This is a genomic window from Chloroflexota bacterium (assembly GCA_026706485.1).
In the GTDB taxonomy this organism is placed as follows: Bacteria; Chloroflexota; UBA11872; order UBA11872; family UBA11872; genus JAJECS01.
Genome location: JAPOYR010000011.1, coordinates 229,945 through 287,418 on the forward strand (window position 1 = coordinate 229,945; position 57,474 = coordinate 287,418).

Annotated in this window: 56 protein-coding genes (2 of these 56 cut by a window edge); 31 read left to right on the plus strand and 25 right to left on the minus strand. The window is 68.7% G+C overall.

Going from position 1 to position 57,474, the window contains the following annotated elements:
• Together OXG79_10530 and OXG79_10535 are read left to right on the plus strand one after the other, a co-directional pair.
• Window positions 1-195: the 3' end of an SDR family NAD(P)-dependent oxidoreductase gene (locus OXG79_10530; GenBank protein ID MCY3784210.1), read on the plus strand. 549 nt of this gene lie to the left of the window's left edge; 195 of the gene's 744 nt are visible here — the last part of the coding sequence; the start codon falls outside the window, past its left edge; it ends in the stop codon at window positions 193-195.
• Entirely contained in the window at window positions 192-1,139 is a 948-nt protein-coding gene (locus tag OXG79_10535) for a dihydrodipicolinate synthase family protein (protein MCY3784211.1), read from the plus strand. Before OXG79_10530 ends, OXG79_10535 begins: the two co-directional genes overlap by 4 nt.
• A 24-nt stretch (window positions 1,140-1,163) precedes the next feature.
• Here the strand turns inward: OXG79_10535 and OXG79_10540 are convergent, their stop codons facing one another.
• A complete protein-coding gene (locus tag OXG79_10540; protein MCY3784212.1) occupies window positions 1,164-2,102 on the minus strand; it encodes an IS110 family transposase in 939 nt (312 codons plus the stop codon).
• A gap of 432 nt (window positions 2,103-2,534) precedes the next feature.
• A complete protein-coding gene (locus OXG79_10545; GenBank protein MCY3784213.1) occupies window positions 2,535-3,860 on the minus strand; it encodes an aspartate aminotransferase family protein in 1,326 nt (441 codons plus the stop codon).
• Between the two features lie 132 nt (window positions 3,861-3,992).
• Between OXG79_10545 and OXG79_10550 the strand changes: the two genes are divergently transcribed.
• The 8 genes from OXG79_10550 to OXG79_10585 are packed head-to-tail and all read left to right on the plus strand — an operon-like array spanning window position 3,993 to window position 10,359.
• Entirely contained in the window at window positions 3,993-4,748 is a 756-nt protein-coding gene (locus tag OXG79_10550) for a YebC/PmpR family DNA-binding transcriptional regulator (protein ID MCY3784214.1), read from the plus strand.
• A 23-nt stretch (window positions 4,749-4,771) separates the two neighbouring features.
• Window positions 4,772-5,281, plus strand: a complete 510-nt coding sequence (gene ruvC, locus OXG79_10555) for a crossover junction endodeoxyribonuclease RuvC (protein MCY3784215.1) — start codon at window positions 4,772-4,774, stop codon at window positions 5,279-5,281.
• The gene (locus tag OXG79_10560; GenBank protein MCY3784216.1) at window positions 5,278-5,856 is read left to right on the plus strand and encodes a Holliday junction ATP-dependent DNA helicase RuvA; all 579 of its coding nucleotides are present in this window, start codon (window positions 5,278-5,280) and stop codon (window positions 5,854-5,856) included. Before ruvC ends, OXG79_10560 begins: the two co-directional genes overlap by 4 nt.
• Window positions 5,853-6,887, plus strand: coding sequence for a Holliday junction branch migration DNA helicase RuvB (gene ruvB, locus OXG79_10565; protein MCY3784217.1), 1,035 nt, complete (start codon window positions 5,853-5,855; stop codon window positions 6,885-6,887). The genes OXG79_10560 and ruvB overlap by 4 nt, the downstream gene beginning before the upstream one ends.
• A 7-nt stretch (window positions 6,888-6,894) precedes the next feature.
• Entirely contained in the window at window positions 6,895-7,170 is a 276-nt protein-coding gene (locus tag OXG79_10570) for an acylphosphatase (protein ID MCY3784218.1), read from the plus strand.
• Between the two features lie 9 nt (window positions 7,171-7,179).
• Window positions 7,180-8,412 (plus strand): FecR domain-containing protein, encoded by a 1,233-nt coding sequence (locus tag OXG79_10575; GenBank protein MCY3784219.1) that lies wholly within the window; start codon window positions 7,180-7,182, stop codon window positions 8,410-8,412.
• A gap of 7 nt (window positions 8,413-8,419) precedes the next feature.
• Entirely contained in the window at window positions 8,420-8,800 is a 381-nt protein-coding gene (locus OXG79_10580) for a holo-ACP synthase (protein MCY3784220.1), read from the plus strand.
• A 17-nt stretch (window positions 8,801-8,817) separates the two neighbouring features.
• Window positions 8,818-10,359, plus strand: coding sequence for an NAD(P)H-hydrate dehydratase (locus OXG79_10585; protein MCY3784221.1), 1,542 nt, complete (start codon window positions 8,818-8,820; stop codon window positions 10,357-10,359).
• Between the two features lie 159 nt (window positions 10,360-10,518).
• On the opposite strand, the gene plsY is transcribed toward OXG79_10585, so the two are convergent.
• The 4 genes from plsY to cmk form a co-directional block, all read right to left on the minus strand.
• Entirely contained in the window at window positions 10,519-11,193 is a 675-nt protein-coding gene (gene plsY / locus OXG79_10590) for a glycerol-3-phosphate 1-O-acyltransferase PlsY (protein ID MCY3784222.1), read from the minus strand.
• 89 nt (window positions 11,194-11,282) lie between these two features.
• Window positions 11,283-12,605 (minus strand): ribosome biogenesis GTPase Der, encoded by a 1,323-nt coding sequence (der, locus tag OXG79_10595; protein MCY3784223.1) that lies wholly within the window; start codon window positions 12,603-12,605, stop codon window positions 11,283-11,285.
• Entirely contained in the window at window positions 12,598-13,305 is a 708-nt protein-coding gene (locus OXG79_10600) for a lysophospholipid acyltransferase family protein (GenBank protein ID MCY3784224.1), read from the minus strand. Before OXG79_10600 ends, der begins: the two co-directional genes overlap by 8 nt.
• Window positions 13,295-14,002 (minus strand): (d)CMP kinase, encoded by a 708-nt coding sequence (gene cmk, locus OXG79_10605; GenBank protein ID MCY3784225.1) that lies wholly within the window; start codon window positions 14,000-14,002, stop codon window positions 13,295-13,297. The genes OXG79_10600 and cmk overlap by 11 nt, the downstream gene beginning before the upstream one ends.
• Before the next feature lie 145 nt (window positions 14,003-14,147).
• Here cmk and OXG79_10610 point away from each other — a divergent pair, with 145 nt between their 5' ends.
• From OXG79_10610 to OXG79_10625, 4 genes are read left to right on the plus strand one after another with little or no spacing between them, the layout of a single operon-like run.
• Window positions 14,148-16,064, plus strand: a complete 1,917-nt coding sequence (locus OXG79_10610) for a SpoIID/LytB domain-containing protein (protein MCY3784226.1) — start codon at window positions 14,148-14,150, stop codon at window positions 16,062-16,064.
• A 56-nt stretch (window positions 16,065-16,120) separates the two neighbouring features.
• A complete protein-coding gene (gene thyX / locus OXG79_10615) occupies window positions 16,121-17,053 on the plus strand; it encodes an FAD-dependent thymidylate synthase (GenBank protein ID MCY3784227.1) in 933 nt (310 codons plus the stop codon).
• A 53-nt stretch (window positions 17,054-17,106) separates the two neighbouring features.
• Window positions 17,107-17,409: a nucleotidyltransferase family protein gene (locus tag OXG79_10620; GenBank protein MCY3784228.1), complete on the plus strand. Its 303-nt coding sequence runs from the start codon at window positions 17,107-17,109 to the stop codon at window positions 17,407-17,409.
• Between the two features lie 19 nt (window positions 17,410-17,428).
• On the plus strand, window positions 17,429-17,740 hold the full coding sequence (locus OXG79_10625) for a DUF86 domain-containing protein (protein ID MCY3784229.1): 312 nt from the start codon (window positions 17,429-17,431) through the stop codon (window positions 17,738-17,740).
• 104 nt (window positions 17,741-17,844) lie between these two features.
• On the opposite strand, the gene OXG79_10630 is transcribed toward OXG79_10625, so the two are convergent.
• The 10 genes from OXG79_10630 to OXG79_10675 all read right to left on the minus strand — a co-directional run bounded on the left by OXG79_10630 (window position 17,845) and on the right by OXG79_10675 (window position 30,692).
• The gene (locus OXG79_10630; protein ID MCY3784230.1) at window positions 17,845-18,861 is read right to left on the minus strand and encodes a 2-hydroxyacid dehydrogenase; all 1,017 of its coding nucleotides are present in this window, start codon (window positions 18,859-18,861) and stop codon (window positions 17,845-17,847) included.
• Window positions 18,862-18,934: 73 nt separating this feature from the next.
• Window positions 18,935-20,461, minus strand: a complete 1,527-nt coding sequence (locus OXG79_10635; GenBank protein MCY3784231.1) for a UDP-N-acetylmuramoyl-L-alanyl-D-glutamate--2,6-diaminopimelate ligase — start codon at window positions 20,459-20,461, stop codon at window positions 18,935-18,937.
• A complete protein-coding gene (locus OXG79_10640) occupies window positions 20,458-21,507 on the minus strand; it encodes a peptidoglycan bridge formation glycyltransferase FemA/FemB family protein (GenBank protein ID MCY3784232.1) in 1,050 nt (349 codons plus the stop codon). Before OXG79_10640 ends, OXG79_10635 begins: the two co-directional genes overlap by 4 nt.
• Entirely contained in the window at window positions 21,504-22,199 is a 696-nt protein-coding gene (locus tag OXG79_10645; protein ID MCY3784233.1) for a ubiquinone/menaquinone biosynthesis methyltransferase, read from the minus strand. The genes OXG79_10640 and OXG79_10645 overlap by 4 nt, the downstream gene beginning before the upstream one ends.
• Window positions 22,200-22,224: 25 nt before the next feature.
• Entirely contained in the window at window positions 22,225-23,223 is a 999-nt protein-coding gene (locus tag OXG79_10650; GenBank protein ID MCY3784234.1) for a polyprenyl synthetase family protein, read from the minus strand.
• Entirely contained in the window at window positions 23,216-24,079 is an 864-nt protein-coding gene (locus OXG79_10655) for a TatD family hydrolase (protein ID MCY3784235.1), read from the minus strand. Before OXG79_10655 ends, OXG79_10650 begins: the two co-directional genes overlap by 8 nt.
• A complete protein-coding gene (gene metG / locus OXG79_10660; GenBank protein ID MCY3784236.1) occupies window positions 23,992-25,524 on the minus strand; it encodes a methionine--tRNA ligase in 1,533 nt (510 codons plus the stop codon). The genes OXG79_10655 and metG overlap by 88 nt, the downstream gene beginning before the upstream one ends.
• A 45-nt stretch (window positions 25,525-25,569) precedes the next feature.
• Window positions 25,570-26,418, minus strand: coding sequence for a 16S rRNA (cytidine(1402)-2'-O)-methyltransferase (gene rsmI, locus OXG79_10665; protein ID MCY3784237.1), 849 nt, complete (start codon window positions 26,416-26,418; stop codon window positions 25,570-25,572).
• Window positions 26,419-26,525: 107 nt separating this feature from the next.
• Window positions 26,526-28,496, minus strand: a complete 1,971-nt coding sequence (locus OXG79_10670; protein ID MCY3784238.1) for a hypothetical protein — start codon at window positions 28,494-28,496, stop codon at window positions 26,526-26,528.
• 294 nt (window positions 28,497-28,790) lie between these two features.
• Window positions 28,791-30,692: a hypothetical protein gene (locus OXG79_10675; GenBank protein ID MCY3784239.1), complete on the minus strand. Its 1,902-nt coding sequence runs from the start codon at window positions 30,690-30,692 to the stop codon at window positions 28,791-28,793.
• A gap of 229 nt (window positions 30,693-30,921) precedes the next feature.
• Here OXG79_10675 and OXG79_10680 point away from each other — a divergent pair, with 229 nt between their 5' ends.
• The 3 genes from OXG79_10680 (at window position 30,922) to argS (ending at window position 34,456) form a co-directional block, all read left to right on the plus strand.
• Window positions 30,922-31,791: a carbon-nitrogen hydrolase gene (locus OXG79_10680; GenBank protein ID MCY3784240.1), complete on the plus strand. Its 870-nt coding sequence runs from the start codon at window positions 30,922-30,924 to the stop codon at window positions 31,789-31,791.
• Entirely contained in the window at window positions 31,775-32,638 is an 864-nt protein-coding gene (locus OXG79_10685) for an NAD+ synthase (protein ID MCY3784241.1), read from the plus strand. Before OXG79_10680 ends, OXG79_10685 begins: the two co-directional genes overlap by 17 nt.
• 156 nt (window positions 32,639-32,794) lie before the next feature.
• A complete protein-coding gene (gene argS, locus OXG79_10690; GenBank protein ID MCY3784242.1) occupies window positions 32,795-34,456 on the plus strand; it encodes an arginine--tRNA ligase in 1,662 nt (553 codons plus the stop codon).
• Between the two features lie 65 nt (window positions 34,457-34,521).
• Here the strand turns inward: argS and OXG79_10695 are convergent, their stop codons facing one another.
• Together OXG79_10695 and OXG79_10700 are read right to left on the minus strand one after the other, a co-directional pair.
• Window positions 34,522-35,610, minus strand: coding sequence for a hypothetical protein (locus tag OXG79_10695; protein MCY3784243.1), 1,089 nt, complete (start codon window positions 35,608-35,610; stop codon window positions 34,522-34,524).
• Window positions 35,600-37,393 (minus strand): hypothetical protein, encoded by a 1,794-nt coding sequence (locus OXG79_10700; protein ID MCY3784244.1) that lies wholly within the window; start codon window positions 37,391-37,393, stop codon window positions 35,600-35,602. The genes OXG79_10695 and OXG79_10700 overlap by 11 nt, the downstream gene beginning before the upstream one ends.
• A 496-nt stretch (window positions 37,394-37,889) precedes the next feature.
• Here OXG79_10700 and OXG79_10705 point away from each other — a divergent pair, with 496 nt between their 5' ends.
• Window positions 37,890-38,609, plus strand: a complete 720-nt coding sequence (locus OXG79_10705; protein ID MCY3784245.1) for a hypothetical protein — start codon at window positions 37,890-37,892, stop codon at window positions 38,607-38,609.
• 79 nt (window positions 38,610-38,688) lie between these two features.
• Here the strand turns inward: OXG79_10705 and OXG79_10710 are convergent, their stop codons facing one another.
• Together OXG79_10710 and uvrB are read right to left on the minus strand one after the other, a co-directional pair.
• On the minus strand, window positions 38,689-39,621 hold the full coding sequence (locus OXG79_10710) for a DNA adenine methylase (GenBank protein ID MCY3784246.1): 933 nt from the start codon (window positions 39,619-39,621) through the stop codon (window positions 38,689-38,691).
• Window positions 39,622-39,829: 208 nt separating this feature from the next.
• Window positions 39,830-41,866, minus strand: coding sequence for an excinuclease ABC subunit UvrB (gene uvrB / locus OXG79_10715; protein ID MCY3784247.1), 2,037 nt, complete (start codon window positions 41,864-41,866; stop codon window positions 39,830-39,832).
• A gap of 62 nt (window positions 41,867-41,928) precedes the next feature.
• Between uvrB and OXG79_10720 the strand changes: the two genes are divergently transcribed.
• Window positions 41,929-42,786: a hypothetical protein gene (locus OXG79_10720; GenBank protein MCY3784248.1), complete on the plus strand. Its 858-nt coding sequence runs from the start codon at window positions 41,929-41,931 to the stop codon at window positions 42,784-42,786.
• A gap of 54 nt (window positions 42,787-42,840) precedes the next feature.
• Here the strand turns inward: OXG79_10720 and OXG79_10725 are convergent, their stop codons facing one another.
• Both OXG79_10725 and OXG79_10730 read right to left on the minus strand, forming a co-directional pair.
• Entirely contained in the window at window positions 42,841-43,155 is a 315-nt protein-coding gene (locus OXG79_10725) for a transcriptional regulator (protein MCY3784249.1), read from the minus strand.
• A complete protein-coding gene (locus OXG79_10730) occupies window positions 43,152-43,787 on the minus strand; it encodes a hypothetical protein (protein ID MCY3784250.1) in 636 nt (211 codons plus the stop codon). Before OXG79_10730 ends, OXG79_10725 begins: the two co-directional genes overlap by 4 nt.
• A gap of 185 nt (window positions 43,788-43,972) precedes the next feature.
• Between OXG79_10730 and OXG79_10735 the strand changes: the two genes are divergently transcribed.
• Entirely contained in the window at window positions 43,973-44,554 is a 582-nt protein-coding gene (locus tag OXG79_10735; GenBank protein MCY3784251.1) for an ATP-binding protein, read from the plus strand.
• 210 nt (window positions 44,555-44,764) lie between these two features.
• A complete protein-coding gene (locus OXG79_10740; protein ID MCY3784252.1) occupies window positions 44,765-45,307 on the plus strand; it encodes a 2'-5' RNA ligase family protein in 543 nt (180 codons plus the stop codon).
• A gap of 159 nt (window positions 45,308-45,466) precedes the next feature.
• Here the strand turns inward: OXG79_10740 and OXG79_10745 are convergent, their stop codons facing one another.
• Window positions 45,467-46,609 (minus strand): aminotransferase class V-fold PLP-dependent enzyme, encoded by a 1,143-nt coding sequence (locus OXG79_10745; protein MCY3784253.1) that lies wholly within the window; start codon window positions 46,607-46,609, stop codon window positions 45,467-45,469.
• A 180-nt stretch (window positions 46,610-46,789) separates the two neighbouring features.
• On the opposite strand from OXG79_10745, the gene OXG79_10750 reads away from it, so the two are divergent.
• From OXG79_10750 to OXG79_10795, 10 genes are all read left to right on the plus strand, one after another.
• Window positions 46,790-47,908, plus strand: a complete 1,119-nt coding sequence (locus tag OXG79_10750; protein ID MCY3784254.1) for an aminotransferase class V-fold PLP-dependent enzyme — start codon at window positions 46,790-46,792, stop codon at window positions 47,906-47,908.
• Between the two features lie 387 nt (window positions 47,909-48,295).
• Window positions 48,296-49,810, plus strand: a complete 1,515-nt coding sequence (trpE, locus tag OXG79_10755) for an anthranilate synthase component I (protein ID MCY3784255.1) — start codon at window positions 48,296-48,298, stop codon at window positions 49,808-49,810.
• The gene (locus tag OXG79_10760) at window positions 49,785-50,375 is read left to right on the plus strand and encodes an aminodeoxychorismate/anthranilate synthase component II (GenBank protein MCY3784256.1); all 591 of its coding nucleotides are present in this window, start codon (window positions 49,785-49,787) and stop codon (window positions 50,373-50,375) included. The genes trpE and OXG79_10760 overlap by 26 nt, the downstream gene beginning before the upstream one ends.
• Window positions 50,372-51,397 carry an anthranilate phosphoribosyltransferase gene (trpD, locus tag OXG79_10765; GenBank protein MCY3784257.1) on the plus strand — a complete coding sequence of 342 codons (1,026 nt, stop codon included), beginning with the start codon at window positions 50,372-50,374 and terminating at the stop codon, window positions 51,395-51,397. Before OXG79_10760 ends, trpD begins: the two co-directional genes overlap by 4 nt.
• On the plus strand, window positions 51,398-52,186 hold the full coding sequence (gene trpC, locus OXG79_10770; GenBank protein ID MCY3784258.1) for an indole-3-glycerol phosphate synthase TrpC: 789 nt from the start codon (window positions 51,398-51,400) through the stop codon (window positions 52,184-52,186).
• A gap of 3 nt (window positions 52,187-52,189) precedes the next feature.
• On the plus strand, window positions 52,190-52,810 hold the full coding sequence (locus OXG79_10775) for a phosphoribosylanthranilate isomerase (GenBank protein MCY3784259.1): 621 nt from the start codon (window positions 52,190-52,192) through the stop codon (window positions 52,808-52,810).
• 2 nt (window positions 52,811-52,812) lie between these two features.
• Complete coding sequence (locus OXG79_10780) at window positions 52,813-53,820, plus strand: hypothetical protein (protein MCY3784260.1); 1,008 nt, start codon at window positions 52,813-52,815, stop codon at window positions 53,818-53,820.
• Entirely contained in the window at window positions 53,817-55,016 is a 1,200-nt protein-coding gene (trpB, locus tag OXG79_10785) for a tryptophan synthase subunit beta (GenBank protein MCY3784261.1), read from the plus strand. Before OXG79_10780 ends, trpB begins: the two co-directional genes overlap by 4 nt.
• Complete coding sequence (gene trpA, locus OXG79_10790) at window positions 55,013-55,810, plus strand: tryptophan synthase subunit alpha (protein ID MCY3784262.1); 798 nt, start codon at window positions 55,013-55,015, stop codon at window positions 55,808-55,810. The genes trpB and trpA overlap by 4 nt, the downstream gene beginning before the upstream one ends.
• Complete coding sequence (locus OXG79_10795) at window positions 55,801-56,694, plus strand: alpha/beta fold hydrolase (protein MCY3784263.1); 894 nt, start codon at window positions 55,801-55,803, stop codon at window positions 56,692-56,694. Before trpA ends, OXG79_10795 begins: the two co-directional genes overlap by 10 nt.
• On the opposite strand, the gene OXG79_10800 is transcribed toward OXG79_10795, so the two are convergent.
• Window positions 56,654-57,364, minus strand: coding sequence for an MBL fold metallo-hydrolase (locus tag OXG79_10800; GenBank protein MCY3784264.1), 711 nt, complete (start codon window positions 57,362-57,364; stop codon window positions 56,654-56,656). The two genes, OXG79_10795 and OXG79_10800, sit on opposite strands and share 41 nt — an antisense overlap.
• Window positions 57,354-57,474 carry the end of a recombination mediator RecR gene (recR, locus tag OXG79_10805; protein ID MCY3784265.1) on the minus strand. The gene runs 506 nt beyond the window's last position, so the window shows 121 of its 627 coding nt (coding positions 507-627); the start codon falls outside the window, past its right edge; it ends in the stop codon at window positions 57,354-57,356. Before recR ends, OXG79_10800 begins: the two co-directional genes overlap by 11 nt.

Consider the following 57,474-nt stretch of genomic DNA (forward strand, 5'->3'; position numbering starts at 1 on the left):
GTGTGTCCGTCGATCGTTGACACGCCGCTCAAGCGGGCCAACGTCGAGGACGAGGGGCGGGCGCGCGGATGGTCGCGCGCCGACATTGAAGCCGCCCAGAGCAAACTCCGCGACCCGGAGGGCGTGGCCCGCGTGCTGGCGTTCCTCGCGTCCGACGAGGCCGACTTTGTGCGGGGAACCGTGTTCACGGCGTGAAAGAGCTCTATCCGCTCACGGGCGTCGTGCCGATCGTCAACACGCCCTTCACCGAGGACGACACGCTCGACGTCGCATCGCTCGAACGCCTGCTCGAGGAAGGCATCGCCGACGGCGTGAGCGGGTTCATCGTGCCGGCCGTGGCGAGCGAGGTCGCCAAGCTCACACCCGACGAGCGGCACGACTACGTGCGCGAGGTCCTGCGAATCGTGGCCGGGCGCGTCACCGTCGTGGCCGGCGCCAGCGATCCCGACATGCGGCGCTCCCGCGCCCTGGCCGAGGACGCCGTGGCGCTTGGCGTCGACGGCGTGCTGTGCGCGGTGCCCGTGCCGCTGATCGAGGACCACGACGGCGCCGTGGACTACTTCCGCGAGGTCGCCCGCGCCGGCATGCCCATGCTCATGATTCAAGACCTGCACTGGGGCGGCTACGGCATGGCCCGCTACACGCTCATGCAGCTATGGGACGAGCTGGAGTCCTTCCGCTGCCTCAAGCTGGAGACTGTGCCGTCGGGCGCCAAGACCAGCGAGCTGATCGACGCGACCGACGACCGGCTCACCATCGGTTGCGGCTGGTCCCTGCCACAATTCATCGAGGCCCTCGACCGCGGCACGCACTTCACGACCACCACCGCCATCAACCGGCCCTTCGTCCACGTCTTTCGGCTGCACCGGGCCGGTCGCCGCGACGAGGCGCGCGAGCTATTCCACCGCGTGGTGCCCTTCCTGGCCTTCGCGCACCAGTACATCGACATCTCGATCCACTTCTACAAGCGCTACTGCGTCCGCCGCGGCCTATTCGCGACCGCCCGCGTGCGCGAGCCGATCATGCCGTTCGACGCCCACCACGCGCGGGTCGCCGACGAGTTGATCGAGTTGATTTGCGAGATCGAGAACGAGCTGGGGCCGGCGGGCGGAGAGCCACCAGCAGATATGTATATGTAGCAACGGTGTTTGCCCGTCAAGGGATTAGCCCACGGTGGGGTCCCACCTGGCCTGCTGTTTGCAGAGGGAATTGCAGAGCACGAGGAGCTTGCGCATGCAAGCGGTGAGGGCCACGAGCTTGGGCTTGCCGGCCGCGACGAGGCGCTGATAGAAGGCGCGCAGGCTGGGATTGGCCCGACTGGCGGCGAGGGCGGCCATATAGAGCGTGGCGCGGACCGAGGCGCGCCCACCCCAGACCGAGCGGCGCCCGCGCCAGGCGCCGCTGTCGCGGTTGAAGGGCGCCACGCCGACGAGGGCGGCGATCTGGTGGCGGTTGAGGGTGCCCAGTTCGGGCAGCTCGGCGAGCAGGGTGTGGCAGGCGACGGGCCCGATGCCGGGGATGCTTTGCAGCCAGACCGCGCGGGCGCGCAGCCGCGGATCGGCCTGGATGGTGGCGGCGAGCTCCGCGTCGATGGCGGCCAGCTCGTCGGTCAGCCAGGCGAGGTGGGCGTCGAGGCGGGCGCGGAGAGCCGGCGGGGTTTGGGGCCGCCGCTGCCGCTCGGCGACGCGCATCCCCAGCAGTTGGCGCCGCCGGGTGATCAGGTCGTGCAGGTGTTGGGTGACCGCATCCGGGCGCGGGCGCACCAGCGGCTGGACCTCGGCGGCGAAGCGCGCCAGCCCCCAGGCATCGAGGCGATCGGTCTTGGCCAAGATGTTGCGGCTGCGGGCGAAGTCCCGCACCTGCCGCGGGTTGACCACCACCGCCGGCAGCCCGGCGGCCGTCAGGGCAGCATCCACGGCACGCTCGTAGCCGCCACTGGCTTCCAACACGATCCGCGTGGGCTGCAGCGCCTGCGCCCGACGTACCAGCGCGGCGTGCCCCGCGGGGGTGTTGGGGATCCGCCAGGCATCCTGCGTCGGGTGCACGGCGACATCCAGATGGTCGCGGGCGACGTCCAGACCGAGATACGGGGCTTGGGCCATTCCGGTACCCTCCGGTGCGGCGCCGGCCTCCCGCCCAACCTTGCAAGATGCGGGCTCGCCTTAGCGGCCCTGGCAACGGTGCGGGCTCTGGACCAGCGCCAAGGGCCGGGACGACCACGCTACGCAACGGTCTCATGGGACCCAGGGGCGGACGGTCTGTCCCGGCCCGGTGCTTTCCTTCGGACGATCCGAAGGTCTCGCAACATACAAGGGGCGACGCATGCGTCGCCGCTCCGCATGCGCAAACAGGCCGAGCGGCCGCTAGATTCCCGCCTCCGCGGGAATGACGGAGGGGCGGCAGCGTCACCCCGGCGAAAAGCCTGCCCCGTACTCGATACGGGGCCGGGGTCCAGGGTCGTTGCCCCGAAGTGAGACTTGACCGGACTGGATTCCGGCCTTCGCCGGAATAACGGAGGAGCTTCGCAGGGTCCGCTAGCGCGTGACGGGACGGCCCTGCGCCAGCGCCGTCAAGACGTCGTCGGCGGCCTCCAGCGTGCGGTCGATGTCGCTCTCCGTGTGCGCCGCCGAGATGTGATTGCGCTTGAGGGCCATCGGCAGCATGTAGAAGCCGCGCTCCAGCATGCCGCGGTGGAAGTCGATGTACATCTCGTCGTCGTTGCGCAGCAGATCGCGGTAGGAGGTCGCCGGCGGGGACATGAAGTAGGTCACGAACACCGAGCCGAACTGGCTGGCGAACGCCTCCAGGCCCAGCCGTTGAATGATGTCGTCGAGCCCCCGCCGCATGCGCTCGCCCAGGTCGAACAGGCGCTCATAGAGCCCCGGCTGCTCGAGCGCCTCGATCGTGGACAGGCAAGCCGCCATCGCCAGCGGGTGCCCGTTGAACGTGCCCGAGAAGAACACGTCGCCGTCGGACGTGTTGAAGTGCTGCATCAGGTCGCGCCGGCCGCAGATCGCCGCGCAGGGGTAGCCGTTGGCCATGGCCTTGCCCAGCGTGGTCAGGTCCGGGGTGATGCCGGTGATGGCCTGAAAGCCGCCCAGCGCGTGCCGAAAGCCCGTGACCACCTCGTCGAACACCAGCACGACCCCATGCTCACGGGTCAGCGCTCGGAGCTGTGTGAGGAACTCCTGCTCGGGCATGACCACGCCGATCGCGTGGGGAATGGGTTCCAGGATCACAGCCGCGATCTCCTGGCCGCGCTCGGCCATGAGTTGCTCCAACCCCTCCAGGTCGTTCCACTCCAGCACGATCAGCTCGGCGTGAACGTCCGGCAGGATGCCGGACGACAGCGGGTCCAGCCGGCCCACGCGGTCCGCGGGCGAGATCACGTTCGCGAGCAGGTGGTCGTGCCAGCCGTGAAAGTGCCCCTGGAACTTCACGATCGCGCGGCGGCCGGTGGCCCCGCGCGCCACTCGCACCGCGTGGTAGGTGGCCTCGGAGCCCGAGGTGCAAAACAGCACCTGCTCGGCCGAGGGCACGTGCTCCACGACCTTCTCGGCCGCCTGGATCTCCAGCTCGCTGGTCCCAATTCCCGTGAGGTCCAGCGTGCGCTGTTGCTCGGCCACCCCGGCGGCCACGCCTGGATGCGCGTGCCCCAGGATGATCGGGCCGAACGCGGCGTTGTAGTCGAGGTAGCTGTTGCCGTCCACGTCGTGGAGGTAGGCGCCCTCCGCGCGGGACCAGACAATCTGCGGCTCGACCTTCCGCAGCGAGGTGTTGACCCCGCCCGGGATCACCTGTCGCGCGCGATCGAACAGGGCCGCGGATGCGGCGCGAGGCAATGTTGATTCCTGCGTCATTGGCTGGGGCTCCGGTGACTCCGCGTCAGCATAGCCCGCGCCCGCCTGCGGTGACGGAAGGCACGCACAAACAGCGAACAACGCTATCCTATACTTCGAGAAATCCCGCGCGGCTCCATGGGGGTGCAGGCAATGTCCGGCCATTCCAAGTGGTCGCAGATCAAGCGCCAGAAAGCCGCGAACGACGCGAAGCGCGGGCAGCTGTACACCAAGATCGGGCGCGAGATCACGGTGGCCGTGCAAGACGGCGGCGCCGATCCCACCGGGAACTTCCGGCTCGAGCAGGCGCTCGCCAAGGCCCGCGCCGCGAACATGCCGAAGGACACGATCGAGCGCTCCATACAGCGGGGTGCCGGCGGCGGCCCGGGTGACGGCGCCTCGCTCATCGAGCTCACCTACGAGGCCTACGGTCCCGCGGGCGTCGGGCTGCTGATTGAAGTGGTCACCGACAACCGCAATCGCGCCGTCGCGGAGGTTCGCAACGCCGTGGGAAGTCTCGGGGGCAGGTTTGCCGATTCCGGCTCGGTCGCCTGGCAGTTCGAGGCGCGCGGCAGTCTGGCGGTTGCGGTCGGTGACGCGGATCCGGAGGAGATCGAGTTGACGGCCATCGACGCCGGCGCCCTGGACGTCGAGGCGGCCAACGGCACCGTGCACGTGTCCACGCCCGCTGCGGACCTGGCGCGCATGCGCCGCGAGCTCAGCGACGCCGGATACCGGATCACCTCCGCCGATCTCGTCCATGAGCCCACGACCCCCATGCCGCTGGATGCCGGGCAGGCGGCGCGGGCCATGCGCATGGCGGAAGCGCTGGAGGAGCTCGACGACGTGCAGCGCGTCTACACCACGTTGGAGATCAGCGACGAGCTGCTCGCGCAGCTGGCCTCCTAGCATCCCCACACGATTCGGCTTGCATGCCTGATCTGGTGACGCTGGGAATCGATCCCGGGACGGCGCGCTGCGGCTTCGGCATCGTCGCGGGGCCGCACAGTGCAAGGGCCTTGGACTCGGGCTGTATCACCACGCGGGCCAAAGACCCGCTAGGGACTCGCCTAGCAACCATCCGCGAAGCGCTCGCGGAGCTCATCGAGCGATTTCCCGTCACCGACATTGCGCTCGAGCGCTTGGGATATGCCCGCCGCCTGACAACCGCCGCCCAGGTCGCCTATGCCACGGGCGTAGTGCACCTGGTGGCGGCCGACCGTGGGCTGCCGGTGGAAGAGTACGCGCCGAAGGAAATCAAGCTGGCCGTGGCCGGCTATGGCGCCGCCGAGAAGGATGCCGTGCAGGCCATGGTGGTTCGGCTGCTGCGCATGGCCGCGCCGCCGACCTCCGACCACGCCGCCGACGCGCTGGCGACGGCCATCTGCCACCAGCACTCGATTCGCGCGCGCACGCTCGAGCGCACCCTGGGCGTCCGATGATCGGGTACCTGGAGGGTCTGGTCATCCGCACCGGCGACGATTCGCTGGTGGTCAAGGTCCACGGCACCGGACTCGGGTTGGAAGTCGTGGTTCCGGCGCGAGCGCGACGGTCGCCCGGACAGCCGGTGGAACTCCACACGCACACCCACATCGCGTCGGACGGGGCAATCCTCGCCGGCTTCGGGTCCGCGCAGGAGTTGGAGACGTATCGCCACCTGCTCGACGTGACCGGCGTGGGGCCGCGCATGGCCGTGCGGGTGCTTTCCAGCCATCCGGTCGACCGCATCGTGCAGGCGCTCGACGACGAAGACCCACGGCCGTTTCAGGCGGTCTCGGGCATCGGGCGCAAGCTGGCCAACCGCATCATTCTCGAGCTGCGGGGCAAGCTGGTGCCCGAGCCGGGGATTCGACTGGGACTGACGGGAGCCGATGAGGCGCTCGACGCGCTGGTCGGGCTCGGCTACACGCGCGTCGAGGCGCAGCTCGCGCTCGAGCAGATTGCCGGAGAAGACCTCGACGTGGCGGACCGCATCGCCGCGGCGTTGCGCATCCTCGGCATGCGAGTCACACCGTGACCGAACGCATCGTCGCCGCCGACGCCGGCGGTGAGGATCGCAGTCTCGAAACCACGCTCCGCCCCGCCAGCCTGGCGGACGACGAGTTCATCGGGCAGCCGCGCGTCAAACGCGGTCTGCGCTTGATGATCGCGGCGGCGCGGCAACGCGGCGAGCCCATCGACCACATCCTGCTCGCCGGACCTCCCGGTCTGGGCAAGACCACCCTGGCCAACATCATCGCCACCGAGATGGAAGGCCGGCTCCACGTCACGTCGGGTCCGGCTCTCGAACGTCCTGGCGATCTCGCCGCCACCCTGAGCAGCATGGAACCCGGCGAGGTCTTGTTTATCGATGAGATACACCGGCTTGGAAAGACGGTTGAGGAAATCCTGTATCCCGCCATGGAGGACTTCGCGCTGGACATCGTGGTCGGCGCGGGCAAGCCGCATGCGCGCACGTATCGGCTCGACCTGCCGCGATTCACCGTCGTTGGCGCCACGACGCGGCACGGCCAGCTCACGCCGGCGCTGAGCGATCGTTTCGGCGAGTCCTATCGCCTCGACTTCTATTCGCCCGACGAGTGCGCCCAGATCGTTTCGCGCTCGGCACGCATTCTTGGCGTCGAGGTCGTGCCGGCCGGGGCCGCCGCCATTGCGCAACGGGCGCGCGGCACGGCGCGCGTCTGCAACCGGCTGCTGCGCCGCGTACGCGACTTTGCTGAGGTCGAGGCGGACGGCGTGGTGACAAAGGCCGTGGCCAACCAGGCGCTCGAGGACATGGGTGTCGACCCGGAAGGCCTCGACAGCATGGATCGGCGAATCCTGACCACCATCATCGAGTCTTACGTCGGCGGGCCGGTGGGGCTGCAATCCCTGGCCGCCACCGTGGCCGAGGAAGTCACCACGCTGGAGTCCCACTACGAGCCGTACCTGTTGCAAGCCGGCTTCCTCGCGCGGACGTCCCGTGGTCGCGTCGCCACGCCAAAGGCGTACGAGCACCTGGGTTTCACCCGGGGTGACTCCGGGACGCAGCAGGGCTCGTTGCTCTGACGCCGCCGTGCCCCGCCTTGTCGCGACGGTGTATGGCCGGGTGCAAGGCGTCGCATTTAGATTCTTCGTCCAAACGCACGGTCGGCGTCTCGGCCTGGGCGGATACGTCCGCAATCGAGCCGACGGCTACTCGGTCGAAGTCTGCGCCGAGGGCCGTCGGGAAGACCTCGAATCCCTGCTCGGACAGTTGCGCGTCGGCCCGCCCGGTGCCCGCGTGGTGCAGGTGGACGTCGCTTGGCCGTCGGGAACCGGTGAATTCACGGGCTTTACGATTCGAACCTAAAATGCGCGAATGCGCACGGAGACGGAAATAGCATCAAGCCCGGCAGTCCGCGAGACTGAGGCCTACCGCGGCATGCAGCGGCTCGCGTGGGTCGCGCTCGTCGTGTCACTCGTGGTCTTCGTTGCGCTGGCGGTCTTCGTGCCGCGTGGGATTGGCGCGGCGCTTGGCCTGGTGCAAGAAGCGCGGGGCAGCCAAGCCGTGGTCCTTGAGGGAACCGTGCTCTTCCAGCCGCCGGCAGCCGCCACGTGGCGTCAGCTCGCGCCGACGGCCGACTTGCCCGAGGGAACGCGGCTTAGAACCGATGACCGGTCCCGCGTGCTCGTGAGCCTCCCGGATGGCAGCACCCTGCTGCTCTTCAACGAGACCGAGCTGGCCCTCCAGCGCATGCAATTCGGACGGTTCAACGAGCGCTCGCAAGACTCGGTCGTGCGCCTGTTCACCGGGCAGGTGCGCATCGGCGTGAGCCGGCACCCGCATATTCCCGACCGCGCGATCACCGTGCTCGTCGACGACGGTCGACTGGATCTCAAGGAGGGGAGCTACCTCGTCGAGCGCCCAGGTGAAGGGCCAAACCGCGTGGCGGTTCGCGTTGGCGAGGCCAGCGTGATCCTTGGCAGCCGCTCGCTTCGCCTGACCAGTCAATCGCGGGCGGAATTCAGCATGACCTCCGGCCTCGTTGGGCCGCTCCCGATCGAGCGAGACCTGATCCAAGACTCGCTGTTCGCCACCGACATCGGCAACGGGCCGTGGTGGAGTTTCTTCGACACCGAGGCCGGGCCGGCGGGCCGAGTTGAAGCTCTCGATGGCACGCTGCGCTTCGTGCGCTCCAGCGAGGGCGCTCCGATTGATCGGCACGGCGAGGGTGGCGTCATGCAGCTGCTCGACATCGATACGCGTGATCTCATGACCCTGCGGTTGCGCCTGGAAGCGCGCACGGACGCGCAGAGCTTGTCCGGCGGCGGCACGGCGGGCACCGAGTATCCGCTGATGGTTCGCCTGATCTACGTCGACGATCAGGGCGGCGAGCAGATTTGGGGCGCCGGGTTCTACCACCAGAACGATGAAGGTCTCAGCGTGAAGCTGGGCCAGCAGGTACCCCGGGGCCAATGGACCACGCTCGAGGTGGACAATCTGCTCGGAGCCCTGCAACCGCCGCCTGTGAAGCTGCGCCGAATCGAGTTGCTCGGCAGCGGCTGGGAGTACGACTCCTCGATTCGCCGCGTTGAAATAACCGGGCACTGAGACGACCGTGAGCGGCCATCGCGTCCGCACCGGCGTCGACCTGATCGAGATCGAGCGCATCCGCCAAGCGCACCGCCGCTACGGCCAGCGGTTTCTCGACCGCATCTATACCGCCGCCGAGCAAGCGAGATGCCGTGGGCGCGCGGATGAGTTGGCCGCGCGCTTTGCGGCCAAGGAGGCCGTGTCCAAGGCGCTGGGCACGGGCATGCGCGGCGTGCTGTGGAAGGAGATCGAGGTCGTGAACGATCCGCGCGGCAAGCCACTCGTGCGCCTCTATGGCGCCGCCGAGCGACGGGCAGCCGAGCTTGGCATCGCCGATCTCGACATCAGCCTCACCCACAGCCGAGATCTGGCCATCGCCTTCGTCGTGGCGCTCAGCGGTCCGTGACGCGTCCGCGGGCGGTCGTGAGGACATCGGGAGCGGCCTTCGATCACGTCGTAAACGTCGCCGGCATGCGGCGGCTGGAGTCGACGACCGCGCCGGAAATTGACTTGATGCATCGCGCGGGAACCGCGCTTGCCGTCGCGGTTCACCGCCGAGTTGGCCCGTTGCGTGGGCGCGTGATCGCGGTGCTGGTGGGTCCCGGCGACAACGGCGGCGATGCGCTCATCATGGCGCGCACGCTCGCCCGCGGGGGAGCCGCCGTCGTCTGCTGGGCATCGCGCGCGCGATCGGCTGATCCGTTGGTGGACGCCGCCGGAGCGGCCGGTGTGCGCTGGCGCGTGTGGTCGGGTAACGCGAGGCCGTTTGCCCGCGATTTACGCGGGGCAGCCGCTGTCGTGGATGGGCTGCTCGGCATCGGCAGCACGCCGCCGCTTCGCGGCCAGGTCGCGGAGATGCTGCGCGCGCTGCCGGAGGTTCCCGGCCAGTTGAGGCTCGCCATCGACATTCCGACCGGCGTGGACGCCGACACCGGACAAGCGGATCCCATCGCCTTTCGCGCGTCCGGCACGCTTGCCACCGGCCCGATCAAGCTCGGCGCCGTGCTGCACCCGGGCATTGACTACGCGGGAGCGGTGGAGGCGCTCGACATCGGCCTTGCACCGGAGATCGCCCCGTCGGGCGCCCCTCGGATCATCGATGCGGCCACCGTGCACGAGCTCGTGCCGGCGCGACCGCTCGACGGGCACAAGGGCACGTTTGGCCGCGTGCTGATCGTGGGCGGATCCGCGACCTATCGCGGCGCGCCCGCCCTGGCGGCCCTGGCGGCTCAGGGCGCCGGAGCCGGCGTCGTGACCGTCGCTTCGGTGGAAGCGTCGGTTGGCGCCTGCGCGGCCGTGGCGCCCGCGGCCACCTTTCGGGTGCTGCCGACAAGCGCCGACGGCTGCATCGGCGCATCGCTGGACGCCGTCGAGGCGCTGGGCGAACCGACGGCGCTGCTGGTGGGTCCCGGCCTTAGCCGAAGCCCGAGCAGCGACGCCCTCGCGCGCGATCTGGGGGCGAACGCCCGACACGGCGTCCCGACGGTCATCGACGCCGACGGGCTGAACGCGCTCGCCGCTGAGCCCGCCCGGCTCGGGACGCTGGGTCCGAACGCAATTCTCACCCCGCACCCGGGCGAGATGCGCCGCCTCCTCGACCTCGCCGAAACCCCGCGCGGCGCCGACATGATGCAGGCCACGCGCGAGCTTGCGGCCCTCAGTGGTGCAGTCGTCGTGGGCAAGGGCTCGCCCACGTTCGTCGCCGCCGACAATCAGCTCTTCCTCCTTGCCCGGCCCAATCCGGCGCTGGCCACAGCCGGGTCGGGTGACGTGCTCGCCGGCGCCGTGGCCGCGCTCGCCGCGCAGGGCCTTCGCCCGCTTGACGCGGCGCGTCTCGGCGTGTGGCTCCACGCCCGCGCGGGTGAGCTTGCCGGCAACGGCCAGATGGCGGGGGTGCCCGTCGAGAGCGTGGCGCTCCACCTTGCCGCTGCGCTGGCGGAAACAATTTCCGAAACCCTTGCGTAACCCATCCACCGGAGATTGAAGTGCAGGTCCTATTCCCTCTCCCTTGAAGGGAGAGGGTTAGGGTGAAGGTGATCCGGGTCGTGGGATGTCGACCGCGTATGCGATGGATTCCCAAGGAGAAAACGCCCAGTGGCGCCGTGCCCGGCACCGACGATCGACTCAGCTCAGCGACGACCCTCGATTGCGTCCATTTCGTCCGCCTATGAGACCGGCCCAGGCCGGCAGCCGTCGCTCCTTACCGGCGACGATCCGTCGCATGTTGTCGATGTGCTGGGTAAACATGAAAAACGCGAGCCCAGACGCAAGCAGCAAGTCGTAGCCTGTGATCCAACGACCGACGGCGTAGAAGATGACCGCGCTCAAAAGCGCCGTCAGAGAGCCGGTCAGCGACCCCACCGAAACGTAACGGCTGATCGCCGCTGCCAGCAGACCTGCCGGAAGGGCGATCGCCACCACGATCGGAGCCATCGCCGCCAAGCCGCCGACCGCCGTGACTACGCCCCGGCCGCCCCGGAGACGCAAGAAGATGGACCAATTGTGTCCGGCGACCGCCGCCGTCACCGCCAACACCGGCACGATGGAGTCCTCGCCGAAGATGATGCGGGCCGCCAGCCCGGGCAGAAATCCCTTCAGCAAGTCGCCGACGATCACGAGCGCGGCCGGTCCGAACCCAACCGCGCGCATGACGTTCGTGGCGCCCGACCGACGGCTGCCTTGCGCAAACACGTCCACGCCGAATCCGACCCGGCACACCAGGACGCCGAATGGAACCGAGCCGATGAGATAGGCGCCGAGCACCATGCCGATCGCGCCCAGGATTTCGCCCATGGACATGTGGCAGCCCTCTCCGCCGCGTGGCGCCAAGCTTGAAATGGGGCCCGGTGCCTGTCAACCCGCCGCCTGGGCGGGCCGGCCGCCGGGTGCTAGGACGGCCGCAGCCGGATGACGATCGGCGTTCCGTCGAATCCAAACGCCTCGCGCAACCCGTTTTCCAAGTAGCGCACATAGGAAGGATGCACGTTCTCGGGCCGCGCGAAGAACGTCACGAAGGACGGGGGACTGACGCCGATCTGCGTGGCGTACTTGAAACGCGCCTGGCGTCCCTTGCGGCTGGGCGGACCGCGCCGGCCGGCCCAGGCGCGCAGAAACCGATTGAGCGGACCCGTCGCCACGCGTGTTTGCCGGACTTCATGCACCTGGAGCCCGGCGCTGACGCTCGCCGGCACGCCGCGCCCGGTGAGCGCGGAGGTGTGCAGAAACGGCGCCTCGGGCAGGAAGTGCAAGACCCGCTCGAGGTGGAAGTCCACCTCTTTGCGGCGCTCCGGGTCCTGGAGCATGTCCCATTTGTTGGCGAGCACGACGATGCCCTTGCCGGCCTCGAGCACGAGCCCGGCCACGTGCGCGTCCTGCGCGGTTGCGCCCTCGTGGGCATCAACCACCAGCAGGCCCACGTCGCAGCGCTGAATCGAGCGCACGGCGCGCAACACGCTGTGGTATTCGACGCCCGAATCAATGTGACCCCGGCGCCGGATGCCCGCCGTGTCGATGAGCCGGATGGACCGGCCCTCCCACTCCAGCAGGGTGTCGATGCTGTCCCGCGTCGTGCCCGGCGCGTCGTGCACCAGCGCCCGCGTCTCACCCAGCAGCGCGTTGAGCAGCGACGACTTGCCGACGTTCGGGCGGCCCACAATCGCCAGGCGGGGCAGCTCATCGGGCTCACCGGTATAGGCCACGGCCGGCAGCCGCGCCGCCACGGCGTCCAGCAAGTCTCCGGTCGCGGTGCCGTGCATCGCGGAGATGGCCGCTGGCTCGCCCAGGCCCAGCGCGTAGAACTCCCCGGTGTCCAGCCGGAGATCCATGTGGTCGGCCTTGTTGACCACCAGCAGGTGCGGCCGCTGCCGTCTCAGCACCTCGCGCGCCACGATGCCGTCCAGTTCCGTCACCCCGGTCTGGACGTCCGTGACCACCAGCACGAGATCCGCTTCGTCGGCGGCGGCTCTGGCCTGCGCCACGGCGGCCTCGGCCACCGGCGCCGGGTCGTGCCAGGCGATGCCCGCCGTGTCCACGACCGCAAACGCCCGCCCGCGCCACTCCAGCTCGCCATAGATGCGGTCGCGCGTGGTGCCGGGCTGCGGCTCGACCACCGCCGACCGCTCCCCGACCAGCCGGTTGAACAGGGTGGACTTGCCGACGTTGGGCCGCCCGATCAGCGCCACCAGCGGAAGCTGTCGATCGCCGTCAGGCATCGGCCGATCCTTCGCTCGTGGCGGCGTAGACTCCTCGCAAGCGTTCCGGCAGCAGCGCCGCGAGGCGCTGCATGATGTCCTCACCGACCTGGTCGAGCACCTCGCGCGTAACTCGGCCCGTCGGCACGTCCGGCTCCAGCAAGGGACCGACGCGCACATCAACCCGTGGCCGACCGCGCACCATCCGTCGCTTGAGATTCAGATCGTCGGCGCCCCAAACGGCCACCGGAAGAACGGGCACGCCGCTCTTCACCGCCAGGTACGCCGCGCCGGGCAGGGGCCGCTGCAGGCCCCGTCCGCGGCTGCGCGTGCCCTCGGGAAACATGCCCACCGTGCCGCCCTCCGCCAGGATCCGCAGCAACATGCGCAGCGGGCGCATGTCCAGACCGTCGCGGCGAACCAGCACCGCGCCCCACCAATGCCACAGCAGCGCCAGCGGCGCCACCCGGTAGAGCTCCTGCTTGGCAACGAACGTGGTCGTGCGCGGAACATAGGTCCCCACCAGGATCGGGTCGAAGTTGCTGACGTGGTTGGACGCCAGGATCAACGGGCCGCCCGACGGCACGTGTTCCAGCCCCCGGACGTGCATGTCGAAGAGCAGCGGAAACAGGACAAAGCGTCCGAAGGCTCTCCCAGAGAGATAGGCCCACATCGCCGGGCGTGGCGTGTCACGGGCCTCCCACTCGATTTCAGGCCTCATGGATCAACCCCCGCTCGGTCATCGACGCCCTGATGGCCTGCACCACCTCGGTCGGCGCGCAAGCATCGGTGGAAATGATCACGGCGTCAGGCGCGGCCCGCAGCGGCGCGATCGATCGCTGCGAATCGATGCGGTCCCGCGCCAGCAGGTTCTCGCGGATATCGGCAATGTCCATCCGACCCCCGGCGTCCCGGCGTTCCTTCCAGCGACGCTGCGCCCGCACGTCCGGGCTGGCATCCAGGTAGACCTTGAGGTCGGCCTCGGGACACACCACGGTCCCGATATCGCGGCCCAGGGCCACGATGCCGCCCTCGCGGAGCGCTTCGCGCTGGGGCTCGAGCATCGCCGCTCGCACTTCGGGAATCCGCGACACCAGCGACACGGTGCGATCCACCTCGGGGCTGACGAGCGCCTCGGTGATATCGCAGTCCCCGTCGAAGGTCCGCGCCGCGAACTTCCCGGACGGGTCGGCGGCAAAGCGCAGCCGGAGCGAGCGGGCGGCGGCCAGGGCATCGTCCGCACAGTCCGGATCCCCGTCCGCGCGCACGGTCGCCAGCGCCACGGCGCGGTAGAACAGCCCGCTGTCCAGGCACAGGTAGCCCAGTGACTCGGCCAGCATGCGCCCGACTGTCGTCTTGCCCACGGCAGCCGGGCCGTCGATGGTGACAATGGGACCCCGCGCGGCGGGAGCGCTCATGGGTGTTTGCCGCTGCGCGACGCCACCCGTGCAGTATATGGGCCGCTGGCGCGGCCAACGGTCCACCGGGCGTCACGGTCGACCAGGGCCTTTCGTTGCGCATGTGGCTCATCAACGTGCCCGCGGGCCGTACACTCGGTGCTCTGTGAGACGACACGCCCCCATCTTCCGCTGGTGCCGGGCGGGCCGGCTGGCAGAGGCCCTTGCGGGCCTGGTTGCCGTGACGGCGGTGTTGCTGGCAACCGCGCCAGGCCGCGCGGCCGCCGTGACCACCGTCGCCATCCCCTTTCATCCCCATGCCACCGTTCGGCTCGAAGGCGCGGGATGGGGCCACGGCGTCGGCATGTCGCAGTGGGGCGCGCGCGGCCGGGCGCACGCCGGCCAATCCGCGGCGCACATCCTGCAGGCCTACTACCCGGGCACTGCAATCGGCCACGCGGACACCGGCGGCACGCAGATCCGCGTGCTCATCGACCGTGGGTACCGGCCGCCGGCCGTCGACGGCTCGAGAGGCTCATCCAACGGTCTGCCGGGCGACATCATCGGCGTCGGCGGAAGCTGGCAAGTCGAGGGCGTCACCGGCCCGCTGCCGGCGGGCGCCCGTCTGCAGATGCTCGAGCAGACCGGCAGCGGCGGTATCACCGTCGGCGTGATCAATCCCAGCGGCGTATGGACGCAGGGGTTCCAGCTGCCGAGCGTCTTGGTCATCAAGCCCTTGGATGCCACAACGCGCCTGCGTGCGGTGCACAAGCCCGCCGGCAAGAGCGAGCACGTCCCAAACGCCTATCTCGATACCTATCGCGGCTCGCTGGTGCTGCACGCCCACGGCGAATCCCTGGTCGACACCGTCAACGTCCTGCCCATCGAGGACTATCTGCGCGGCGTGGTGCCGGCGGAGATGCCCTATCACTGGCCCGCGGCGGCGCTGCAAGCCCAGGCGATCGCCGCACGTGGCTACGCCCTCACCGGACTCCGGCCGCAACACCCTCTGTGGGACATCGACGACACGCCGAACCACCAGGCCTACGCGGGCGCCAACCACGAGCGCGAGACGACCAATGCGGCGGTCGACGCCACGGCCGGCCAGGTGCTGACCTACGCCGGCCAGAATGTGCGCCCCTACTACTTCAGCACCTCGAACGGCCACACCGAGGCCAGCAGCGACCAGTTTGGCGGCGCGCCGCTGCCTTATCTGATGGGCATTTCCGACCTCGACCCATCGGGCCGCCCCTGGGACGCCGACTCGCCATTCGGCACCTGGCGCACCCAGGCCTTCGGCTTGACGGTGCTGGGCGACGCCCTGCGGGCTGCGGCAGGGGTCACCCTGGGCGATATCCAGAGCCTGGAGATCCGCCGCACGGACGGCGGCCGCACCGTGCGCATCCAGGTCAACGGCACCGCCGGCTCGGCGACCGTGAGCCACCGCGACTTCAGAACCGCGTTCAACCAGCACGCGGCGCCCCAGGTGGGCGCCATCGCGGGCTCGCACTTCCGCATCGTGCTCGGACATTCGCTCACACGGCCCGTGGTTCCCCTGAACCTGCCCAACAACCAGTCCCGCTACTACGAGGAAACCGGCCACAACATCGTCTACGGCTTTCTGCGCTACTTCGACGCCAACGGCGGCGTCGAGACCTTCGGGCTGCCGCTCACCGAGGAGTTCGAACTGGGTGGCCGCACCGTGCAGTATTTCGAAAAGGCCCGCTTCGAATATCACCCCGAGCACGCCGGCACCCGCTACGAGGTCCAACTCGGCCTGCTGGGCGATGAGCTTACGGCCGCACGGCGGCCCTTCCCGCGCGCCGAGCCGATCCCTCGCGAGCCCAACCACCGCTACTTCCCCGAAACCCGGCAGGCGGTGCACTTCGCCTTCCTGGCCTATTGGGAGTCGCAAGGCGCGCTCGACCGCTTCGGCTATCCGATTTCCGACGAGATGTCGGAGAACGGGCGCACCGTGCAGTACTTCCAGCGCGCCCGGTTCGAGTGGTATCCAGAGTTCGGCGAGGTCCGCCTGGGTTCGATCGGCGCCGAGCTGCTACGGCAGCGCGGGCTGCTGCCATAGCGGTTAAGATTCAAACCGCCAGAGGAAGCACCGCCGGAACCGTCCCCACGCCACGCATCGCGCCCGAGCAGCAGGCCGACATCGCCGAGCAGCGCGCCCAAGCGCACACTACCCGGCGCACGACGGTCGCGGCGTTGGAAGAGCTCCTTTTCGAGCCTGTGCCGGTCCTCGATCACGGCTTCATCCGCGTGGTCGACTACATGGGCGACGACGAGGCCATCGTGCAGGCGGCGCGCGTCTCCTACGGCCGCGGCAGCAAGCGGCGGCGGCGCGACCGCGGCCTCATTCGCTACCTCATGCGCCACTGGCACACCACGCCGTTCGAGATGTGCGAGATCAAGCTGCACGTCAAGCTGCCGATCTTCGTGGCGCGCCAGTGGATCCGTCACCGCACCGCCAGCGTGAACGAGTACTCCGCCCGCTACTCCGTGCTCGACCACGAGTTCTACGTCCCCGAGCGCGACCGCCTGCAAGCGCAGTCGACCCTCAACAGCCAGGGCAGCGGCGACGTGCTGAACGACCACGAGGCCCAGCGCGTCCTCGACCTCCTCACCACCGACGCCGGCCAGGTCTACGAGCACTACGAGGAAATGCTGAATCTCGACGCAGAAGGCGAGACGCTCGATGCCGACCGCCAGGGCCTGGCGCGCGAGCTGGCGCGGATGAACCTCTCCCTGAACTTCTACACCCAGTGGTATTGGAAGATCGACCTGTTCAACCTGCTGCACTTCGTCTGGCTGCGGGCCGACCCTCACGCGCAATACGAAATCCGCGCCTACGCCGACGTGCTGCTCGACGTCATCCGCCGCTGGGTGCCGCTGACCTACGACGCCTTCATGGACTACCGCATGAACGCCGCCTCGATCTCCGGCCCTGGCCTGGCCGTCCTGCGCCGCATGCTCAACGGCGAACAGGTCTATCAGGAATCCAGCGGCCTCGCCCCGGCCGAGTGGCGGGAGCTGATGAGGCTTCTAAACAGTGAGTCATGATTGGTGCTGAGTCTCCGCCTGGCAATGAATTACCGGCGCAAGGAGCGCACCGCGTGAAGTCGCAAATCGATATTCCGAAGGATCAACTCGCCGCCTTCTGTAGGGACCACGGGATCAAGCGGCTGGCGATCTTCGGTTCCGCGCTAAGGTCCGACTTCGGACCAGACAGCGATATTGACATGCTTGTCGAGTTTGCGCCGGACCGAATTCCCGGCCTGTTTGCATTCGCCGGCATGGAGCTTGAGTTGACCCGAATGCTCGGTCGTAAGGTCGACCTCCGTACTCCAGAGGACTTGAGCCGCTACTTTCGCCAAGAAGTGCTCGCCGAGGCGCAAGTTCAATATGCGCAGGAATGATGAGATTCGCCTGCGCCACATGCTCGACGCGGCGCATGCGGCGATGCGGCTCGCGCACGAACGGGTGCGCAGTGACCTCGACGAAGACGAAGGACTAGCGCATTCCATAGTCCGAGTTGTCCAGATCATCGGCGAAGCCGCGAGTCACGTAGACGAGTCTGTTCGGGAAGGCAACCCAGGCATACCCTGGTCGCAGATCATCTCCATGCGCAACCGTCTCGTCCACGCGTACCACGACGTCAACATGGAAATCGTCTGGAAGACCGTGCAGGAAGACCTGCCTCAATTGGTCGAGCGACTCGAGCAGATCTTGCCGTCAGAAGCACGCTAACGCGGCAGGCCTGCTAGAACCCAACTACCCATCAGCTTGACCTATATGGAACCGACGCCGCACTAAACAATCGCTAGCCAAAGGCTCGCGGAGGCCTGCGCCACCTACCGCGGGGGTCGCAGGGGCAAATCCCCCAGCTCGTGCACGACCGATTCGGGGCGTTGGTTGCGTTCCACGCGGGCGATGTTTTCGTAGGCGAAGCGGATGCGCTTGGTCCAGCTTTCGTAGGTCGGGCCTGCGAAGTGCGGCGTCAGCACGACTGAGTCGAGCGCGGCCAGCGCCTGCCCGGCGGGAAACGGCTCTTCGACGAACGCATCGAGGCCGGCGCCGCCCAGACGACCTTGCTGCAGCGCATCGACGAGCGCGTCTTCGTCGATCACTCCGCCCCGCGCCGTGTTGATCACGATCGCGTCAGGCTTCATTTGGGCCAGCTCGGCGGCTCCGATCAGGCCGCGCGTGCTCTCCATCAGCGGCACGTGCAGCGAGACGATGTCCGAAGTCTCCAGCAGTTCGGTCCACGACACGTGGCGGACCTTCAGGCTCTCGGTCACCTCGCTCGGCGCCTGCACCACGTCGAAGTACTGCAACTCCACGCCGAACGGGTGCAGCCGCTGCGCGACCTGCCGGCCGATTTGCCCGAAGCCCACCAGCCCAACGGTGCGTCCCTCGAGCTCGTGCGGCTCCCACTCGGGCGTCTTGGCCGCCGTCCAACGGCCGGACCGCGTATCGCGGTCGATCACCGGCAGCCGCCGCAGCACGGAGAGGATGAGCAGGATGGTGTGCTCGGCCACGGCAACGGCGTTCGCGCCGCCGTTGGTGGCCAGCAGCTGCCCGGCCGCCCGGCAGCGGTCGAGATCAACCGTGTCGTAGCCCGCGGACAGGAGTTGGATCAGCCGCACACGCCCGTCGGGATCGTAGATGGCGTCCGGCAAGGGACTGAGCGGCGTGGCGATCACGACCTCGGCGCTGCGGATGATGTCGGCGTCCTCGTCGGTCAGCGAGCCGATGTCAGCGCCAACGTGCCGCGTTTCGATCAGCTCCCAGCCGGGCGCATCCGGCAGAAGCTCATGGGTCAGGCGCCGGCATCCCTCGCCGAACTCCTGGTAGAGCGCAATTCTCATCGGGCGGTTTCTCGCGGCTAATCCGGTGGTGCGGTCACGTCGCGGGCATACCCTAGCAGCCGCGAGGCGGCGGCTACGGCGCCGGGTAGCCGGCGGCCGCCAGCGCTGCCCGCGCCACCGCGGATTCGTCCCACGCAATGGTGCGGTCGGCGTAGGCGATGCTGGTTTCGTGGCCCTTGCCCGCCAGCAAGACCGTGTCGCCCGCATTGGCCTCGGCGATGGCCGCCTGAATGGCCATCCGTCGATCCAGCACGATGTCGATCCAGATGTCGGGCCGTACTTCCCTGGCGCCGGCAACGACCGCCTCGGCGATGGCTTGGGGATCTTCGCTTCGGGGATCCTCGTCGGCCACCAGGACCCAGTCGGCCAGCTCGGCGGCCGCGCGACCCAGCAGTGGCCGCTTGCTCCGATCCTGATCGCCCGCGCTGCCAAAAAGGGCGATGAGCCGACCTGGAGTTTGCGGACGCAGCGCCCGCAGACAGGCCTCCAGCGCCGCCGGCGTGTGCGCGAAATCCACGATGACCCGGAACGGCTGACCGCAGTCGATTGCCTGCATGCGCCCCGGAACCGATGCGATGCTCGGCAGCGCCGCGATTGCATTGTCGAGACTGCCGCAAATCGACCCCACGCACGCCGCGGCGGCGGCAATGTTGGCGGCATTCCAGGGGCCCACGAGGTTGGTCGGGACGGTCCAGCAGCCCCAGGGGGAGCTCAGCGTCACTTTAGGGCGCCCGTCGTCGAGTTCGACCCACTCCGACTGCACATCGGCGGTCGGCTGCCGGCCAAACGTGATCACGTCGCTGCGGGTATGGCGTGCAAATCCGGCTACCACCGGATCGTCGGCGTTGAGAATGGCCGCCCGACCCCGGTCGGTGGCGGGAGTCGCGTCGAGCAGATCGAGCAGCCGGCGCTTTGCCCGGCGGTAGCCCTCGATGCTGCCGTGAAGGTCGAGATGCTCGTGGGTCACGTTTGTAATTACCGCGCGGTCGAAGCTGAAGCCGTCCACGCGCCGGAGCTCCAGCGCGTGCGACGCCACCTCGAGCACCGCCCAGTCGGTCCCCGCATCCACCAGTTCCCGCAGCTGCCGAGCGATCACCGGCGGCTCGGGTGTCGTCAGCCGCCCGGCCGCGGGCAGCCATTCGCCAGAAAGCCACGTGCCCACGGTGGTCATGGCGCCGGCGGCGTGTCCTTGCGATTGAAGCATCGACGCGATCAGGTGACTCGTCGTGGTCTTGCCGTCCGTACCCGTCACGCCGACCGTGCCGATGTCCAGATCGGGCTCGCCCCACAGGCGCCGGGCCAGCGCGGCCAGAGCCCGCCGACCGTCCGGCACGATCGCCAGACCCACGCGCGAGGGGACTTCGACGGGACGCTCGGCGACCACGGCCACGGCACCGGCGGCGATGGCCGAGGAGATGTAGGCGTGACCGTCATCGCGCAGCCCGCGCCGGGCGACGAAGCAGGCGCCGGGGCCAACCTGTCGCGAGTCGAAGTGCACCGACTCGATCAATCCGCCGGCCGGCTGGCGCAGTTGCGCGTCCGGACAAGCCGCCAGGAGATCGGCGAACGGCCGTGGGGCCGGCGACTCCCGGCCGTTCATACCGGACCCGCCCGGCCGGCGCGCGCGCTGTGAATTGCCTCGCGCAGGCGCACGGCTCGGGTGAGCAGCCACGCCCGCGCAGGCTGTAGCGATAGATCGAACGCGCTGGGATAGGTCACCAGGTCCGGATTGAATCCGAGCTTGAACCGGTGCACGCCGGCCATGGCGTCGTTTGCGTCGTCGGGGTCCGCCATGCCCCAGAGGTCATATCGCGTGAAACCCCGCCCTTTGGCCCACTGCATGGCCGCCCACTGCACGGCGTGCGGCGCCATGAGATTGCGATGCTGGTTCGACGACCCACCAAAGACGTAGGCGGCGGTGCGGCCCGCGCCCACCACCATCAGCGCCGCCAGCGGCGTTCCCTGATACCGGGCAATGAAGAGCGCACCCTGATCGGGTTGAAACGTCTGCCACACATCGCGGTAGTACGACGCGTGGTGAATGGCAAACCGCTCACGCGAAGCGGTGATTTGAACCAACCCTACGAACGCCTCGAAGTCGGCGTTGCCTTCGGCAGGCGCCACCTCCACGCCGCGGCGTCCGGCGAGTCGGATGTTGTAGCGCATCTTGGACTTGAAGCCGCCGAGGATGTCGGATTCCGGGCGCTCGAGGTCGACCACGGCGGTGCGCGGGATCTGCACGAACTGGTTTGACGACCGCAATCCACAGGACGCAAGCGCATCAGCGGCCAAATTGCTCGGCGGCTCGATGCGGACGAAGGATGCGCCGTGGTCCCGGCCGACCTCGATGGCCGCACGCGCCGCCGCCGCGGCGTCGTCCGGGGTTTCGGCCAGCGGTCCGCGCGGCACATAGGCCAGGCCGACGCGCGGCCCGCCCGGCCACGCTCGCCGGGTGCGGATGAGCACCTGCGCCCCGCCCGCGAGACCGCCGTCGCCGCGCGGCAGGCCCAGCCGGATCGCGCGCCATCCGTATCGCGACTTCAACTCCCCCCACCGCCACGACTGCAGAAAGCCACCATCGGCATGTCTGGCCACAAAGGCCTCCCACGCCGCCTGCGACTCGACCCGGGAGACGGCGGCAGTCATGGGCGGCGCGCCACGTGGATCGCCACGGCGCCCAGGGCGTGCTTGCGGAACCGCACGTCGACGAAGCCGGCGGCTTCGATCTGGTGGGCCAGCTCCTGCGCCGTGGGAAAGTCGTCCACCGACTCGGGCAGCCAGGTGTAGGCCGCTGCGTGGCCGCTGATCCGGCGCCCCACCCAGGGAATCCACCGATGGAAATACAGGCGGAAGAGGTGCCGGAACACCGGCGTGCGGATCGGCGTCATTTCGAGGATGACCAGCACGCCGCCGGGACGCAACACCCTTGCGAAGCCGCTCCAGGCACGCGGCAGGCTGTCCAGGTTGCGCGGCAGGAACGCGCTGACGATCGCATCGACGGAGCCGGATGCCAGCGGCAGGCACAGCGCGTCGCCCTGCAGGGCGCTGACATCGGCGCCGTCACGCCGCGCGCGCTCCATCCCGTGAGCCAGCATCTCGCCCGCGAAATCGAGCGCAATGACTCGGGGAGCGTTGGCGGAGCGACGCCAGGCTTCCAGCGACAGGTCGAGCGTCCCGGCGCCGGCGTCAAGAATGGTCGTGGGGCGGCCGATGAGCGCCTGATCCACGGCATGGCGTCGCCAGCCGCGGTCCATCCCGAAACTCATCAGCCGGTTGAGCAGGTCGTAGCGGGGTGCGATCGCGTCGAACATGGGACGCACCCACGGCGATTTGGCCATGCCGCATTATCGGCCGTGCGGGCGGCTAGCGGGTGCGCTCGGTCGCTTGGTGAATGAAGGCCGCCAAGGACTCGCGCGACGGGGACGGGCGAACGCGGTCCAGGGCGGCCCGGGCCTGCGCCGCGTAGCGCCCAGCGACCGCGGCCGCATCTTCAACCGCACCCGACGACTTGATCGCATCGAGGGCCTGCATGACATCGGCGTCATCGGTCGCCTTTCCGGTGAGCACCGCGCGCACGGGATCGTCGTCGCCAGGCCGGTCGCCGAGGTACAAAATCACCGGAAGCGTAACCAGCCCGGCGCGCAGATCGGTTCCGATGGGCTTGCCGGTTTCGGCCGCCAATCCGCTGATATCCAGGATGTCGTCGGTGATCTGAAAGGCCATGCCGAGGCTCCAGCCCAGGTCTCGAAATGCCTTCTGCTCAGCCGCTGGGGAGTCGCCCAGCACGGCGGCGGCTTCACACGCCAGCGCGAACAGCGAAGCCGTCTTGTGGCCGATTTTTCTCAGATATTGCTCGCGGGCCAGATCGCCCCCGCCTTCGTAGCTGGGAGCCACAAACTCGCTCGTGGACATGTCGTGGATGGTGGCCGCGAACAAGCGCACGATGACCGGCCGATCAAGCTGCGCGACCAGGTCGGCGGCGGTCGCAAACAGATAGTCGCCGGCCAGCACGGCGATCTTTTGCGACCACATGACATGCACGGCGGGCTGCCCGCGGCGCTCCGGCGAGCTGTCGACGATGTCGTCGTGCACCAGCGTGGCCGAGTGCAGCACCTCCGTGGCAGCCGCCAGCTTGGCTACGGCTTCGGGGCGTCCACCGACGATCGCGGCGACGTGGAGCGCCAGGGCCGGTCGCAGACGCTTGCCCGGCGCCAGCAGCACCGCGCCGAGGACTTCCTCGAGCAAGGGAATCTCTGGAACGCGCGTGCAGGCGCGCAGAACGTCCTCGACCTCGGCAAGCCGCGGCGCGACCATGCTGGTCGCGTGGTGGTCAGCGTCGGCCGCCGATTGATGGTCAGGCACAGGCGGCGGGGGCACCGAAGACGGCGCGCGCATTCCGGGTGGTCTTCTCGGCCAGTGAGGGTACCGACATTCCCACCGCCGCCGCCACTACCGCCGCCGTATGCGGCAGGTGCGCCGGTTCGTTGCGCCGGCCTCGAAGCGGCTCCGGGGACAGATAGGGCGCATCCGTCTCGAGCAGCAACCGCTCAGGCGGGATTTCAGCTGCCGCGGCGCGCAGCTCGTGCTCGCGACGAAACGTGACGATGCCCGAAAGCGAGATGTGCAGCCCGAGATTGGTGAACTCACGGACCTGATTGGCGTCCCCCGCAAAGCTGTGCATCACGCCCGTGATTCCCGGCACGGCCTCGAGCACGCCGGCTACGGCGTCAAGCGACTCGCGCGAGTGGATCACGACCGGCAGGTCAAGCTCGACCGCCAGCGCGCACTGCTCCGCAAATGCGCGCGCTTGGACGTCGCGCGGTTGAAACTCGCGATAGTGGTCGAGCCCGGTTTCGCCGATGGCTCGGACCTTCGGGTGGGCGGCCAGTGAGCGCACTTCGTGCGCCGTGCGGCGGTCCCAGCTCCCGCACTCGTGCGGATGCACGCCGACGGACGCCAGCCATCCGTCATAGCGCTCGGCAAGCTCAATGGCCCGGCGGCTCGACTCGAGGTCGTTGGCCACCACCAGCACCTCACCGACGCCCGCGGCAACCGCGCGGGCGTGGAGCGCCGGCAATTCGTCGGCGAAGACGTGATCCCCCAGATGGGCGTGGGTGTCGAAGAGCGTGGCTATGCGGCCTCGATGCGTGGAAACAGCGCGGCGCCGCCCGGAACCCGGTGCCCGGCCGACAGGCCGGTCCAGCCGCCCGCGCCCCAGTCGCCGGGGCCGGCGGGCGGCAGGCCCAAGCGGCCGAGGATGGCGGTTGAGGTCCGCGGCATGGCCGGCTGGATTTGTATGGCGATGTGGCGCACCGCCTCCAGGGCGGCGCCCAACACGGTCGAAAGCCGCTCGCGCTGCACGGGGTCCCTGGCCAATCGCCACGGCTCGGTGCGGTCGATGTATCGATTCACCGCGCTCACGAAGTCGAACGTGGCGCCCAGGGCCAGGTGCAGTCGCCAGGACTCGTAGTTCGCTTCGGCCAGCGTCCAGGCCGTTTCGGCCGCGGCGCGCAGCTCGCTCTCCACCTCCGAAGGCTCTTCCGCCGGCGGGACCACGCCGTCGAAATAGCGACCGAGCATGGACGTGGTGCGCAGCACCAGATTGCCGAGGTCGTTGCCCAGGTCGTCCTGGTAGCGGCGCCCCATGTTCTTCCACTTGAAGTCGCCGTCGCGATCGAAGGGCACTTCGCGCAGCAAGTAGTAGCGCAGGGCGTCCGATCCGTGCCGCTCGATCACATCGGCCGGTCGCACGATGTGACCGCTCGTTTGGCTCATCGGCGCGCCTTCGTAGTCCACCCATCCGTGGACCACGATTTGCCGGGGCAGCGGCAAACCCGCCGACATGAGCATCGTGGGCCAATAGAGCGCGTGGAAGCGGACGATGTCCTTGCCGATGACGTGCGCCTCGGCCGGCCACCATCGCTCGAATGCCGCCTCGCCGCCGTTTTGCCCGAAGCCAATGCCGGTGATGTAGTTGATCAGCGCGTCGAACCAGACATAGATCCGCTGCGCGGGATCGTTGGGCAGCGGGATCCCCCAGGTCAGCGAGGCGCGCGAGATGCTGAAATCCCGCAAGCCCTGGCGAATGATGCCGAGCATTTCGTTGCGCCGCGTGTCCGGGTACACAAAGTCCGGGTGAGCCTCGTAATGGGCGGCGATGGCGTCCTGGTACTTGGACATGCGGAAGAAGTAGTTCCGTTCGGTGACCCACTCGGGTTTGGCGTCGTGGAACGGACATAGCCCGTCGGTCAGGTCATCGTCCGTATAGAACGCCTCGCAGGGGACGCAATACCAACCCTCGTAGTCGCCCTCGTAGATGTCGCCTTGGGCCAGCACGCGAGCAAAGAATTCATTCACCGTCACGTGATGCCGCGGCTCCGTGGTGCGAACGAAGTCGTCGAATTCGACGTCAACGCTGCGCCAGACGTCTTGGAAGCGCTCGGCGGCCTCGTCGACGTACGCCATGGTGTCCATGCCGGCCTCGGCGGCCTGGCGGCTCACGCGCTGGCTGTTCTCGTCGAGCCCCCCGAGGAAATAGGCGTCAACCCCGCACAGCCGCTTGAAGCGCACCATGGCATCCGCGGCGATCATTTCGAAGCTGTGGCCCACATGCGGCTCGCCGCTGGGATAGGGAATGGCGGTGGTGAGGTAGTACTTCGACACAGAGGATTTCGCGCGACGCGAGTCCGCGATTCTATCCCAGGCGCTCTAGGACTCCTTGGCGGGGTCGGCGCGGCGGATCTCCTGGGCCAGGGCATAGACTTCGCGCCGCGGCATCCGCAATTCCCGCGCAACCGACGCCGCGGCCTGGCTTGGCGAAGCGCCCGCGGCCATGGCGGCCGTGACCGCGGCGACGACATTCGACGCCTCGGGCGCGGCTTCGGGCTCGCACTCCGCCACGTCGATCACCAGCGTGATCTCTCCGCGCGGCGCTTCGTGCGCCAGCACCTCGCACAGCTCGGACAGCGGCATTTCTCGAATGTCCTCGTGGAGCTTGGTCAGCTCCCGGCACATCGCCGTCGGACGGTCGCCGAGACACTCGAGCAACTCGGCCACGCGCGACGCGGCCCGATGCGGCGGCAGGTAGATGACCAGTGTGCGCGCGACCTCGGCAGCGCGTCGGACCAGGCGCTCGCGCCGCGGCCGTCGCTCGGGCAGGAACCCAATGAACGTGACGGGCTGCTGCGCGAACGACACCACCGACAGGGCCGTGGCCAGGGCTGACGCGCCCGGGATTGGCACCACGGGCATCCCCTCGCGGCGAACCCGGGCCACGAGGTCCGGCCCGGGGTCGGCCAGGCCGGGGGTTCCGGCGTCGGACACCAACGCGACATCGCCCTCCCGCAAATAGGCGACGATGGCGTCCTCCCGCCGCTCGGGGCTTTCGGCGTGGTAGGGGATCAGCCGCGGGCTCGCGCCAATGTGGTTGAGCAGCTTGCGGGTGCGCCGAGTGTCCTCCGCCGCGACGACCGGCACCGAGGCGAGCACGCGGGCGGCGCGCGCCGTCAGATCCTCGAGATTGCCAATCGGCGTGGCCACCACGTAGAGCACGCCCATGGCGGCAAGTGTAGGCGCTCAGCTATTGGACACGGCCGCAACGGCCCCGGCGGGGCTCGGAGCCCCGCCGGTTCGGCCGTTGCGTGCGACCTAGCCTCGCGCCGCGTCTACCCCGCGGTCGCCGGGAGCGGCTTCGGCATGTTTCGCAGCGCCGTGTAGGCCGGGCGCGGACTCAAGTCGCCGCGCACGATCCCGAACGCCCACTTCTCGTCATGCGACCCCACGACCTGCTGAAAATTGAAATTCCAGACGATCATGTGCGTCACGTAGGGCGCTTCCGCCCGCACCTTCGCGAACGACCGGACGAGGTAGTTCGCCTGGTCCTGCTCGCTGTTGCACCGGGCGTACTCGTAGCCCGGCGCCGGGTTCGGCGTCGTGGCCCAGCCGAACTCGGTGATCCACAGCGTCTTGTGCCGGAAGGCCGGGCCCGCCGCGATCATGTCGGCGTACAGTTGCTCGTAGCGGCTGAAGAAGAAGCTGTCGTGGGTCGACCAGCCGCTGTTGCACTTGGCGCGGCTCGCCGACGGGTTATTGATGGTGTCGTCAGGCGCGTTCGGCCCGCCGTTGGGATGGATACCCAGGAACTCGAAGTAGTTGGCGATCTCACCGCCGTTGGCGGCCCACAGGCGCCGCAGGTAGTCCCGGTCGTCGATGGCGGTCGACGTGTTACCCGCCGGCGTCATGGCGCCCAGACCCACCATGGCGTTGGGATCGCCGCGCTTGGTGCCGATGTAGCCATGCTTGACCAGCTCGAGAAACTCGATATGGGCGGTGTTATTCGGATCGCCCGGACGCAATGACGGCCACTCGCGCTGCAGATTGGATTCGTTCCACAGCTCGTAGGCCTGGACTCGACCCCGGTAGCGCGAGGCCAGCTCTTGCATGAAGCGGCCGAAGGTTGCCGGGTCGACGGGCGGGCCGTGACCAGGCGGCGATCCCGCGGCCTTGAGGCACGGCGGCGCCTTGACCACGCTGAGCAGAATCTGCAGGCCGTTGGCCCGCATGGTGTTGACCAGGCGGTCCACCGTCGCCCAGGACCATTGGTTGGACGGCAGCGCCTGACAGCCCGGTCCGAACACTTCCACCTCTTCCCATGGCACCTGCTGCTTCACCCACCCGAAACCGGCGCCGAGCACGAGGTCGGCCAGCCGCTGGTCGTCCGGTCGGCGGAACTCGCCCTGCATGCCATAGCCCTGCAGACCCTGCGGCAGCACACGGGGCGCCGGGACCGATCCAGACACAGGCGGCGGCGTGGATGTCGGAGTCGCGGTGGGCGTTGGCGTCGATTCCGGTGTCGCCGCGGGCACCGGCGCCTCACCCATCGCTTGGGCGGCCGTCAGCGGGAGCTTGGCGCTCTGCGGAATGATGACGCCGTTGAGCTTCTTGATCTGGTCCGGCACGTTGAGCAGGTGTGGAACGCCCACCCTGGTCCCAGGCGCCGGCACGTTGAAGATTCGCCACACCGCCCGCTGCGCCCGCAGGACTTGCGCGCCCTGCGGATTGCCATTGATTTCCTGTTCCTCATAGGCGATCGGCAAGCCGTAGAGATCGATCCAATTCGACTTTTCGAGGAACTTGGCCTTGAGGACCGGGTTGGCGTCCAAGAGCCGCAAGTGGTTGCTGATGATCTGCGAGAAGCTCGCCCCTGAATCCTCTGGCAGCACGCGGTGCGCCGGCACGCCGCGCAGGTTCACCCCGAACCGGTTCGCCAACACGTCCATGGAGTTCAAATACGCGAACTGGCTACAGCCGCCTCGGTCCGCGCGATCCGGCCGGTATTGCAGCATCACCTTCTGCAGGGCCAGGACCTGAAACCCGTTGAATTCGAACTGCTGGGCGATCGGGTAGCCGACGTCCTGGAGGACAAGCGTGCGCACGCACGAGTACCAGTTGATCCCGTCGGCGTCGACGACTGGAAAGCCGTCGTTCGGGTCCGAGGTGTCGCCGCCGGTGATGGTGTACAGGCAACCGCCCTCGATGGGGGTGCCCTGGTGGGGATCGCAGCCAACGGCCTGCACGGAGGTGACCGCTCCGGCGACCAACAGGCTGACAATGGCGACGACAAACCACTTGCGCATGCGCGAAACTCCTCGGAGGCGGGCGCCACGACGGCGCCCGCTGGGTTTCTGCCTCCCAGAGCCCGCGCGTGGTTTGCCAGCAAACCGTAGCGGTCGAATTTAGGCGCGACGGCCAGGACCGTCAAACCCGTGGAGGGCGTGACGACGGCATCCTCGCGGCAGGCTGGAGCGTCCGTGAGACAGGCGCTGGGGGCGCAGGCCGAGCCTATGGGTCAGCCGGCGCCCGCGGCAGACCGGCGGGGCGTGCCGCCCCGCCGGTCCGGCCGTCGAACGCGGCCTAAAGTCGCGCCTCGCCTAGCCCGCCGGCGCCGGTGTGCTTGGTGACGGGGAGGGTTTCGGCATGTTCCGCAGCGCCGTGTAGGCCGGGCGCGGATTCAGATTGCTGTCCACGATTCCAAAGGCCCACTTCTCGTCGCTCGAGTCCACGACCTGCTGGAAGTTCAAGTTCCAGACGAACATGTGCGTCACATAGGGCGCTTCCGCCCGCACCTTGGCGTAGGCGCGGACAAGGTAGTTCGCCTGATCCTGCTCAGTGTTGCAGTTCGCGTACTCGTAGCCCGGCGCCGGGTTCGGAGACGTGGCCCAGCCAAACTCGGTGAGCCAGAGCGTCTTATGCCGAAACGCCGGACCCGCCGCGATCATGTCGGCGTACAGCTGCTCGTAGCGGGTGAAGAAGAAGCTGTCGTGGGTCGACCAGCCGCCGTTGCACTTGGCGCGGCTCGCCGCCGGGTTATTGATCGTGTCGTCCGGCGCGTTCGGCCCGCCGTTGGGATGCACGCCGAGGAACTCGAAGTAGTTGGCGACCTCACCGCCGTTCGCGGCCCACAGGCGCCGCAGGTAGTCGCGGTCGTCGATGGCGGTCGGCGTGTTGCCCGCCGGCGTCATCGCGCCTAGACCCACGAGGGCATCCGGATCGCCGCGCTTGGCGCCGATGTAGCCGTGCTTCACCAACTCGAGGAATTCGAGATGGGCGGTGTTGTTGGGGTCTGCGGGTCGCAGCGAGGGCCATTCACGCTGCAAGTTGGCTTCGTTCCACAGCTCGTAGGCCTGCACCCGTCCCTTGTAGCGGGAGGCCAGCTCACGCATGAAGCGGCCGAAGGTTGCCGGGTCAATGGGCGGCCCGTGACCGGGCGGTGACCCCGCCGGCTTGAGGCACGCGGGCGCCTTCACCACGCTGAGCAGGATGTTGAGGCCGTTGCCCCGCATCGTGTTGACGAACCGGTCCAAGTCATCCCAGAACCATTGACTGGGGGGGCGCTCGCGACAGTCCGGCAGGTAGACGTCAATTTCCTCCCACGGCACCTGCTGCTTCACCCAGCCGAAGCCGGCGCCGGTGACCAGATTGGCCAACTGCTGGTCGTCGGATCGGCGGAACTCGCCCTGCATGCCGTAGCCGCGGAGTCCCTGCGGCAGCACCATGGGGTCCGGGACCTGGCCCGAGGCCTGGGCGAACGACACCGGGCGCTTGGCGTCCTGGGGAATGATGATGCCGTTGAGCTTCTTGATCTGGTCCGGCACGTTGAGCAGGTGTGGGACGCCCACCCTGGTCCCGGGCGCCTGCACGTTGAAGATTCGCCAGACCGCCCGCTGCGCCCGCAGGACTTGCGCGCCCTGCGGGTTGCCGTTGATCTCCTGCTCCTCGTAGGCAATCGGCAAGCCATAGAGATCGATCCAATTCGACTTTTCGAGGAATTTGGCCTTGAGGACCGGGTTGGCGTCCAACAGCCGCAGGTGGTTATCGATGATCTGCGAGAAGCTCGCCCCTTCATCCTCCGGCAGCACCCGATGCGCCGGCACGCCGGGCAGGTTCACCCCGAACCGGTTCGCCAACAGGTCCATGGAGTTGAGGTATGCGAACTGGCTACAGCCACCCCGGTTGGCGTAATCCGGCCGGAACTGCAGCATCACTTTTTGCAGGGGAAAGACTTGAAACCCGCTGAACTCGAATTGCTGGCCGATCGGGTAGCCGACGTCCTGAAGGTCAAGCGTGCGCACGCACGAGTACCAGTCGATCCCGCCGGTGTCGACGACTGGAAAGCCGTCGCTGGGGTCCGGCGTGTCGCCGCCGGTGATGGTGTAGAGGCAGCCGCCCTCGATCGGGGTGCCTTGGTGGGAATCGCAGCCGATGGCCTGGACGGAGGTGACCGCTCCAGCGACCAACAGGCTGACGATGGCTATGACGAACCACTTACGCATGCGCGGAACTCCTTGGAGGCAGACGCTACGACGGCGCCCGCTGGGTTTCTGCCTCCCAGAGCCCGAACGTGGTTCGCCGCCAAACCGTAACGCTTGAATTTAGGCCCGACGGCATTGCCCGTCAACTCTTGGAGTGGCTCGTCGATCCCCGGCCGCCGACGCGGCCCGGCGCGGACGCATCGGCGCAGTGGCTAGACTGACGCCACGCCGGTTACCGGAAGGGGCGCCTGTGCGAGATCTGCGGGTGGCGCTGGCGCAAATCCGCCCCCGCCTGGGCGACGTGGCGCACAATCTGGCCACCCATCTCGACTACGCCGATCGCGCCGTGCAGGCCGGCTGCCACATCGTCGTATTCCCGGAGCAGTCCCTGACGGGATACTTCCTCAGCGACCTGGTTGCCGAGGTCGCCGTCCCCCGTGACGACGCCAGTCTCGCGCCGCTCCTGGATGCCAGCCGCGACATCGACATCGTCTTTGGATTCGTTGAGCGCACGGCCGACCACCGCTTCGTCCCGGCGGCGGCGTTCGCCTCAGGCGGCCGACTATTGCACGTCCACCAGAAGGTCTATTTGGTGACCTATGGCCTGTTCGACGAGGCGCGCGACTTGGCGCCCGGCCGGCACGTGCGGGCCTTCGACACAGCGCATGGGCGGCAGGCCATGCTGATCTGTGAGGATCTATGGCATCCGACCAGCGCGGCGCTGGCGGCGGCCGACGGCGCGGACGTGATCTTCGGCCTATCCAGCAGTCCCGGCCGTGGCGTGGGTGGCGGCGCGAGCGAGCTGGGAAGCGCCGAAACCTGGCACGCGCTGAATCGCCTCTACGCCCAGATGCTCGTCTGCTACATGGTGCACGTGAACCGCGTGGGGTTCGAGGATGGGGTGAACTTTTGGGGCGGATCGGAAGTCGTGGCGCCGGACGGCGCCTGCCTGGCGCGAGCCCCCGATTTCGAGGAGGCGTTGGTCGTGGCCGATCTTCCCGATAGCCGGCTGCGGCGTCAGCGCACTCGCCTGCCGCTGCGCCGGGACGAGAACCTCGAGCTGGTGAGCCGCGAGTTTGCGCGCATCGCCGCGGAGCGCCGCGATGGCATCAATAGCTGAAACGTCCCTCCAACGTCGGGCGCGTGACGGATTGCGGTTGGATACCGCGCTCGCCGAGCAGGTGCTGGTGCGTTTCATCGCCGACGCGATTTCGAAGTTCGGCTTCACGCGAGCCGTGGTGAACACCTCAGGCGGCATCGACTCGGCCCTGACCTGCGCCCTCGCGGCCCGCGCGCTGGGACCGGACAACGTGCTGGCGCTCATGCTGCCCTACCGCACCAGCAATCCTGCGAGCCGGCGAGACGCCGAAACGCTGGCGCAGGCGCTCGGAGTCGAAACCCAGGTCATCGACGTCAGCCACGCGGTCGACGGCTACCTGGACGAGCTCGACGACGACACCACGCCGGTGCGGCGGGGAAACGTGATGTCTCGGACGCGCATGATCGCCGCCTACGATCAGTCCCTGGCGTTCGACGCGCTGGTGGTGGGCACCAGCAACAAGACGGAACTGCTGCTGGGCTACGGCACGCTGCACGGGGACATGGCCAGCGCCGTCAATCCCATCGGCGACCTCTACAAGACCCAGGTGCGCCAGCTGGCGGCGGCGCTGGAGCTTCCGGCGTCGATCCTGGAAAAGCCGCCGTCCGCGGACCTCTGGCAGGGCCAGTCCGACGAGGACGAGCTGGGGTTCACCTACGAATTGGCCGATGAGGTGCTCTATCTGCTCGTCGACGAGTGGCACACGGTGGACGAGATCGCCGCGGGCGGCTACGACGCCGCGTTGGCGGGGGAAATCCGCCGACGCGTGCAGCAAACCCAGTTCAAGCGACGCCCGCCCGTGATCGCCAAGCTCTCCGACCGGACGATCGATCGAGATTTCCGCTATCCGCGCGACTGGGGACGCTAGGGAGGGTCTGAGCAAGGCAGTTGGCTTTACACCAATACGTTCGCCCTGAGCTTGTCGAAGGGGTTGTCGAACGGATCGGCGAGCCACGCCCGCGGCCCGTTCGTATACTCGCGGAGCACCGCGCCGGGCGACTGCCCCACATCGCGCGATTCTCCTGTGTCTGAATTCGACCTGCGTGAGCGCTTGGCGGCGCTCCTGCAACGCGCCCTCGACGCCGCGCTGACGGACGGCGCGCTGCCGCCGATGCCGACCCCCCAGATTGGGCTGGACCGTCGGGGAGACGAACTGGCCGACTACGCCAGCGCGGACGCGTTGCGCCTCGCGCGCGGAGCCAAGATGCCGCCGCGCGCCATCGCCGAGGCCATTGCCGCGCACGTCGCAGCCGATGCCGCCATTGCCGAGGTCACCGTCGCGGGGCCCGGATTCGTCAACATCCGCCTCGATGACGCGTGGGCACTGGACCAGATCGAGGCGATCGTGAACGCCGGACCGGCCTTCGGACCGGCGCCGGTCGCCGAGCCCCAGCGCATTCAAGTCGAGTATCTGAGCGCCAATCCCACCGGCCCGCTCACGGTGGGCGCCGGGCGCATCGGCGTGGTGGGCGACGCCATTGCCCGCATGCTGGCAGCGCGCGGGCATGACGTGACGCGCGAATATTATGTCAATGACGCCGGGCGTCAGATCGAGCTTCTTGGCCAAACCGTCCACCATCACTACGCCGCGGCCCTCGGCGCGACCCGGCCCTTCCCCGAGGACGGCTATCGGGGCGCCTACGTCGCGGAGTGGGGCCAGTCCATTGCCGCCGAGGACGGCGACCGCTGGCTCGACCTGCAACGGCGTGAGGACATTGAGGCGTTCGAGCAGCGATCCGTCGCCATCGCGCTCACCTCGATCCAGCACGACCTTGCCGACCTCGAGATCGATTTCGACGAGTGGTATTCCGAGCGTGAGATGCGCGCCCGGGGCGAGGTCGAGGCCGCGCTGAAGACCCTGACTGACGCCGGACACGTGACGCACCGCGAGGGCGCCACCTGGTTCGTCGGCGGGGAGGGCACGGAGGACCGCGAAAACGTGCTGGTGCGGTCGCGCGGCGACCCCACCTACTTCGCCACCGACATCGCCTATCACCACGACAAGTTCCGCGCGCGGCGATTCGACCTCGTGATCAACATCTGGGGCGCCGACCACCAGGGTCACGTCCCGCGCATGAAAGCCGCCATGGAGGCGCTGGGCATCGATCCCGCGCGGCTCGAAATCCTGGTGGCGCAGATGGTCGGGGTGCGCAGCGGCGACGGCCTGGCGCGCGCCGGCAAGCGCAGCGGGCGCTTTGTCACGCTGCGCGAGGTGCTCGACGAGGTCGGCCCCGCCGCCACGCGGTTTTTCTTCCTCTCAAAGGCGATCGACAGCCAGATGGAGTTCGACCTGGAGCTGGCCAAGCGCGAGGACCCCGAGAATCCGATCTACTACATCCAGATGGCGCACGCGCGCTGCGCGGGCATCCAGCGGTCGGCGGCCGAGAGTCCCTCCGGCGCGACGCCCGACCTCTCACGCTTGGGCGCGCCTGAAGCGGCCCTGGTCCGCCACCTGCTGGCCTATCCCGAGGTGACGGTGGACGCGTCGGACTCGCGCGAGCCGCACCGCATCGCGCACTACCTGCTGGAACTCGCCCGCGCGTTTCACTCGTACTACAACGATCACCGCGTGGTGAGCGACGACGCCGTGCTGACGGCCGCCCGGCTGCGCCTGGTCGCCGCCGTGCGGCAAGTCGTGGCGAACGGCTTGGAACTGCTGGGCATCGACGCGCCGGAGCGAATGTAGGGGCGGTTCGCGAACCGCCCGTTCAGACCTTTTCGGAGTCAACGAGCCGACGCGGGTCTTGCGGGCTACGCGATCGCCTCGCAGTTGGCCGCGGGCACCGTCACCGTGCCTCCCTGCGCTCGCTGCACCCGCACGCAGATAGCCGGCGACCCGGACGGCGCGCGCGCCTCGTCCGGCGCCGGACCCACCATCACTCCTTCTTCGCCGGCATCCGGTCCGGCCACGATGCGCACCGGCAATCCATCGGCCCTCAGCTCCTCGGCCAGGGCCTCGGACGGCCCAGGGGGCAGCAGCACCTCGGACTCGCCGGGCTGCCGGCTGCCAACCACCGACACCACCTCGTCGGCGCTGGCGCGGAACAGGCGCTGCAGCGCGCGCGGCATGCGGGTGTGGCCAAAGCCCTCGGTCAGCAGCGTCGGCACGGGCGGCGTAAGGGGCGCTGAAGACGGCAACGGAAGCCCAACAATCGTTGGGGCCAGCGCCAACTCGGAGAGCGTCGCATCGTCGGCCGACGGGGCGATGACCGCGGACACGCGGGCCTCGACGGCGCGCTGCATCCACTCGGTGCGGAGCGGGTCGGGCGTGACGAGAATCTCGCCGATTTCGGCCAGCTCCTCGGGCCGATCGCCGGACTCGATGACGCGAAGCGGTCCGACGGCGCGACCACCCGCCCCCAGCGCCCCCGCAATGGCCAGCCCCTGCCCTTCGATCACGATCGACTCGCCCGGCGTGACGCTGACGACGGTCCCGGCCAGGCGGCAATGCAAGGCCACCTCGCGCACCTCGCGCACGAACACGGCCACCCCGGTGCGCGGACTCACGCTGGCGATCATGCCCCGGGACGGCGCCCGCCACTCCCGAGCGATGCCCATCCGGCCCATCGACTCGGCCAGCAAGGTGTCCTCTTCAACGATTTCGGCGCGGCTCACCTTGAGCAAGCCCGGCACTTCATCCAGCTGCGCGTTCAGCAGCCGGGGCAGATCGACCACCGTCACCCCGGTGCGCATGCGACCGCGGCCCCAGACTTGGCCCATCACCACGTCGTCACCCTCGTGGACGAGGATTCGGCCCGAGCTCGGGAGAACGTGCCGGCGCCGGAGCGCACCGCTCCGCACGGTCCGCCGAATGGCGCGCCGGACGCGCTCAGCCTCCATGCGGCCTCGCCGAGGCGACCGCCGTCGCGGTGGGGGGAAAGGCGTCCATCGAGCGCAACCACTGCTGCAGGCGCGCCTGGCGCTCGTCCGGCTCGTCCGGCCATACCAACGGCCGCCCGCGTGCATCGACGATGAGTCCCACCAGGCCCGCTCCCACGTTGGCTTTCAGCCGCGCCGGGCGTCCGTTGCCCAAGCCCACGTCGAAGCGCGGCTGCGGCCAGATGCGAACTTCCGCCGGCACGCGCGCGTCCCACTGAATCACGTCAAGCGCGCCCGCGCTGACCTCGCGTTCGATGCGGGCCCCCGAACTCGGGCGCACGTCCACCAGCACAGCCGGCTCGCCGGCTTTCGCGCGACCTCGAGGCGCCACGCAGACGCCGAGCGGAACCAGGGTCGAGTCGAACGCCACGCGAGCCCCGGTGTGGGCTAGCGCGCCCTGCATGGCCAGACTCGACGTTGGATCGATCGCCAGCTGCGATACGCCCACGGGTTCCAGGATGTTCACCAGCAGCAGCGCGGCCTGCACCGACCGACCGGCGTCTCGCGCCGCGCGACCCGTGAGGACGATCACATCGAGCGCCTCGTGGTCGAGCGGACTCCGGCCGTCCTCGGAGGCGCGCAACGCCTGGCGCGCCGCGGCCGTGAACACGGCATGGGACAGCTGCAACTCGGCTGGGGTCGCCGCCACCGCCGCCGGGTGCGCCGACCGGTTCAAGGCCGTGAATCGCAGCGCCTGCGGAATCGGCTCCTCGGGCGCCCACTGCGCCACGCGCTCGATCGGCGTCTGCAGCGCGATGTGATAGGGACGCGCCAGATCGTGCCCTTGGCCCAGCCCGACGCTTACCCCCGATCCGGCCTGGAAGCCGACGATCGACACCTGGTCGTCGTCCAGCGACACCGCGGCCACCTCCAGGGACTGCTGCGTCGCCAGCTCCCGCACGGCTTCGCCCAATGCGACGGCGGTCGCATGCGCTGGGGCGTCGGCAACCTCCGCCGGCACGGTGCGTCCGGCGAAGCGGCGCGCCTTCACCGTCTGTTGCACGTCATCGAGCAGCGCGTTCGGTTCGGTCATGTCGAGCGGATCGTCCACGCCGCCGCCCTGCACCGACACCGCGTGGACCGGAAACGCCTGCCCGAGGCTGGTGAGCGCCCGGTCATCGAGCTCGCCCCCATAGAGGATGGCGATCACGGGCACATAGCTGGACTCGCGGCCCGCCAGCCCTCCGATCAGCAGATCGGCCATGTAGGCCAGGCCCTGTCCGTCGCGATCCTCCGTCAGCGCCACGACGACGACGCTGGGACGCTGCGTGGTGATGACGTCGACGGACGCCGGACCGTCAATTCGATCTCGAAACTCTCGCGCCGCGGTGGTGGCGCGACCGATGACGACGAACTCGCGCTCGGTCAGCGCCGCTTCGAGCGCGTCGAGATCGCGCGTGACCAGGTTGCTCACCACGAAACAGGACGGACCCGGAGCCAACCCTCGACCCACGGCCGCGGCGATGGGCGGCGTGCGCGGCTCTCCGTGCGGTCGCGCCGACGACTCGGGAATGGCGAAATAGGCCCCGGCCAGCGACTCGGCTTCCGCCACGGCCCGCTCGTAGCTCGGCGTGAGATCGAAGTGCGGCGCGTCCAGCGTGCTGGGCGCCCCGGCCACCGTGAGCAGCCGGTACGCGCCTTCGTGGCGGGCAAAGACCGCCACCCGCGTCTCCGCGCCGAGCTCGACCACCGAGACGCGATCGGAAGTGCTCGGCGCCGCCGCGCCGTCGCCGTTCAACTCCATGCGGCGAGCGTAGCAATTGGCCCCAGGCGGCTCCCGCCGTCATTCCGGCTCCGAATCCCTCTCCCTTGAGAGACCCCCGCGTAATCCTTCGTCATTCCCGCGGAAGGAGACCCTGGCGGAGATCTTCGTCATTCCCACGGAAGGAGGCCTTGGCGCAGTCCTTCGTCATTCCCGCGAAGGCGGGAATCCACCCTTGAAGGGACCTGGGGCCGGATACGATTGCCCGGTCATCCTCACTCTTGGCTGGAGCTTGCAAAGGTCTCCTTGGGGAGAGAGCCAGGGTGAGGCGACGCCCCGAGGTCAGTCCGGCTCCGGCTCCCTCTCCCGTGGAGAGAGGGCCGGGGTGAGGGGACGCCCTGCGGTTATTCCGGCGGAGAGCCTGCCCCCTACCTGATACCGAGCCGGAATCGAGCGTTTGCACATTCCCAACCCCACCGAAGTCCTACCATGGCCGCCAGGCATCACCGGAAACGGATGGGACGCGCCAGGCTCGACCATGAAGTCCATCTCGTTCCAATGGACCGACGGCGTCGCACCGTGGGAGGCCGAAACCGTCGTCTCCACCGTGGCGCACATTCAAGAGGTGATGCTGGTGCTCGGCCAGCGCGCCGGCCTGAGCCTCAATCGCGGCGAGCTGCGTCCATTCGGCACCTGGGTGATTCCCGGCATCCCGCGCGGATCCCCCTATTGGAGCACGCGCTGGTACGTCGACCAGAGCCTCGACAAAGCGACGGGCCAAATCTACGCGCCAAAGTTCATCAACGTCCTGCGCGACGAGCCCTGGCAGCAGGTCGGACCCCACTATGACGTGGCCATCGTGCACGCGGATCTGCTGGACGCCCCGGAACGCAACGCCGGCGGCACCAGCGATCCGCACGTCCTCGCGGCCACCGAGGCCGACCTGGCCGCGGTGCTCTCCGTGCACCGCCTCCGGCGCATTCCCGAGCATGACGATCGACGCATGGCCGTGCGCCGGCTCGCCACGCGCCGCTTCGGCCAGGTGCTCGACCTGCCCGGCCCGGACCGCGCGCAGGCGGTGGACCTGGTACAAGGCCACCGCGTCTGCACCAACGTCTGCGTCATGCGCGCCGCGCCGCGCCCCGAGGACATCCTCGAGCTCGCCCGCCAGGAGCATCGCTCCCGCATCGTCTTCTGCCGCGACTGCACCAACGACCTGCTCGACCACGTCGTCGCCACGCACTTCTCGCAGAACTGAGCGATTGGCGGCTAGGGCCGGTGGCCCACGCTGCGTGCCCGCACCGCCCAACCTGTCACTCCGAGCGCAGGCGAGGAGTCTAAGGCGCCGGAGTCAGGCACACCGCCCGTCGACGTGCCCGCGGGGCAGGGTGCGTGGAATCCCCAGCGAAGCTCAGCGGCCCCCGCGTAATCACTAACTCCCCAATCCGGTCATGGTGCGTGTTCTTCATCGTCACCTGGACCGCGTGGAAGCCGTGGCGGCGGACCAGGTCCGCGATTTCGGGTGCGTGGTCGTAGGTGAGCATGAACTCGGGCGCGGCGTCGGACAGCAACCGGAACAGCCGCGGATGGTCGATCTCGAAGTGCGTATAGAGCCGACGGCCCGCGCGTTTGCCGCCGGCCGAGTAGGGCGGATCGGCGAAGACCACCGAGCCCGGCATCCCGGCAAACTCTTCGAGCAACCGCATGCCGTCGGTTTCGCGAAAGTCGATCCGGTCCGCGTGCGCGCTGATCCGCTGTAGGCGGGTCACGATGGTGTCCGGGTACCAGCGAGACGCCAGCCCCTTACCGCTCTCGCCGGCACGGCTGAGCGACGCGCCAGGCGCCAGGATGCCGCCGCGGCGGGTGCGGTTGAGCACCAGCGTGCGGAGGCCGCGCTCCAACGGCTCGTCCGGCTGGGTCCGCGCCAGCGCTTCCACGGCCTCGCGCGTGGGCTCGAATGCTTGAATCCGCTCGCACAGCTCGGGACCGTGATACAGGGCAGCCTTCCAGAAGGCCGCCACGTCAGGATCAAGCTCGGCCACCAGACAGCGTTCGACCAGGCCCTCCATCACCGCCGTTAGCGAGACGATGGCCCCGCCGCCGAACGGCTCGATCAGCAGTCTGGGCTTGGGGTCTAGTCCCCCGAGCCAGGCGCGGATGTGCGGCACCAGCCAGGTCTTGCCGCCGGGATAGCGCAATGGGCTGCGCTGGGGCACCGACGCCACGTTGGCGGCGGGGATGGGGGAGTGGGGGAAGTCAAACGCTGGCATTGGGACTAGGCGTGCCTCCCGCCGTCCGTGTTGCCGGATCCATTCCTGCGGTCCACGCACGCCGGTGGCGGCCACAAATCCGTTCGTCCTGAGCTTGTCGAAGGACGTGGTTCGACTGGCTCACCACGAACGGAGACGGTCACGACTAACACCGGAGCCGGCATTCCGTCATACGTGCATCTCTGAGCAAGGCTCGCGGACATGGGAACTACGCCTTCGCCGCTTCCAGGTCCTCGCGAAGCTCGCGGATGCGGTCGCGGAACTGGGCGGCCTTCTCGAACTCGAGCGCCTCGGCGGCCAGGCGCATCTTGGCTTCGAGCTGCTTGATGTGCGCGGCCAGCTCCGCCCGGCTCATGGCGTCGACGCGGCGGAAGCCGAGCTCATAGGCCGGCGCTTCCTCGGCGGCCCGCGGCAGCGCCTCGGCCTCCACCCGGTCGGTGAGGTCGCGCAGCCCCTTGATCACCGACTGCGGCGTGATGCCGTGCTCGGCGTTGTATTGAACCTGCAAGCTGCGACGGCGATAGGTTTCGTCGATGGCCCGCTGCATGCTCGCGGTCACAATGTCCGCGTACATGATCACGCGCCCGTTCAGATGCCGCGCGGCGCGGCCGATGGTCTGGATGAGCGACGTATCGGCACGCAGGAATCCCTCTTTGTCGGCGTCGAGAATCGCGACCAACGACACCTCCGGCAGATCGAGCCCCTCGCGCAGCAGGTTGATCCCCACCACCACGTCGTAAACCCCGCGCCGCAGCTCGCTGAGAATCGTGACCCGGTCCAGCGTGTCGATCTCCGAGTGCAGGTAGTGCACCTTGATGCCGATCTCCGCCAGGTACTCGGCCAGGTCTTCGGCCATGCGCTTGGTGAGCGTGGTGCAGAGCACGCGCTCGCCGACCCGCACCCGCTTGTTGATCTCGCCGATCAGGTCGTCGATCTGCCCCTCGGTGGGCCGCACCTCGATGGCCGGATCGACCAGGCCGGTGGGCCGTACGATCTGCTCCACGACCTGCTCGCTGTGCTCGTATTCATAGGGACCGGGCGTGGCCGACATGAACACGGCCGACCGCATGTAAGTCTCGAACTCCTCGAAGGCCAGCGGGCGGTTGTCGAACGCCGACGGCATCCGAAAGCCGTAGTCGACCAGCGATTGTTTGCGGCTGCGGTCGCCGGCCAGCATGCCGCGCACCTGCGGCAGCGTGACGTGCGACTCGTCGACCACCAGCACGAAGTCGTCGGGGAGGTAGTCCAGCAGCACCCAGGGCGGCTGGCCGGGACGCCGGCCGCTCAGGTGGCGGCTGTAGTTCTCGATGCCAAAGCACATGCCCGTCTCGCGCAGCATCTCCAGGTCGAAGTTGGTGCGCTGGCGCAGCCGGGCCGCCTCCAGTACCTTGCCGCGCTCGTCCAGCTGGACCGCGTACTCGCCGAGCTCGTCCTCGATGGCGCTGAGGGCTCCGTTGAGTCGCTCAGCCGGCGTGACGTAGAACCGCGCCGGGTAGATGGTGACCGACTCCAGCTCCTCGAGGATCTCGCCCGTCAGCGGCTCGATTTTGGCGATGCGCTCCAGCTCCTCGTCGAAGAACTCGCAGCGCAGCACGAAGTCGTCGTACGCCGGGTGGATCTCCACCACGTCGCCGCGCACGCGGAAGCGCCCGCGCTGGAAGCCGGCGTCATTGCGCTGGTACTGCATGCCCACGAGCCGCCGCAGAAACCGTTGCCGGTCGTACCTCTCGCCCACCGTGAGCGCCAGGCTCACCTGGCCGTAGTCCTCGGGCGAGCCGATGCCGTAGATACACGAGACCGTGGCGACGATGATCACGTCGCGCCGCTCGAAGAGCGACCGCGTGGCCGAGAGCCGCAGCTTGTCGATCTCCCAGTTGATGTCGGTCTCTTTCTCGATGTACGTGTCGGTTCGCGGCACATACGCCTCGGGCTGGTAGTAGTCGTAGTAGCTGACGAAGTATTCGACCGCGTTGTGCGGAAAAAACTCGGACAGCTCGGTGGTCAACTGGGCGGCCAGCGTCTTGTTGTGCGCCAGCACCAGCGCCGGCCGCTGCGCGTCGTTGATAACGTTGGCGATGGTGAAGGTCTTGCCCGACCCGGTCACGCCCAGCAGCGTCTGGCAGCGGTAACCGGTGTCAAGGCCGTCCACGAGCTGCGCCACGGCCTTGGGCTGGTCGCCCGCGGGTGCATAGGGCGCTTCGAGCCGGAAGCCGGCGGGGACGCCGGTGCGGGGCGTGGTTGCCATAGGTCGTGAGCGGGAGAAGCGGGGTCAATTCTAGGATGCATGCGCGGCGCTCAGAGCCCGACGTGAGCCGACCGTCGTCGGCCCTGGACTATCGCGCCGTGCCATCTCCGGCCGGCGACTCGACGCTGGCTGACGTGGTGCGGCGGCTGGCGGCTCGTTCGGCAGCGCAGGGCGTCGCCTTATGCGGGTCGGGTCGGGACCAAACGCTGACGCCGGTAAGCGACATCGACCTGCTGATCGTGGTCGACGAGGCCCACGCCTACCTGCGCTCCGGCGTGACTCAGGTCGATGGCCGCATGGGCGACCTGATGTTCGCCACGACGCGCGAGATCGCGGAAATCGCCACCGCCGAGTCCGCGCTGGATGCCGGCACATGGGTGGGAATGATCGCCTCGCACCTAGAGCGCGCCGAGATCCTGTTTGACCGCGACGGGTCGCTCGCGAGGGCGCAGATCCAGATTCGCCGGTGCGAGCTGGCTCCAGGCGCGGCGCCGGGCGCGGCCTACCGCGCGTGGAACAAGATCAACTACGACCGGCAGCACAACCGCCGCATGCTCGCGTCCGACGACCCCGGCGTCGCCGCGGCGCTCGACGTGCGACTGCAATACGGGCTCAGCGACGTCATTTCGGGCTACTTCGCGACCCGCGGGCTGCCCTGGCAGGGCGAGAAGGCCGCCGTGCGTTACCTACGCGACCACGATTCCGCGTTTCTGACGCTGTTCCAGCAGGCCCTATCCGAGAACGACCGGCGCGCGAAGTTCGACCTTTACGAGCGGCTCTGCCTGATGGCCACGGCGCCGGTCGGTGGACTCTGGCCGGATGGGGCCACCAGCGCGCACCTGCGCGATCCCGCCGCGGCGTCGCCCGAAGCCCACGCCGAAGCGACGGCGTTCATCGCGTCCCTGTTCGAGGACGGCTGAGCGTGGACCGCATGCATCACCGTCTGCGACCGCCTGTGAACTTGTGCCACAGGGCTAGCGATGCAGCTGCCCGTTCAGCGCCCGCTCCAGATTGGCTAGGTATTCAGCGAAGGCACGGCGGCCCGCCTGCGTCGCCTGCACCCACGTTCGCGGCTTGGCTCCGACGAACTCCTTCGTGAGGACGAGGTAGTCCGCGTCTTCGAGCTTGCGCAGATGGATGGTCAAGTTGCCGCCGGTGAGGCCGAGGGTCCGCTGGATGAATCCGTACGCGAGCCGGTCCGTCTCCGGCTGGCCGACCAGCAGCGTCATGATTCGCAGTCGCGTCGCCTGGTGGATCGTCTCGTTGAGGACGATCGCTGCGTCGGTCAAAGGACGCCGCTCTTGCGGACCCAGGCAAACCCCAGCGCCACCACGGCCAGCATCGCCGCTCCCGTAACCAACAGCGCCGCGTCACCCGCGAGATAGCTGGGCAGGTAGTACGCCGCCGCGAATCCCACGCCGACCGCCGCGATCGCGGGGCGGTGCATGATGCCGAACAACACGAGCCCCAGCGCCGCGATGCCGACGGCGACTCGCGGAATGGCTGCCCCGGCGTCGTCCGCCGTCCACAGTCCCGCTGCCGCCGGCACCAGAAACGCCGCGACCATCACTGCGAGCCAGAACAGGAATACCCGAATGCCAGCGCTCCGAGCGCCGTCGCCGACCGCGATCTCTCGGCCCGCGCGGTGCCCGATGAGGGCGCTGCCCACCATTCCAGCCGCCGCCAGCACGCCCCAAAGCGGTCCGGGATACCACGGGGTTCCGGCCGCGAATTCGGACGCCAGCGTCGCGATGGCGTACTGCGCGAATGCACCCACGGCGACGATGGCGCCCCAGAGAAGCAAGATCGTCGCCGTGCCGGCGACATACATGGAATTCCGGGCGCGATCCAAGGTCGCGTGGACGGCGCTCCAACTTTCGTCGGGCGTGAGAGCCGCCGTGTCCGGATCTGATCCTTGCATCGCCTGCCTCCCTGTCCTGCCGGGTCGTATCCCGGGATAAAGTTTGTAACACAAACTAGTTTATCGAACCAGACGGAGCGTTGCAAGCGGCTTGGCGTCGCCGTTTCCGGGATGCCACCCTCCTGCCAACCGGTCGAGCAAGGCAGCCGCCAATGAAACCCGCGTCAAGGCATTCCCGGTTGCCGGTGCTGCTGATCGTCAACGGCTACGCGGCGTCGGCGAAAACAACCCTCGCGCGGGCGTTGTCCCGCGAGTTGCGCTGGCCGCTGGTCGTCAAGGATGAATTCAAGGAACTGCTGTTCGACCGGCTCGGCGCCATCGACTACCAGGAATCCAAGCGGCTCGGGGCTGCGGCTATCGACGTGATGTTCAGCGTGGCTCGCGAGCTATTGGTCTCTGGAACCTCGGTCATCATCGAATCACCACTAATCCCGGCTTACGACAACGCCCGCCTCCGTGCGCTGGAGCGCGACGCCGACTTCCTGACCGTCCAGGTCGTGCTCACGGGCGATCCCGACGTGCTCTTCGAGCGCTACCGGTCGCGCGCCGAGCGCGGCGAGCGGCACCCGAGCCACTTCGACCACGACCGCCTGGCGGACATGCACGCGATGCTGCATTCGCCGTTCGAGTCGCTCACGGTCTCCGGCGAGACCCTCCATTTCGACACGACGAGCCTCTCCGACGAGACGATCGCCGAGATGCAGCGGCAGACCATGGTGGTCATCGACGAGCTGTCCGTCACAACCGATCCACGATCCGGAGAGTGAGCGTGAGAGGGTCCCCGGTGGCCCGCGCTGCGTGCAGCGCGGGACCGGTCGCGGTTGACATTCCCAGGCTGCGAGCAGCCTGGGCCACCGGGCAGAATGGGCATCGCGTCGCTAGTCGGGTCGGCTCACCACGTTCCGGAGTGTCATTTGCCTGGACGGTCTCCTCGCCCTGACAGGTTCGGATACACGGGCTACGGCGTCGCCATCGTGATGCCGGAGAACGTTCGCCAGGAAGTCGCCAAGGTACGCGAGCAACCGGGCCTCCCCGCCTCGACCACGCCTCCCCATGTCACCGTGAAAGGAACCTTTGCCGATCCAACCGACCTGGCAGAGGTAATCGAGATCACGTCCGCCGCCGCCGCGGACACGACGCCATTCGCGGTGGAGTTTGGCGACCTGACGCTCTGGGATGCGCATGACCGGCGAATCCTCGTCGTATCCGTAAAGCGGTCGCCCGAGCTGGATCGCCTGCATCGAAGGCTGATGTGCGGAATCGGTCCCATTTCGACCAGCGTGTATCTCCCCGATCGCCCTGAGCCCGTCGAAGGCTTTCGGTTTCACCTGACGCTTTACCAGGGTGCGGACGAATTGAGCCACGCCCGCGGAATGCAAGCGGCCCGAGACCTCAGCTTGCCGGCACGCGTCGAGGCAAGCGGCATGAGCCTCTTCGCCCGCGTGAATCGCCCTGCCGGTCACGAATGGCGACAACTCCAGGACTTTCCGTTCGCGACGCATCGACCATGCGGCGTGTGAGCGCGCGGCCGGAATCGTTGAGAGATTAGTTCTAATCCGAAGTTAAACCCCGAACACGCCAAAAAACTCCGAATCTCCAGATTGGCGGCGGCACGGCGTGCACCCGCCCCGAGCGGTCTAGTTGCTCGTCGTTGCCGATTTGAGCCGGAATTCAGGCGGTTATTGGCCGGTCTCCAGCAGAACCTCACGCAGCCGACTCCCGATGATCTCCGGCTCGCCGGGCTGGAGGTTGGCGGAGTAGGCCTCGAGCTGATTCCGCGCCGGGTCGACGCGAACGTAGATGGCCGGCTCACCGGCCAGCAGCGCGTCGCCGACCACCTGGGCGTCGGCTCCGGTCCAGTCGGGCTCGAATCCGACCACCGCCGTCGGCACGAAGAAGCGGTCGTCGTCGAACTCCACCGTCGCGCGCACGCCGTCGATCTCGCCCACGTCGTCGACGATGATCTCGACCAGGTCGCGCATCTCCCGCAGCATCTCGTCCTCGTCCGAGTCCATGTAGCTGCGCAGCGCCGCGTATAGGCCCACCATCTCCTCCTTGGCCACCTTGGACGGTCGGCCAATGGCGTGGTTGGGGCTGCTGTTCAGGTGCGCCGCCTCGATGAGATCCGCGCGGCCGTAGAGCAGCCCGGTGGCCTGCGGGCCGCGGATCACTTTGCCGCCGCTCATGGTGACCAAGTCGGCGCCGTCGCGGATGAAACGCGTCAGGTTTTCGCGCGGCGGCACCGTCATGGCCGCATCCACGATCACCGGAACGCCGCGCGCGTGGGCAATCTCGGCCACCTGAGGGAGCGTCAATCCGCCGCGCGGATTCCCCGGCGCGAACAGGAACGCCACCGCGGCCGTGCGGTCGCTGAGCGCGGCATCCAGCTCCTCGGGCAGGCACGACGACACGTTGCCCACCTCTACGATCCGCGCGCCGGTGAAGCCGTACATGTGGCTGTAGGGACCGCGATGGATCTTCTGGATGACCATCTCGTCCTTGAGACCGGTCGTGTCCGGCAGGCGTCGGATGGCCGCCAGGTCCGTGCCCGTCATGCACGCGGCCAGCGAGAGCACCATCCCGGCGGCGGCCCCGGCCACCACCATGCCGGCCTCGGCCTCGGTGACCTCGGCAATGTATGCGCCGATGCGGCGGTTGAGCGTCTCCACCGAAACGAACGCCCGTCCCGCCTCGGCCATCGCCGCGATAGTCTCCGGCCGCATCAGCGAACCGCCGTAGTTCGTCGTGGGTCCACCGGCGTGGATCACCAGCGGCACGCCCAGCTCGTCGTAGACGCGATTCGACGGTCGCGTGGCCTTCATGAATCTGCCCAAGAACCTGCTTTGTGCGTGTATAGCACGCTGACTCCGCCGCCGAGCGGCTATGCTTCACGGCACGCATGCGTCAGGCCAAATGAACAACCCACCGAGCGATCCGCGGGCGCGGAGGCGCCCGGTACACCTCCGCGCCGTATTGACTGCTTACGCCTTGGCGGCTTCGGCATGAGCCGCCCGCGGCTGATGATCCCAGGTCCGATCGACCTCGAGCCAGAGGTGCTGGAAGCACTGTCCGAACAGGTAGTTCCGCACTACGGTGACGCCTGGGTGGCGGCCTACCGGCACGTGCGGGAGAACCTTCTGGCCATTGGCGAGAGCGAGGGCGACGCGTTCGTGCTCGCCGGCACCGGCATCGTGGGCATCGACGCCGCCATCGGGACGGCGGTGCCCACGGGCGGCCAATTGATCGTTGTGGACAACGGCTTCTTCTCCGGTCGCATGTGCGAGGTCGCGGACGGCTATGGCATCACCACCCACGTCTTGCGCACCGAACGCGGCAGACCCGTGAGGCCGGATGAGCTGGCGGCATTCATGCAGGCGCACCCGGAAGCCAGGGTCGTGGGATTGACCCATGGCGAGACGGCGACCGGCGTGCTCAACGACCTGGAATCTCTCGGCGGCGTGGTGGCGGATGCGGGCCGCTTCCTCATCGTCGACGCGGTGTCCACCTTCGGCGCGGCGCGCCTAGCCGTGGACGCCTGGGACGTCAGCATCTGCTGCACCGCCTCGCAGAAGGCCCTGGAATCGCCGCCGGGCGCGGCGCCCGTGATCGTGAATGCGCAAGCCTGGGACTTCCTGGACTCGAGCGGTGCCGCGAATCACGGGCTTTACAGCGACCTGCGCGTCTGGCGCCGCTACGCCGCCGAGATGGCGGAGTTCCATCCCCAGCCGGCCACGATGCCGGTCAACGTCATCGCCGCGCTCACCGTCGCCACCGACCGCATCCTTGCCGATGGACTCGAACGGCGCTATCGGCGCTATCGGGAGATTGCCGCCCGGGTGCGCGCGCGGGCGCGCGCCGCCGGCTATGAGCCGCTGGCGGCGGACGAGTGGGCCTCGCCCACGGTCACGGCCCTGCGCCCGCCGCCGGGCCTCGCGGCGGACGACGTCGTGGCGGCTGTGCGTGACCGAGCCAACATTCAACTCGGCAGCGGTATCGCGGAGCTCGCCGGAGAGGTGTTCCGCGTGGGGCACATGGGGCTCTCGACCACGGATGCCTATCTCGACGACCTGTTCGGCGTGCTCGATACCCTGTCAAACGCGCAGGAGCGCGCGGCGTCCTAAGCGCCCCGCCGCGCCGGGCAAATTGCGGAAAAAGGCATTGACACGCGCCAATGGCCCGCCGTAGGCTCGCGATTGCTGGAAAGGCTGTGACTGGGACGAGTACCCGTCAGAAGCCGCGTTAGAGAGCCGGACCTCGCGCTGCAAGTCCGGTCGCGGCGACGACGGCGAATGGCCCCACGAGCCGCGGACCCAACGGGCAACGCCCAAGTAGGCTCCGCCGGAGGCCCTCCGTTAGCACAGGGCAGGATATCGAGCGCAAGCTCCGTATCTGGAAGAAGGGGCGCCTTGCGCGCCCGAAGCAGGGTGGCACCGCGAAGGCACGAGCCTCTCGCCCCTCAGGCGAGAGGTTTTTTTGTGCCCTGCGTCGGGGCCGAAAGGAGGGGTCGGATGGGCATGACACAACTGGTGGACGCGCGCACGGATCAGCGCGCGTGGGCCCTCGACCAGCTCGCCCACGGCCGCGCGGTCCCAATCTTCGACGAAATCCCCGGCGACCTGGACACACCGGTCTCGGTGTTCCTCAAGCTGCGAACCGGCGACCCCGCCTTCCTCCTCGAAAGCGTGGAAGGCGGCGAGCAGGTGGCGCGCTACTCGTTCGTCGGCGCGCGGCCGGCGCGGAGCCTCAGCTTCCGCGACGGCGAGGCGACCTTCATCGACGCCGGCGGCAAGGCGCGCACCGAGACCTACACCGATCCGCTCGACCTGGTGGCGCAGTTGTTGCACGCGGCCGATGTCACGCCCAATCCAGAGTTGCCCCGCTTTCAAGGCGGCGCGGTCGGCTACCTGGCCTACGACGCCGCGGCCAACTTCGAGCGCCTGCCCATACCTGCAACCGACCCGCTGGGCGTGCCCGACGGCATGTTCATGCTGTGCGAGGAGCTGGTGATCTTCGATCACGTCCGCGACGTGATGCGGCTGGTCACGGTCGCGCGTCCGCATCCCGACCCAACTGCTGGGTATGCCGCGGCGCGGGACCGGCTTGCAGAGCTGGCCGAACGCATCGCCGGCCCCACGCCGATCCCGCCGTTGAGCGCCGCGTCGCCGGTCAACGGCCGCGTCGACCTGAGCATGTCCAAGGGCGAGTTCATGCGGGCCGTCGAGCGGGCGAAGGAATACATCTCCGCGGGGGACATCATCCAGACGGTGCCGTCGCTGCGCCTCAGCCGAAAGCTCAGCGTGGACCCCATCGAGGTCTACCGCGCCCTGCGGCGCATCAACCCGTCGCCGTACATGTTCTACCTGGACTTCGGCGACATGCAGCTCGCGGGGGCGTCGCCCGAGATGATGGTGCGCTACGAGGACGGCCAGGTGCGCACACGTCCCATCGCGGGAACTCGACCCCGAGGCGAGGATCCGGAGGCCGACGCGGAGTTGGCGCGCGAGCTCATCGCGGACCCGAAGGAGCGCGCCGAGCACGTGATGCTTGTCGACTTGGGCCGCAACGACGTCGGGCGCGTGTCAGAGGCGGGCTCGGTTGATGTCGACAACTTCATGAGCATCGAGCGCTACTCGCACGTCATGCACATCGTGAGCGACGTGACCGGCACGCTCGAACCCGGACGCACGGGACTGGACGCATTGCGCGCCTGTTTCCCGGCCGGAACGCTCTCCGGCGCGCCCAAGATCCGGGCCATGGAGATCATTGCCGAGTTGGAGAACCTGCGGCGCGGTCCCTACGGCGGCGCCGTGGGATACGTGAGCTACTCGGGAGACCTGGACACGGCCATCACCATTCGAACCATGGTCGTCCGCGATGGCATGGCGCATGTGCAGGCCGGCGCCGGAATCGTGGCGGACTCCGTGCCGGAGCTCGAGTACCACGAGTGCCTCAACAAGGCGCGGGCGTTGCTGCGGGCGATCGAGATCGCCGAGGAGGCTGGCCATGCTGCTCGTACTCGATAACTACGACTCGTTCACCTACAACCTGGTGCAGTTCCTCAGCGTGATCACGGACGACATCGAGGTCCACCGCAACGACGCGCTGACGGTGGCCGACATCGAGGCGAAAGCCCCCGAGGCGATCGTGGTCTCTCCGGGCCCCTGCACGCCGGACGAGGCCGGCATTTCGGTGGACCTCATCGCCACCCTGGGGCCGCGCATCCCCACGCTCGGGGTGTGCCTGGGCCACCAGTCGGTCGGAGCGGCGTTTGGGGGACGCATCGTGCGGGCGCCGGAGCTGATGCACGGCAAGACCTCGCCCATCCATCACCACGGCGACGAGCTGTTCGAGGGCTTGCCGGACCCGTTCACCGCCACCCGCTACCACTCGCTCATCATCGAGGCGGCGAGCCTGCCGGACGTGCTGCAAGTTACGGCTCGCACTCCGGATGGGACTATCATGGGCGTGCGGCATCAGACCCACCCGATATTCGGCGTGCAGTTTCACCCGGAGTCGATTCTCACGACGGTGGGGCCCGACTTGCTCCGAAACTTCGTCAAGCTGGCCGGCATGCGGACACTCTCATGATCGTCGGCGCGATTCAGACCGTGGTCGAGGGGCGTTCGCTGGCGCGCGACACGGCGCGCGAGGTAATGGAATCCATCCTCACCGGACAGGTCACACCCGCCCAGTTCGGCGCACTGGTCACGGCCTTGCGCCTCAAGGGCGAGTCGGCGGATGAGATCGCCGGCTTCTTGGAGAGCATGCGAACCCATGCCACGCGGGTGGACCTGGGCGACCTGGCCGCCGTGGACGCCTGCGGCACCGGCGGCCGCGGGGTCAGCTGGTTCAACGTGACGACCACCGCCGCGCTGGTTGCCGCCGGCGCGGGGGCGAAAGTCGCCAAGCATGGCAACCGGTCGTTCACTCGCAAGAGCGGCAGCGCCGACGCATTCGAAGCCCTCGGCGTGCAGCTGGCGGTTCCTCCGGCGGTTGTGGCCCAATGCGTGCGCGAAGCCGGGATCGGGTTCATGTTCGCCCAGGCCTTTCACCCCAGCATGAAGTTCGCGGCGCCGCTGCGCCGCGAGATCGGCATCCGCACGATGTTCAACGTGCTGGGCCCATTGACGAATCCCGCCGGCGTGCGACGACAGCTCCTGGGCACGGCCAGTCCCGCGTTGGCGGCGACTATGGCGGACGCGCTGCAGAAAATGGGCGCCGTCCGCGTGCTGGTAGTCGCCGGCCATGGGGGCATGGACGAAATCACGCTCGATGGCCCCACCCAGGTGACCGAACTACGCGATGGCACAGTTACGTCGTACACCGTCGGCGCCGAGGATCTGGGCTTGGCGGCCGGTGAAGCGGCAAGCGTGGCCGGCGGCACGCCCGACGAAAACGCCGTAACCATCCGCGGCATCCTCGACGGCGCCGACCGCGGGCCGCGTCGCGACCTGGCGGTCGCCAACGCGGCCGGCGTGTTGCTGGCCGCCGGGGTTGCCGATTCGTGGCGCGACGGCGTGGAACGCGCGTCCGCCGCCATCGACGGCGGCGCGGCGGCGGCGAGCCTGGAACGCATGATCGCCATCACGAACAGCGCGTCCGGCAGCTAGATGACGATTCTGGACGAGATCGTCGAGCACAAGCGCCGCGAGGTTGCGCAAGCGGCCTCGGACTTGCCATTTGCCGAAATGCGGCGCCGCGGCGAGACTCCGCGCCCACGACGCTCGCTGTGGCATGCCCTGGACGTCGACGCGGTCGTCGTGATCGCCGAGATCAAGCGCGCGTCGCCGACGGCCGGAGTGTTCGCGGAGGACTTGGACCCGGCGGCCCAGGCCGTGAAATACGCGGACAGCGGGGCAGCCGCCATCTCGGTGCTCACCGACCAGGCGTACTTTCGCGGATCGCTGCGCGACCTCGAGCAGGCCCGCGACGCCTGCGAGCTGCCGGTGATCCGCAAGGAGTTCATCGTCGACGCGTACCAGATCTACGAGTCGGCAGCGGCCAACGCCGACGCCGTGCTCCTCATCGTCGGCCTGACGCCCGAGCAGGACTTGGACGAAGACCTGGCGCTGGTGCATGAGCTTGGGATGGAAGCGCTGGTCGAGGCGCACGTGGAAGAGGAAGTGGAGCAGGCCCTGGTTGCCGGCGCCCGCATCGTGGGCATCAACAATCGGGACTTGCGTTCGTTCAAGACTGATCTCGCCGTCACCGAGCGCCTTTGCGCCATGATTCCGGACGACATCACCATCGTGAGCGAGAGCGGCGTGCGAACCCCGGCCGACGTGCGGCGGCTGGCCGACAGCGGCGTGAGCGCCGTACTCGTCGGCGAGTCGATCGTGACGGCGCCCGACGCGAGCCGCCAGCTCCGGGAGCTGGTGGCTGCCGGAGCGGCGGCATAAGCCGTGCTGGTCAAGATTTGCGCGCTGCTGCAACCCGACGACGCGGCCGCCGCGGCGGCCGCGGGGGCCGACATGTTGGGCGTGATTTTCGCTCCCTCCTGGCGCCGGCGGACCGTGGCGGAGGCGCGGCGCATCTTCGACGCAGCGCCGGCCGGGCCTGAGCGCGTGGGCGTATTCGTCGATGCACCGTTGGCGGAGGTCGAGGAGATCGCCGACGCGTGCCAGCTAGACCGAATCCAGCTTGGCGGCAGTGAAGACCCGGACTATTGCGCCGCGCTGGGATCGCGTGCGGTCAAGACCCTGCGGCTGCCGCGCGACGAGGCCATCGTGGCCGACTTTGACGTGAAGCTCTTCCACTTCGACACCGCCCACGACACGCGAGCCGGAGGTACGGGCGAGTCGTGGGACTACGCCTCGGCACGATCCCTGGGCCGGAAGCATCCTGTGCTTCTTGCCGGAGGCCTGACGCCGGACAACGTGGCGACGGCCATCGCCGCCGCCCGGCCGTTGGGCGTGGACGTCGCCAGCGGCGTCGAGACCGATCGCGCCAAGGATCCGGACAAGATCGAAGCATTCGTTCAGCGCGCGCGCGAAGCCTTCGCGGCGCTGGAAATCGCCGCCTAGACATGCGGCGGCTTGCTGCGGCACTGCTCGTGGCGGGGGCGCTGGCGAGCGGGTGCACCCAGGGCTTCATGCTCGAGGACGGCGAGCGGCCGGCGGACGAGCTGACCGACGCCAAGTTCGTGTTCGCCGAGGGTCAAACCGAGATTGAGATGCGGCCGGCCCCAACCAGCCTCATACCAACGCCCACACCGACGCCCACGCCCGCGCCGACCCCAACACCGGCGCCTCGGCCCACTCCGACGGCCTCACCGGCATCCGTGCCCGCCGACGGGTCGCCAACGCCGGGTGGACGCACCGAGGCGGCGGGCACTGGGACGCAAGCCGGATCGACCAGCCCGCCGGCCGGCACGCCGCCCGCAACGGAAACCGCCGCGGCGGCGCCGCTGGACGCCGAAGCCATTGCCGCCAACCCGCTGGCGACCTCAATCCTCATCCCCAACCCGGCCGTGGACCCAGGGCTGGTGACGGCTCAGGAATCGTCAGACTCCGCCGAGTTCTTCCTGCCCGAAATGATCGCCCAAATCGGACTGGAGAGCTTCGCTTTCCGGGTCAGCAATCGCCCGCCGGAATCGGATGCGCTGAGCGAGCGACAGCGCGTCGTTCAGCTAGTGCAGTTCATCTTCGTGCACACCAACGTCCCGGCGGCGCAGGCGTTCTACGAGTTCCTCAGCACAACGTTCGTCAGCGGCTCCGCCAACTCCCGGGAAGAGGCGACGAGGGAGTTCTACCCCAACCTGGAGTCGGAATTGAACGGGTTTCGGGACGTGCTCGAGGGCGCGGACGAGACGACGCTTGTCGTCCTCGAAATCGATCCCAACGTGCCTGAGGGCGCGCCGACCAGCGGCGCGCCGGTGCCAACCGTGTACTACATCGTGATTCTCGAGGGCCGTATCACCACCGCGATCGAGGTCGTCTACATCCTCGAACAGGATCCCCGCAACGTCGTGCCCGTCGGCGACCTGTTGCTGTCTCGCATTCCTGCGGAACTCCGTACGACCGAGGCTCCATGACGACCGCCGCGCACGCCTCGACACCCGACGCCGCCGGCTACTTCGGGCCGTGGGGCGGTCGCTACGTGCCGGAGACCCTGGTGCCCGCGCTCGAAGAGCTGGAGCGCGCCTTCATGCGCCTGCGGGACAACCCCGCGTTTCAGTCCGAGCTGGCGCGCCTGCTCCGCCACTACGCCGGTCGGCCCACGCCGATCTACGAAGCGCGCCGGCTCCAAGAAGCGCTGGGCGGCGCACAAATTTGGCTCAAGCGCGAAGATCTGGCGCACACCGGCGCCCACAAGATCAACAACGCGCTGGGACAGGCGCTGTTGGCGGTGCGCAGCGGCAAGCGGCGCGTCATCGCCGAGACCGGCGCCGGCCAGCACGGCGTGGCCACCGCGACGGTGTGCGCCATGTTCGGCCTGGAATGCGTGGTGTACATGGGCGAAGAGGACGTCCACCGCCAGGCGCTCAACGTGGTGCGCATGCGCATGCTCGGGGCGGAGGTGGTGCCGGTGACCTCCGGCAGTCAAACCCTGAAAGACGCCATCAACGAGGCTCTGCGCGACTGGGTCACCCACGTGGAGACGACGTTCTATCTCTTTGGCTCAGCCACGGGGCCCCATCCCTACCCGCTGATCGTTCGGGAGTTTCAGAAAGTCATCGGCATCGAGGCGCGGGCGCAGATGCTCGAGCAGACCGGCTGCCTGCCGGACACGGTCGTCGCCTGCGTCAACGGCGGCAGCAACGCCATTGGCATCTTTCATCCGTTCGTCGACGACCCGGTCGGCCTGGTGGGCGTGGAAGCGGGCGGGACGGGTCCCGCGGAGACCGCCGCCACCCTGGAAGCCGGCAGCCCCGGCATCCTGCACGGGGCGATCAGCTACCTGCTGCAAGACGAGGACGGCCAGATCGCGCCCACGCACAGCATCGCCGCCGGATTGGACTATCCGGGCGTGGGGCCCGAGCATGCCTTTCTCCAGGACACGGGTCGCGCAACCTACGTCTCGGTAACCGACGAACAAGCCCTGGATGCCTTGCAGACCCTGGCGCGCCTGGAGGGCATCATTCCCGCGCTGGAGTCCGCGCACGCCATGGCCCACGCCATCGAGCTGGCGCCGACGCTCCCGGCCGACGCGTCGATCCTGGTCAATCTGTCCGGGCGGGGCGACAAGGACATGGACACCGTGGTCGGCGCGCTAGGGGCTGACGGTTGAGCCGAATCTCCACGGCGTTTAGCGACGCGGCCGGCGACGGCCGGCTCGTGATCGCCCCATACGTGGCGCTGGGCTATCCCGACATGCCGACCTCGGTGGAGCTGGCCCGGGCCTACCTCGACGCGGGCGCGGACATGCTGGAGCTTGGCGTCCCGTTCAGCGACCCGATCGCCGACGGGCCGACCATCCAGCGCGCGACGCAGCGGGCGCTGGCGGAAGGCGCCACTCTCACCGGCTGCATCGACGCCGCCGCCGCCATTCGAGCCGCGACCGGCGCGCCGCTGGTGCTGATGGGGTATGCCAACCCGTTCATGCAGTGGGGCTACGAGGATTTGGCCCGCGACCTGCAGGGCGCCGGAGTCGACGGTCTGATCGTTCCCGACCTGCTGCCGGACGACAACGAGGACCTGGCGCAGGCCTGCGCCGCCCACGGCCTCGACGTGATTTCGCTGCTGGCGCCGACGACGCCGAGCGAGCGAATCTGCCGCGTGGCCGAGCGCGGAAGCGGCTTCCTCTACTGCGTGAGCCTCACGGGCGTCACCGGCCGGCGCGAAGACCTGCAATCCGGCCTCGAAGCCTTCCTCCAGCGGGTCGGGGAGTCCTCCTCGCTGCCTCGGGCGGTGGGCTTTGGCATCTCCACCCCCGCGCACGTGCGGGCCCTCTGCGGACAGGCGGAAGCGGCGATCATGGCCAGCGCGCTGATCGACATCTTCGACGCCGCGCCGCCCGCGGCGGCGGTGAGCCGGGCGGCCGCCCAGGTCGGCGCCATGGTGGACGCCGCACGATGCCGCTGATCGCAGCCGTCCTGGGCGGGGTGGCGCTGCTCTGGGCCGCGGTGACCGCCCACACCGCCTGGCGCTTGACCCACCCCCCGCGCGGCTGGCGCCCGCAAGACTGGCAGCCGTCCGACCTCCCGCTCCAGGCCACGACGATCCAGGCCGAGGACGGCGTGCGCGTCCGTGTCTGGGTGGCGCCGCACGCCGACGCTCCGGCGACTGTGATCTGCGTGCACGGCTGGGGCACCAACCACACCGAAATGGAGTGGCGGGCCGGTCGACTGCACCGCGCCGGCTACTCGGTGGTGCTGTTCGACTTTCGCGCCTGCGGCGAGTCCGGGGGCCGCATGTGCAGCGCCGGCGTGCACGAAATGCGCGACCTGCGGGCCGTGGTGGACCTGGCGGCCAACGACCCTTCGCTAGACGGCGCCCCCATCGTCATTCTCGCGAACTCCATGGGTGCGGCGGTGGCGATCACCGTGGCCGCGAGCGAGCCGAGAATCCGAGCCATCGCCAGCGACGCGGCCTATGCCTCATTGGAGAGCGCCACCGCCTGGGGTTTCCGAACCTTCACCGGACTGCCGCCATGGCCGTTCAAGCGCAGCGTGACGTGGCTCGTAGAGCGCATAACCGGGGCGCGGATGCGTGACCTGGCCGTGATCGAGTCGATTGGCAGTCTGAGTCCCCGGCCGGTGCTGCTCGCGCATGGCACCGACGACCCGCTGGTTTCTCCCCACGACGCGGAGGCTCTCTTTGCGCGCGCGGGCGAGCCCAAGGAGCTCTGGCGCGTGGCCGACGCGGGCCACGTCGTGGCGGAATTCGTCGAACCCGAGGTCTACGACGAGCGCGTCACCGGCCTGTTCACGCGCGCTCTGGAAGAGCCGGCGGCGCCAGGACCGTAATTTCGAGGGCATCGGACAGGCAGTCCGGCGCGAGATCGAGCTCGGACGAGGCCACCCGCCGCACGGCGCGGCCGGCCAGGAAGCCGCTGTCCTCCAGCGTGGCGATCGGAAACGGGAACTCGCGGCCCGACGGGCGACAGTGCATGGGAATGGCGACCCGCGGGGCGATCTGGTCGACGACCTCAGCCGCCCCGGCGCCGTCCAGCGTGAAGTGTCCGCCGACGGGAACGCAGACCACGTCGTGGCTCTTGGTTTGCGCGATGAGATTGGCATCCAGGACATGCCCGAGATCCCCGAGATGCAGGAGTCGGACTCCGCCCGCTGAGACCGAGAGCAGCGCCGTTCGACCGCGCGCGGCCCCCTGCTCCTGGTCGTGATAGGCGCCGGCAATTACCGTCGCCGTCACGTCCCCGAGCTGAACCTCGCCCGCATGCCACAGGTCGGCGCTCGCCCCTCGGACGACTTTGGGCCGTCCGGGCGCCAGCTCCACGTTGGCGTGATCGGCGTGCTCATGGCTGAGCAGCACCAGGTCAACGTCCGGCAGCGCCGGAACGGGATAGCCCAGGGCGTCGTTGAGCGGATCGATCAGGACGTGGACGCCGGCCGGGCTGCGCAGCAGAAAGCACGCGTGACCCAACCACCGCAAGCGGACCGCCGGCTCAGACGCCACTGGGCCAATCGTCGGCGACGCGGCTGCGACCCTCCAGCGCCATGGCGATGGTGGCGGCGTCGACGTACTCGATGTCGCCGCCGCGCGCGAGGCCCCGCGCAAGCCGACTC

Coding starts and splice junctions, on each gene's coding strand:
- OXG79_10540 (MCY3784212.1), bottom strand. CDS start 2,102: ATGGCCCAAGCCCCGTATCTCGGTCTGGACGTCGCCCGCGACCATCTG.
- OXG79_10545 (MCY3784213.1), bottom strand. CDS start 3,860: ATGACGCAGGAATCAACATTGCCTCGCGCCGCATCCGCGGCCCTGTTC.
- OXG79_10550 (MCY3784214.1), top strand. CDS start 3,993: ATGTCCGGCCATTCCAAGTGGTCGCAGATCAAGCGCCAGAAAGCCGCG.
- ruvC (MCY3784215.1), top strand. CDS start 4,772: ATGCCTGATCTGGTGACGCTGGGAATCGATCCCGGGACGGCGCGCTGC.
- OXG79_10560 (MCY3784216.1), top strand. CDS start 5,278: ATGATCGGGTACCTGGAGGGTCTGGTCATCCGCACCGGCGACGATTCG.
- OXG79_10575 (MCY3784219.1), top strand. CDS start 7,180: ATGCGCACGGAGACGGAAATAGCATCAAGCCCGGCAGTCCGCGAGACT.
- plsY (MCY3784222.1), bottom strand. CDS start 11,193: ATGTCCATGGGCGAAATCCTGGGCGCGATCGGCATGGTGCTCGGCGCC.
- der (MCY3784223.1), bottom strand. CDS start 12,605: ATGCCTGACGGCGATCGACAGCTTCCGCTGGTGGCGCTGATCGGGCGG.
- OXG79_10600 (MCY3784224.1), bottom strand. CDS start 13,305: ATGAGGCCTGAAATCGAGTGGGAGGCCCGTGACACGCCACGCCCGGCG.
- cmk (MCY3784225.1), bottom strand. CDS start 14,002: ATGAGCGCTCCCGCCGCGCGGGGTCCCATTGTCACCATCGACGGCCCG.
- OXG79_10625 (MCY3784229.1), top strand. CDS start 17,429: ATGCTCGACGCGGCGCATGCGGCGATGCGGCTCGCGCACGAACGGGTG.
- OXG79_10630 (MCY3784230.1), bottom strand. CDS start 18,861: ATGAGAATTGCGCTCTACCAGGAGTTCGGCGAGGGATGCCGGCGCCTG.
- OXG79_10635 (MCY3784231.1), bottom strand. CDS start 20,461: ATGAACGGCCGGGAGTCGCCGGCCCCACGGCCGTTCGCCGATCTCCTG.
- OXG79_10640 (MCY3784232.1), bottom strand. CDS start 21,507: ATGACTGCCGCCGTCTCCCGGGTCGAGTCGCAGGCGGCGTGGGAGGCC.
- OXG79_10645 (MCY3784233.1), bottom strand. CDS start 22,199: ATGGCCAAATCGCCGTGGGTGCGTCCCATGTTCGACGCGATCGCACCC.
- rsmI (MCY3784237.1), bottom strand. CDS start 26,418: ATGGGCGTGCTCTACGTGGTGGCCACGCCGATTGGCAATCTCGAGGAT.
- OXG79_10670 (MCY3784238.1), bottom strand. CDS start 28,496: ATGCGCAAGTGGTTTGTCGTCGCCATTGTCAGCCTGTTGGTCGCCGGA.
- OXG79_10675 (MCY3784239.1), bottom strand. CDS start 30,692: ATGCGTAAGTGGTTCGTCATAGCCATCGTCAGCCTGTTGGTCGCTGGA.
- OXG79_10685 (MCY3784241.1), top strand. CDS start 31,775: ATGGCATCAATAGCTGAAACGTCCCTCCAACGTCGGGCGCGTGACGGA.
- OXG79_10695 (MCY3784243.1), bottom strand. CDS start 35,610: ATGGAGGCTGAGCGCGTCCGGCGCGCCATTCGGCGGACCGTGCGGAGC.
- OXG79_10700 (MCY3784244.1), bottom strand. CDS start 37,393: ATGGAGTTGAACGGCGACGGCGCGGCGGCGCCGAGCACTTCCGATCGC.
- OXG79_10705 (MCY3784245.1), top strand. CDS start 37,890: ATGAAGTCCATCTCGTTCCAATGGACCGACGGCGTCGCACCGTGGGAG.
- OXG79_10710 (MCY3784246.1), bottom strand. CDS start 39,621: ATGCCAGCGTTTGACTTCCCCCACTCCCCCATCCCCGCCGCCAACGTG.
- uvrB (MCY3784247.1), bottom strand. CDS start 41,866: ATGGCAACCACGCCCCGCACCGGCGTCCCCGCCGGCTTCCGGCTCGAA.
- OXG79_10730 (MCY3784250.1), bottom strand. CDS start 43,787: ATGCAAGGATCAGATCCGGACACGGCGGCTCTCACGCCCGACGAAAGT.
- OXG79_10740 (MCY3784252.1), top strand. CDS start 44,765: ATGCCGGAGAACGTTCGCCAGGAAGTCGCCAAGGTACGCGAGCAACCG.
- OXG79_10745 (MCY3784253.1), bottom strand. CDS start 46,609: ATGAAGGCCACGCGACCGTCGAATCGCGTCTACGACGAGCTGGGCGTG.
- OXG79_10750 (MCY3784254.1), top strand. CDS start 46,790: ATGAGCCGCCCGCGGCTGATGATCCCAGGTCCGATCGACCTCGAGCCA.
- trpE (MCY3784255.1), top strand. CDS start 48,296: ATGGGCATGACACAACTGGTGGACGCGCGCACGGATCAGCGCGCGTGG.
- trpD (MCY3784257.1), top strand. CDS start 50,372: ATGATCGTCGGCGCGATTCAGACCGTGGTCGAGGGGCGTTCGCTGGCG.
- trpC (MCY3784258.1), top strand. CDS start 51,398: ATGACGATTCTGGACGAGATCGTCGAGCACAAGCGCCGCGAGGTTGCG.
- OXG79_10780 (MCY3784260.1), top strand. CDS start 52,813: ATGCGGCGGCTTGCTGCGGCACTGCTCGTGGCGGGGGCGCTGGCGAGC.
- trpB (MCY3784261.1), top strand. CDS start 53,817: ATGACGACCGCCGCGCACGCCTCGACACCCGACGCCGCCGGCTACTTC.
- OXG79_10795 (MCY3784263.1), top strand. CDS start 55,801: ATGCCGCTGATCGCAGCCGTCCTGGGCGGGGTGGCGCTGCTCTGGGCC.